Raw genomic sequence first — 57,671 nt, 5'->3', positions numbered from 1 at the left:
TCTGTTAATCATCAATTGTTATCAAAAGCTTTATTATTTATAAATGAACATATTACTGCGAATATCTCCCTCCAAGGTGTAGCACAAAACGCCCTGATTTCTAAATCCTATTGTTCTAACTTATTTGGCCGCTTTTTAAATGTAAACTTTAAGGATTACTACACCAGTTTAAAAGTCATCCATTCTCTCAAATTATTAATAACGACTAATGAAACGATTACTACGATTTCTGAACTTTCAGGATTTAGTAATCATACTAACTTTACTAATCAATTTAAAAACTATCTTGGTTTAAGTCCTAAACAGTATCGTTCCGAATTAAATCAATATGAATCTTTGTCAACAATTACAATCAAGCATTCTATTGATGAGAAATTTTTAGATTTAATTTCTCAATTTGAATTTACGAATCACGTTATGACTGAAACGACGACGATTAATATTGATGAATTTGAACCAAATGATCGAACTAAATCTTCGAAGGCGTTTATTCATTTTCAGAGCATTACCGAATTATTTCAATTTGTATTCAACGACTATTATGATATTGATTTATCTTATTTACCAAGAACGGCAATTCTGATTAATGATGTTAGTGATATTGTGAAAGAACGTATTAACATGAATTTATTACATCGTTGTTTTGAAAAACTTTTTGAGAAAAATATTAGTTTAGCTATGACGATTAAAAATTCTTCGGAATTCAATACGATATATCAACTTATTATCTCGTTTCTACAGAGTAATCAAGACTATAAATGGAATAAAAAACGCGTTAAATTTATGCTTGTATTCAACACTGAGACAATGAGCGTTCAAGACATCCATCTCGCCCATCTCAAGTTAAAAAATAAAAATAGAGAAATCAAATACGGTTTAATCGTAGATGGTCTATTGCATCAATATAATTCATTACAAGAAACGTATAATATCATGAATCGCATGAACTTCGATTATTATTTTGTAGATATTGAAAATATTAATACTAAGAATATACTTATCGATAAACAACGTGGGTTTACCCATGCGTCTACGCATTTTGAGAACTATTTACGGTTTATTAAGGATTCCAATATCCCTTCAACACAGTTCGTCTATAGCAATTTGTCATTGCGCTGTTTTAAATATACAAATAATGGGGCTAACCCACTTCAGCTATCAGATATTGTGTGTCATTTGACCGAATTAATGAAATACGGCGGTGGCGTTTGTTATCGACTTATAGAAACTGATCCAATGTATCTTTCATTATTTAATAGTCACGGCAGTCTCTTACCTATCATGCATTTATATCAATTTGTGGCGGCATTTGTAGATGAACCTATCCAGATTTCTAACAACTTTGTCATGAGTCGTAAAGACGGGAATTACCATTTCCTACTTTTCAATAAGATTAATGATCGCTATTTATCTGATAATAAGCAGTTTTATCATTTTGAAAATGACTTAAACGAGAACTCGCTCTTTATCATTAATACACTTAATAATGAACACGGGTCTATTCATAATTTAATTCCTCAAGCACATTTACCTGTGTATATTGAAAAAAGCATTATTAAACAATTAGATAAGTCTAATCAACCTAAAACAGAATTATTCTTTCAAGAAAATGATAAAGCACCGTTCCAAGTTACTTTAAAAAATGATGAAGTGAAATATATCTGTATTAAGCCAATTTAAGTACTTCACAAGTTTAGGAATCTCCTTATACGGCTATACTATGTGTAAGGAGATGATAAGTTTGGATAAACAACAAGCAACACAAGCCATTGAAAAAGTATTAAATACTTCTAAAGTTGGTGTATTATCAACTGCTTATAATAATAAACCAAATAGTAGATATATGGTGTTTTATAATGACGGTTTAGATTTATATACTAAGACAAGTACGAAGACAGCTAAAGTCGATGAAATTGAAAGTAACCCAAATGCTTATATTTTATTAGGCTATAACGAAACTACAAATAATAGTTTTGTGGAAATCGAAGCTTCAATGGAAATTGTTAAAGACCAAAAAGTTATTGACTGGTTATGGGAAACACAGGATAAAACATTCTTTAATTCTAAAGAAGATCCTGATTTATGTGTCTTAAAAGTTAATCCTAAAACTATCACACTAATGAACGACGATGATATCGATACACCAGTAACGATTGAAGTATAAGTGAGAGAATAGCATCATTAATATAGGAGTAGAGGTGATTCAATGAAGAATTACCCCTACTCCTTTTTATTAATTTCTAGAAGGAGTCTCGTCAACGATACTACGACGATTATATGTAAGCTTACATTGGACTATCTATTTAAATTTAAAATTGTAATAACAATGACACAATTTAATGCATCATATTCATGTACTTTATTGCAATTTAATATTATTTTCTGTATAAAAGAAGTAGTATGTTTAAAGGAGTCTTAATATGAAAAACAAAAAAGGTTTGGGTTTAGGCATTGGCTTAATTGCGATTATGTTAATCGTAGGTGTCGTATTAATTATTATGATGCTTAGTGGTAGTCAAAAAGAAACTTACTACGGTTATATGAAAGATAGTCATACAATCGATAAAATGGTAAATGAACAAACTGAAAAAGTAGAAAAAAATGTTGATTTGCCTTCTGATACAGACGTTAAAGTTAAAAAAGGTAATTTCGTATTTCTTGTAAAAGAAAAAGGATCAGATAAATTTTCAAGAGTATCTAAAGTAGATCATGATGATGTGCCTCATGGTTTAATGATGAAAATTCATGAAATGCATGATATGAAAGGTATGTAATAGAACTTTAGGTAAGGAGACCGGAATACAAATCCTAAAATGATAGCGTAGAGGTGTCTTAAGTACAAAAATTATAACATGACTCAATTTACACTACTGTTAAAAACTTCTATTTTAATTCCTACTAATTAATAAAAAAACCGAGCTTTTAATAAGCTCGGTACAAAAAATGTCAGATTTCTTTTTAAATTGATTCTAAATATTTTTTACCTTTATCTTTATCATACACTTTTTCCCATTTAGAGATAACAATCGCTGATAACGCGTTTCCGATAACGTTTACGCATGTACGTACCATGTCTAGTAAACGGTCAACACCGATAATTAACGCAAGGCCTTGTGCCGGTAAGCCCATTGCACCTAACGTTGTAAGTAATACTACGATAGATACACCTGGTACACCCGCCATACCTTTAGATGCGACCATAAGCGTCACCATTAAGACAATTTGTTCTGATATAGATAAATGTATGCCATACATTTGTGCTACAAATAATGCAGCAATAGATTGGTATAATGCCGAACCATCTAGGTTAAATGAATATCCAATCGGAATTACGAAAGATGTAACGTCTTTCGGAGCACCAAATTTCTCCATTTTATTCATCATGATAGGTAATACTGCTTCAGAACTTGACGTTGAGAAGGCAAGTAATAATTCGTCTTTTAAAATTTTGATAATTGAGAAGATGCTAATACCACAAATTCTAGCCACGATACCTAAAACTACAATAATAAAGAATACCATCGCAAAGACTACAACTAATACTAATTTTGCTAATGGAATTAATGCTGATGCACCAAATGTCATTACAGTTGTACAAATAAATGCAAATACACCAATTGGCGCTAATTTTAAGATTTTGTTAATCATCCAGAATACTGCTTCTAAGGTTCCATTTAAAAATCCTTTAACAGGTTCTGCTTTCTCTCCAATGGCAGCTAGTCCTAAACCAAAGAACACTGCAAAGAAGATAATCGGTAACAATTCACCTTTAGTTAAAGCTTCAAATATGTTTGTCGGTACAATATTTACAATGGTATCTATAAAGTGATTTCCATATGTAGATTGCTCTGCTGCTGAAGCAGATGATTGATATTTAGAAATATCTCCTTTAGGTAATTTAGTTGGATCTAATCCAGAACCAGGTTTAAATAAATTACCAAAAATAAGTCCTAAGCCGATAGCAATTGTTGTTATAATTTCAAAGTAAAGTATTGCTTTCCATCCATAGCTACCAATCTTTTTTGAATCCCCTAAATTAGAAATTGATAAAGCTAGTGCACAGAATACAATTGGAATGATGATCATTTTGATTAAATTTAAGAAAATATCACCGAAAGGTTTAATATAATTTGCTACATTGTCTTGTCCGAATAATAATAAACCTACTACTACACCTAGCACCAATGCGATTAACACCTGCATTGGCAAGCTAATTTTTCTCTTGAACAGAGTCATGTTGGAACCCCCTTCATCTGACATCGCTTAATTATATCAGATAATTTAAAATTGGGGTATAAAATTTTCAAACCTAACAATTAATATATTATTTGATTTAGCTAAAATTATTAATTTAAAAATAAAAAAGCTGTACAAAGAATTGACTAACTAAGTCTTTGTACAGCTTATTCCTATATATTAGGGTTTAAAATTTCGATCAAAGTCATTATGTTTCGCATCTTTAATATTTTTCTTAGTTTCAGAATCGAATCCTTCTGAGAAGATGCCTTTTCTAGTTCCGATTGGTTGAATCACATATGTCATATTTGGCTCATCTTTAAATACAACTTCTTTATAATAAACACCTTTTTTAGCACTATATAATGTTTCTTCAGATTTCACTTTATCTTTCAAGTGTTTCTGTTCTAAATAAGTATCTACTGTTTTTATATTTCTATGACCTTGATATGTCTTCATTCCAAAGAAGAATGCGATAGCCACAATTAATGAAATCACTAAAATAATAGTTACTCTAATAATTTTTTGCTTTTTACTCATTTAAAAGCTCCTTTGTTTATAACCTATTCAAAACGTCTTTAATTTATTATCTAAATAATTATGAATGATATAGCTGTTTTTTTAAAGACCCAAATAATCTTTGTAACAAAATATACTAATATTCCATCTTAGTTTTCAATTTAAATCAACACTTTAAGACCTTATGTAGACGTACTTTCTAACTTCTGTCAAAAGTATCAAAAAGTCTATAAAATACTATGATAACGCTATTGACATTGGTTTTAGTTCATACTATCTTTAAATAAGTTAAGGGGGGATAAATATTTATGTAAAGGACAGCTATTTAAGTAAGCAATTATGTTTTTTATTCTATGTTACTTCTAAAGAAGTAATCAAGAAATATACTTACTATTTAAAACAACACGATTTAACATATACAAGCTTTATGGTTATCATGGCCATCGAAGATGATGAAAAGATAAATATTAAATCACTTGGTCGCCGCGTCTTTTTAGATTCAGGAACACTTACACCTCTCTTAAAAAAACTAGAGAAAAAAGGCTATGTACAACGTATGCGTGAAAAAGAAGATGAAAGAAATTTACAAATTTCATTAACTGAAAATGGCGTTAACATTAAACCTACGTTGGAAGCTATCTCTGACCGAGTTTTCGATGACTTTGATGTTTCTCATGACGAAGCAAAAGACCTCGTCCATAGCTTAAGACATGTTATTTCAAATAACTTTGATTATACAGCTGATTAATCATCCAAACATGACAAAAGCAATCCATTCATCATTTGATACTTGTTTATAAAAGACTTTATACATAATTAAACTTTTGTCATGTTCCTTTCTCGTTTCTGCTTTTCTTACGCTCCATGTACTTAATGTACCTCTCCCTTATTCATTTCATAAATGCTTTTACTTTACGTCACGCTTCACTCTTTATATAATGAAGTTGAAAATTTTCACTTAACAACTACGACATTAACTCTTAATATAAAGGAGCGCGTATATAATGAATAATAGAGATTTTTTCGAACAATCATTTTTAAAAAATAACCCAAAAGACGTTTTTCGTGATTTAGGTGAACAAGTGTTTAACCAATTTTCATCTAAAAGTTTTCCAACTAACATTTACAATCAATCAAGCCAATATATTTTAGAAGCTGAATTACCTGGCGTTAATAAATCAGAAATCGAATTAAAATTTGATCACTCTACACTAACAATCAAGGTTCAAAAACAGGTTTCTGAACAAACTGGTAAAGTACAATTAAGTGAACGTGCGAGTGGTGAACTGGTAAGACGTTTTGAATTTGAGGATATTAATAAGTCACAAATTAAAGCAAGCTATGACGATGGCATTTTAACAGTTACTTTACCTAAAGAAGTTAGCGCACAAGATGATGCGACAACAATTACTGTAGAGTAATTAAATAGAAGAAAGAGCGTGGAATTCTTTCCGCGCTCTTTCTTTATACATATTAAATTGTGTATTCCTTTTTATATAAATGCCACATAGTAATAAAAGCAAGAACCCCAAATAGTGCTAATAAAATAAATGAAAGGTGACTTGTTCCTGTTAACCCAGTGACGTACGTTATAACTAATGGTGGGAAGAAACCACCTAATCCACCCATCATTGAAACAATACCGTTAGCCGCACCAGATTCTTTAGCAAAATATGATGGTACTAACTTAAATACTAAGCCATTTCCAATTCCAGCACATATACTGATAGTTAAACAACCAATAGTAAATAACGCAATATGACTAGAGATGCCAAGTATGACGGCACCGATAATCATTACAACAAAATCAATCATTAAAACTTTTACTGCATTAAACTTATCACCTAAAATACCACCAATTGGTCTTAGGAACGTTGCTAAGGCAATAAATACACCTGATCTTATACCAGCGTCCACTTTATCAATACCGAAATTATTAACTAAGTAATTAGGTAAAAATAAGCCAAACGCTACAAATGAGCCAAATGTAATAAAGTACCATAAACTTAAATAGTAAACTTTATAATTAGAAGATAATTTTTTAATTTGAGACATTAAAGGAACTTTCACTTTAGTTTCATTGTTATCTCCAAGTAAGAACATCAATACCGCAAAAATAGCGATTATAATTAAATAACTTCTCACTGTTGTTTGCCATCCTATAATCCCTGCTATAGGAGGTGCTAAGAATGAAGATACAGCTGTACCAATATTACCCATGCCATAAATACCATTCGCAAGCCCTACTTTATCTTTTGAAAAATATTTAGGAATTGAGGTTACGCCCACTGAAAAGATGGCTCCACCTACACCTAAAAAGAATCCTGATAGCATTAACATGCCAGGCGTTTGAGCTTGTCCTAAAAAGAATATTGGGAATAATAATACTATAAAACTACAGAAAAATACCCACTTCGCTCCAATGATATTGGTTAAATAACCAAATGGCACACGAAGAATAGAGCCTAAAATTACTGGAATTGCTAAAATAATAGATAGTTGTCCTGGTGAAATATCAATATCTTGTGATATGTACGGCATTAATGGAGAAATAATACTCCATGCCATAAATCCAACGACAAGGCTTAGCGTTTGAAGTGTTAATTGAAATCCACCCTTAGTTTTATTCATTTTCTCACCTTCATCATTTTTTCTTTATCAGCAGTCTTTATATTTAAAAGAGGTCAAGGTTTAATTTATTTAGATTGCTGATTACATATAAATTTTAATTAATTTGTGAAAAAATGAACATAAGGATATTCCCTCATAATTAACAGTAATCCCCCTAATTTTGTATCACCTTTATAAGACAACATAAAAATAAACCAGAGTGTCACTATAGACCCTGGTTTATACCTATATACATTTAGCTTTAATGAGTAACTATTACTAAAAATCTAATAGTTTTTTCTTAAGTGTGTATTCTACCAATTCTGGTTTAGATTTCAAATCTAATTTAGTCATGATATGTGTTTTATGTGCTTCAACAGTTTTAACTGAAACAAATAACTTTTCAGCGATTTCTTTATTACCATATCCTTTAGCAATTAAAGGTAAAATTTCTAGTTCTCTTTTTGAAAGTATCTTAAATGGATCGTTAGTAGCTTTTTCGTCTACATTAGAATGGTTAACAAACTCATTTACTAGCGATGTAGTAAGTTTCATATCTACGTATGTTTCACCTTTGAATACAGTTCGTACTGCTAGAACTAATTGTTCATCTGGAGAATTTTTTAAGATATAACCTTTAGCACCATTTCTTAAAACATGGAATAGATACTCTTCATCGTCATACATTGTTAAGATTAAAATTTTAGTTTCTGGAAAACTTTCAGAAATTTTACTAGTAGCAATTAATCCTGATTCACCAGGTGGCATACTTAAATCCATAATTAATACGTCTGGCTTGTATTCCATTACTTTTTGATAGGCTTCTACACCGTCTGCTGCAGTTGCGACGACTTCCATGTCTTCTTGAAAATTTAAGATCATTGAGAAGCCTGTTCTCACTACTGCATGGTCGTCTGCGATTACAATTTTCAATTTAATTCCCCTAACATGCCTAAAGTGGTATTTCTAAGGTAATAATCGTGCCTTTACCCATATGAGTCTCTATATTTACCGTTCCCTTAACCAGTTCAGCCCTTTCGTTCATGCCATATAATCCTAACCCCGTGCCTTGTGGGGTTGAATTAGGATCAAACCCTACTCCTCTATCAATAATTTCAGCCATTAAAGTTCCGTCAGTCTGTTGAATTGAAACATCTACTTCACTGACGCCTGCATATTTCAATGCATTAAATACTGCTTCTTGAACAATTCGATAAACGACTGTTTCAATTTCACTATCATAACGTGCATTATTAATATTGGAATTATAGATAACTTCTAGTCCATAATTCTCTTCAAATTGTTTAAAATAAGATTTAAAAGCCGCTTCTAACCCTAAATCATCTAATGATGATGGTCTCAATTCTATCGATAAATTACGTATATCATCAATTAATTTAGACATTAGCCCTTCGATATGTTCAGACTTATCTACGAGTTCCGTCATATCCTGTTGATACTTTAATAATCTTAATTCCACATCAATATTTAACATTTCTTGCACAACACTATCATGTAACTCTCTTGAAATTCGTTTACGTTCATTTTCTTGAGCTGAAATCGTTTTTCGTAACATTTGGTGTTGGTACATCTTCTCTTGACGTTCAATTTGAGGTGAAATATCTTGCAACGTGAAAGCATAAATATTTTTATTGTCATCAATACATTGATAACTTGCAGTAAATGGTTGTACTTTATTATCGACTGTCTTCATAAACACCTGAAAGTTTTTATCATTAGGTCTCGACGTATCTAAATAACAATTAATACAGCTTTGCAATGCAAATTCATTGGAATATCCTTCACATCTATTACATATTGCATTCGTCATTGCACTATAATTATTATCCTCTGAAATAATTTCTTGAGCTGCTTTATTCATAGCTATTACTTTGCCTTCATTATTTACAAAGACAATTTTTTCATTTGTAGTTTCATAATATTTCTTCAGCAAGTCTTCTATCATTTCATTTTGTATATCCAACACTTGTGTCACCTACATTTCTTCAGTAAATGCCCATAACTTACCATAAATATTTAAGCTATTGTCTTTTGGTAATGGCTTCTCGTTTCTTTGGCCTAACAGTAATACACCATAAATTTGTTGTTGGAAACATAACGGTATAGCCACAACTGCTGTTAGTTTTTCGCTACTTAGGATTGGATAATTAAATCTTTCTTCAGGTGATAAACTTTGAGAAACGTCGGCAATAATCATTCTCTTAGCGGTCTTCATTACCATTCCAGCTAACCCTCTACCTTTTCTTAAAATAATTAATTTATACCGATTATTTAAATTTCCAGAAACGTAACGCCACTTTATCGGCGCCGTAGTAGAATGTTGTTCATATAAAGCTATCCCCGCAAAATCATACCCCTCTGATTCTCTTAAAGCGTCTAATTCTTCTTGAAAATCATGTGTTTCAAATAATGGTTCAGATGCCACTATCGTATCTCCTTTCATATCATGAACGTGTTTTATGTCTTCTATAAACAATATATCTTCTATTCGCATATGATAAAGGAACGCTCCACACATGCACTAAACGTGTAAATGGCCAGCATGCTAATATAGTAAAACCTAATAAAATATGAATTTTAAATGATAATGGCACGCCTACCATTAAATTAGCATCAGGTGAAAATGTGAAGAGATGTCTAAACCATATAGAAATTGTTTGTCGATAATCAAAATCAGTTATAACTGCATTAGTTACTAATGTTGAGTAGCAACCCATAAATATGATAATGATTAATAAAGCATTAACAAATATATCCGACGCCGAACTTAACTTTCTTACGTTCTTTATAGTAAGACGTCTTGCTGTTAACATTAACATACCAATAAATGTCATTATACCAAATATACTACCAATATACACCGCACCGAAATGGTACATCCCTTCACTTACACCTAAACCATCTATCCATTTTGCAGGGATTGCTAACCCCACTACATGTCCGAAAAATACGGGAATAATTCCTAAATGAAACAATAAACTTCCCCATTTAAGCTGCTTTTTTTCTAAAAACTCACTAGACTTTGCAGTCCATGAAAATTGATCATATTTATAGCGCGCAATATGTCCTACTATAAAAATCGCGACACATAGATAGGGAAAGATAATCCACAAAAATTGATTAAGCATGATGTGTCACCTCTTTAGGTACGTCTATGCATTCTTTCAATGTTTCTCTTAATGCTCGAATCACATAAGCATATGGGTTATTATCTTGAGCTAGATGATTAGCCATTTCATAAGTACCATCTTCAATAATCATGATGACTAGTTCAATATTACCTTCAGCACGTGGGTCATTTTGCCATTTAGCGACATGTAAGAACTGTAACATTAAAGGTAGAAAGTCAGATAACTCGTTATCAACCATTTTTAAACCAAACATTTCATATAATACCTTTAATTTAGCCAACATTTGACCTCTCTCTTTTTGAGTATCAAATTTATTGTAGGTCATATATAAAGGAAACTTTTTATTAAAATCAAAGGTATCTGTATAAATCGCTTTAATTTCAGATAGTGTAAATTGGTGCATGATATCACGATATTGTACTAAATCTTGATAACCGGGATGTGACGTATCAATAGCTTCGTTAAACGTTTTAGGATGAAAGGTTAGCTTTTCAGGAAAATTAAGTTGCTGCGCAATATAGCCTAGACTTTCTTGATAATAATAAAATTTATCTAAATTAATCACGGAAGATACCTCCATAAAAATTATCATTATAAATTTCTTGTCCTGTTTTTCCTGAACCGACTGCTACGCCACAACCTTCACAGTTATCCCCAAAGTATTCTCCGCCATATCCTTGGCTTCCTTGTGCATGGTACGTATCTAAATAACTTTCTTTATGTGATGTTGGCACGACGAAACGATCTTCATATTTAGCTAAGCCTAATAGACGATACATTTCTTTCGTTTGAATTTCTGAAAGTCCTAATCTTTCTAATCTAGACGTATCAAATTCCTTACCTGTAACTTCAGCTCTCATGTAGCTTCTCATCATTGCCATACGTTGTAATGCCTCTTTAACTGGTTCGACTTTTCCAGCCGTGAATAAATTGGCTAAATATTCAATTGGTAAACGCATTTCTTCAATTGCTGGGAAAATCATATCAGGATTTTGGCCAGCGTTTTTACCTTCAAAGTAACTCATGATTGGGCTAAGTGGTGGACAATACCATACCATTGGCATTGTTCTAAATTCTGGGTGCAATGGGAATGCTAATTTATATTCTATTGCCAATTTATAAACGGGTGAGTTTTGAGCCGCTTCAATCCATTCATAGCTAATGCCATCTTTTTCAGCTTGTTCAATGACTTCTTCATCAAAAGGATTTAAGAATATATCTAGTTGTTTTTCATACAAATCTTGTTCGTTTTCTGCTGACGCTGCTTCATGCACTCTATCAGCATCATAAAGTAATACACCTAAATATCTCATGCGACCTGTACATGTTTCTGAACATACGGTAGGTAAGCCTGCTTCAATTCTAGGGAAACAGAATGTACATTTCTCCGCTTTATTTGTTTTCCAGTTAAAATAAACTTTTTTATATGGGCAACCTGTCATACAATAACGCCAACCACGACAGGCATCTTGGTCTACTAGCACGATGCCGTCTTCATCTCTTTTATACATTGCGCCTGATGGACATGAAGCTACGCAACTAGGATTTAAACAATGTTCACATAGTCGTGGCAAATACATCATGAATGTTTCATCAAATTGGAATTTAATGTCTTCTTCAATTTTTTGAATATTTGGATCTTCTGGACCAGTAATATGTGCACCAGCTAAATCATCTTCCCAGTTAGGTCCCCATTCAAGATTCAGTTTATCTCCTGAAATTAAAGAATGTGCTCTTGCTACAGGTGAATGTTTACCTTCTTTAGCCGTAGTTAAATGTTCATAGTTATATGTCCATGGTTCATAATAGTCTTTGATAAGAGGCATGTCTGGATTGTAAAAGATTTTACCTAGTGCCATTTTAGTCCATCGACTACCAGATTTAAGTTCAAGTTTACCTTTTTTATTTAGGACCCAGCCACCTTTATATTGTTCTTGGTCTTCCCAACGTTTTGGATAACCGATACCCGGTTTAGTTTCTACGTTATTAAACCACATATATTCGGCTCCGGGTCTATTAGTCCATGTGTTTTTACATGTAACACTACATGTATGACACCCTATACATTTATCTAAATTTAACACCATTGCAATCTGCGCTTTAATCTTCAAGCCAATTTACCTCCTTCATCTTTCTAACGGCAACATATACGTCTCTTTGGTTACCGATAGGACCATAGTAATTGAAGTGATAGCTAATTTGAGCATATCCTCCAACTAGTTGTGTTGGTTTTAAGTGAATTCTTGTTGGTGCATTATGAGAGCCTCCGCGTGTATCAGTAAGTTCTGAACCAGGTGTTTCAATGTGTTTATCTTGAGCATGATACATAAACATCGTACCTCTTGGCATGCGGTGTGATGTAACTGCTCTCGCTGTTACTACACCATTTCGGTTATATACTTCAAGCCAGTCATTATCATGAATGTCATGTTCGGCAGCATCTTCATTTGAAATCCAAACTACTGGGCCACCTCTGAATAATGTCAACATACGTTCATTATCTTGATATGTTGAATGAATATTCCATTTACCGTGAGGTGTTAAATAGCGAAGTACTAGTGCATCTTGTCCACCTTTAACTTGTTTATCTCTAGTACCAAATACCATTGGCGGTAACGTCGGTTTGTAGACTGGTAAGCTTTCTCCAAATTGTTGAAATACTTCATGGTCGATGTAATAGCTTTGTCTACCTGTCAATGTTCTAAATGGAACTAAGCGTTCAATGTTTGTAGTGAAAGGTGAATATCTACGGTCATTTTTATTAGAACCTGGGAATACAGCTGTTGGAATGACCTCACGGGGCTGAGAAGTGATATTTAAGAATGAAATCTTTTCAGATGCACGTTCTTTGGAAATATCTTTTAACTCCATACCAGTTTGGTTTTCTAAATCTTCATAAGATTTTTGTGATAACTTACCGTTCGTTGCAGATGAAATATTTAAAATCGCGTCTGCTACTTTGCGAGCAGTATCAATTCGCGGTCTATCATTTCTTACAGAGTCGTTATTATCATCATTCCATGTGCCAACTATACTTTTTAATTCATCATATTCATCTTTGACACCGTAACTTACGCCATGTGCGCCTATCTTACCGTTTTCAAGTTTTGGACCTAATGTAACGTATTTATCATAAATTTTTGTATAGTCACGTTCTACAATTGAGAAGTTCGGCATCGTTTTGCCTGGAATGCCTTCTACTTCATCTTTAGACCAGTCTTTAACTATGCCATATTCAGAACCAAGTTCTTGTTTAGAGTCGTGGCCTAATGGCGTAGTTACAACATCTTTAAACGTACCTGGCAAGTAATCTTTTGCCATTTCTGAAACAGCTTTACTTAGTGTTTTATAGATATCCCAATCCGAACGTGATTCCCATAATGGATCAATAGCTGGATTAAATGGATGAATAAATGGATGCATGTCTGTTGAAGAGATGTCATGTTTTTCATACCATGTCGCAGCTGGTAAGACGATATCAGAGTACAACGGTGTCGCTGTCATTCTGAAATCAAGTGACACTAATAAATCAAGCTTGCCAACTGTATCTTCTCGCCATTTAATTTCTTCTGGTTTATCCTCTTCATTTGGTTCTGCCATAAGCCCAGAACGTGCGCCCAATAAATGTTTCATAAAATATTCTTGACCTTTAGCTGAGCTTGAAATCAAATTAGATCTCCAAACGAATAATGTTTTAGGATGATTTTTTCTTAAATCAGGATCTTCTATAGCAAATTGTGTTTCCTTATTCTTCACTGAATTGATTGCATTTTTTAAAATCGTTTCATTAGAAGCATCTCCCGATTCTTTAGCTTCTTCTCCAAACAATAAACTATTTTTATTAAATTGAGGATATGAAGGTAACCATCCTAAACGCGCTGCAGTAACGTTATAGTCAGCAGGATGTTGATGTTTAATATTTTTAGCTAGTGGCGATTTTAATTTATCGACATTAGACTCTTCGTATTTCCATTGGTCTGTAGCAAAATAGAACCAACTTGTACCGTTTTGTAAGCGTGGTGGGCCTTGCCAATCTTTAGCAAAGGCAATTGTGTTCCATCCTTCGATTGGTCTACATTTTTCCTGACCAACGTAGTGTGCCCAACCTCCGCCGTTAACGCCTTGGCAACCACATAACAATACTAAATTTAAAATTGCACGATAAATCGTATCTGAATTAAACCAGTGATTAATACCGGCGCCCATAATAATCATTGAACGACCTTCAGTATCGATCGCATTTTGTGCAAATTCTCTTGCTACTTGTGTAACCAAATTACTTTTTATGCCTGTAATTTCTTCTTGCCAAGCAGGTGTATATTTAGATTGAACATCATTATAAGATGTAGCTTCTAATTCATGATTGAAACGTTTGATACCGTATTGACTTGCCATTAAGTCATAAACTGTAGCAATATAGACCTCTTCTCCATTTGCTAATGTGATTTTTTTAGTTGGGATAACTCTTTCAAATATTCCATCACCTTTACTATCAAAATATGGAAATTGAATTGTTTGTAATTCGAACTCATCCTCAGTCATTGATAGTGCTGGATTAATTTTAGTACCGTCTTCTGTTTCAAGTTTTAAATTCCACTTTGTATCTTCTTCCCAACGTTGTCCCATTGTTCCATTAGGTACTACTAATTGCTGGCTAATCGTATCTTGAATGACTGGTTTCCATTCACCATTTTTATTGTCTTGACCTAAATCACTAGCACGTAAAAATCTTCCAGCTTTATAGCCGTTATCATCTTTGTCTAGCATAATGACAAATGGCATATCTGAATATTGTTTAGCATAATTAATAAACATTTCACTTGGATTATCTTCATAAAACTCTTGTAAGATAACATGTGTCATTGCTTGTGCAACAGCAGCGTCTGTACCTGGATTAGGTGCTAACCAGTTGTCAGCAAATTTAACGTTTTCAGCATAATCAGGTGCAACGGAAATAACTTTTGTGCCTTTATATCTCACTTCTGTCATAAAATGTGCATCTGGTGTACGAGTTAAAGGTACATTTGAACCCCACATGATAATATACGAAGCGTTATACCAATCACTTGATTCTGGCACATCTGTTTGTTCACCCCAAATTTGCGGTGAAGCTGGTGGTAAATCGGCGTACCAGTCATAGAAGCTAAGCATTTCCCCACCAAGTAAATTAATAAATCTCGCCCCTGATGCATAACTGATCATTGACATTGCTGGAATTGGTGTAAAGCCTGCAATTCTATCTGGGCCATCTTTTTTAATGGTATATAAGATTTGTGCTGCAATAATATCAGTAGCATCTTTCCAATTTGTGCGAACAAGTCCACCTTTACCACGCGCTTCTTTATATGATTTAGCTTTTTCTTCATCTTCAATAATAGAAGCCCATGCAGCAATACGATTACCATTATTTTCTTCAAGTGCTTTACTCCATAAATCCAATAACTTGCTACGGATATAAGGATATTTCACACGTAATGGACTATATTCATACCATGAGAATGAAGCGCCACGCGGACAACCACGAGGTTCAAATTCTGGCATATCTGGTCCACAACTTGGATAATCGATTTGTTGATTTTCCCATGTGATAACACCATTTTTAACAAATACTTTCCATGAACAAGAACCTGTACAATTCACGCCATGTGTAGTTCTTACTACTTTGTCATGACTCCATCGTTCTCGATACATTTTCTCCCATTCTCTGCTTTTACTTTCTAATACGGACCAGTTTCCATTAAATTTTTCTGTTGGTTTAAAAAAGTTTAATCCAAATTTTCCCATTTATATGAATCCTCCTACCTCTATAGGTATTAGTTAACTATGTTAAATGCCGATTACATGTTTATTTATCTAGATTGTACATTTTTTCACAATTAATAAATATTAGGGAATTACCTATTTAACTATGGGGATTCCCTGAATATTGAAGATTTGGGAGGAAGTAATTGGAAAACTAAAAACAGCCCAGAACATGTAATAAAATGTTTCTGGACTGCTTTTCGCTTCTTAAACTTCTATATATTTAATATTATTTGTTTCAATAATGTGTTGATATACTTGTTCTTGAGAACTATGGTATTGAGCTCCATAGTCTACTAAACATCTCTGTCCTCTATCTGATCGAATCTCAGCTTCAATTAACACATCTTCTTTTGAGCCTTTAATGATATATAAAGTATCATCAAATGAATAATTAGAGTCTACTATATGTTCGACATCGATATAATCAATAATCGCACCGAGTATACAAATACCAGGTTCACCATCTAATTGAAGTTGTAGTTGATGCTCAATGTTACTTAATTTTCCTGTCACCACTTTTTGATTATAACAAGTTGTATTAAAAACAACCGCAATTGAATAATCTTCATCCGTAAATTGAGAGATTTGTTGGATAATATTTCCAAGACGTTTAACTCCCATATAAATTGCAAGGGTGCCACCATTTAACAAATTACGAATATCTGTATCGTGATTGCTAGAATTTTTAAAATGTCCTGTGGAAAATGTGACACTTGGAGCTACGGCACGCATAGTTAATCCTAAATCCATAGTCGCAACGGCCGCACTTGCTGAAGTTACGCCAGGTACAATTTCATATGAGATATTATATTGTTTCAAAGTATTCACTTCTTCAGTGACACGTCCAAATATCGCCGGGTCTCCACCTTTTAATCGCACCACTGTTTGATGTTTTTGTGCTGCTTCAACTATTTTAAGATTAATATCGTCTTGTTGAATGTGCTTGACATAAGGTTTCTTCCCCACATCTATAACTTCGGTTGTTGCGGGGGCATATTGTAATATTAATGGATTGACTAAACGATCATATAGAATGACATCTGCCTTTCTAATTAAACGTTCAGCTTTTTTGGTTAATAGATTAGGATTTCCGGGGCCCGCTCCTATTAAATAAACTTTATTGCCACTGTCTATAGACATACATAAACCGCTCCGTCTATAACTTCAACTTTATATTTCTGAACACAACCTGTATCTGGCTCTTGCACTTCACCTGTTCTTAAGTCTATTTTTTGGTCGTGTAAGGGACAATACACATATTCTCCACTAACAGTTCCTTCAGATAATGGCCCTTGTTTATGGGGGCAAACATTATTGATAGCGTGTATGTCTCCTGATTCAGTTAGAAAAATACCAATTTGTTTGCCATCGACAATCACTTTTTTACCAATTAATGGTGTTAACTCCTCTAATGTAGTCACTTTAACTTTTTCCATTGCTTGCATTATTTACACCTTCTCAACTTCAAAGATTTTTTGTTCTTCTTTATTTTCAACAATTACTTCCCAAGGTTCGCTGTCAATTGCTTTTTTAGCATCCATAATTCGATTGAACAATTCTTCTTGTCTATCAGCATCGAGTAAGACTTCTTTGACATTTTCAAAGCCTAATCGATTCAGCCAAGGTGCAGTTCTTTCTGCATAAATTCCAGTTTCTCTATAATATTGCATTAAAGCACCACATAATTTGATGACATCATCTTCTGTTTCAACAGTTGTTAGTAATTGACCGATTGTTACATCTGTTCCACCGTTGCCACCGATATAAATTTGATAACCATTTTCTACTGAAATCACACCGAAGTCTTTAACTCCTGATTCTACACAACTACGAGGACAACCTGAAACACCCATTTTAAATTTATGAGGTGTGTCGATATATTCAAACGTTTTTTCTAATCTTATACCTAATCGAGTGGTATATTGCGTACCGAAACGACAGAATTCTTTACCTACACAGCTTTTTACTGAACGTGTTTTTTTGCCATATGCTGAAGCTGAACGCATACCTAAATCTGCCCAAACTTTTGGTAGTTCTTCTTTTTTCAAACCATATAATCCTACACGTTGTGAGCCAGTGACTTTAACTAATGGCACATTATATTTCTTCGCTACTTCACCTAATCTGATTAATTGGTCAGCATCTGTGACGCCACCACGCATTTGCGGGATTACTGAGAACGTACCATCATTTTGAATATTCGCATGGTAACGTTCGTTCGCAAAGCGAGATTCTTTTTCATCTTGATGGTCATGTGGGTAGACCATATTGAGATAGTAGTTAATTGCTGGACGGCATTTTGGACATCCATTTTTATCTTTAAAATCTAGTACGTGACGTACTTCTTTAGATGTTTTAAGTCCTTTAGCTCTAATTTGCGTAACAATTTGATCTCGAGTTAAATCAGTACATGCACAGATTCCAGAAGGTTTTGCTGCCACGAAGTCATCGCCTAAAGTACATTGAAGTAATTCTCCAATTTGGCCTTTACATTTACCACATGAGTTACCAGCTTTCGTTGCTTTTGTCACTTCATCTACAGAAGTTAAACCTTTAGTTGTAATCGCATTTACGATTGTTCCTTTATCAACACCGTTACAACCACAAATCGTTTCATCATCTGGCATATCGGCAATAGAAGTCGCAGCTTCTTCGCCACCTTTATACAATAATGAAACTAATGTATAGTCTTCTAATGATTCATGTTTTTTCATCATATTATAGAATCGTGAACCGTCGTCTGTATCTCCGTATAAAACGGCGCCTACCACTTGACCATTACTTAGATATACTTTTTTGTAGATATTGTCCACACTATTAAATATTTCTATACCATGTACATCTTCACTTTCAACAATTTGTCCGGCGCTATATAAATCGCAACCTGATACTTTTAATGAAGTAAACGTTGTAGAACCTTTATAGCCGTCTGTGTCTTTACCTGTTAAATAATCTGCAAGCACTTTACCTTGTTCATATAAAGGTGCTACTAGCCCATATACTTTACCGTTATGTTCTGAACATTCGCCTACAGCGTAGATACTAGAATCAGAAGTTTGAAGATAATCATTGACTACAATACCTCTATTTACTTCTAAACCTGCATCTTTTGCTACATTTACAAATGGACGAATACCAACTGCCATTACTACCAAGTCTGTTTCAATAACACGCCCATCTGATAATTTAATTGCTTCCACATCGTCATTACCGATAATTTCTTTAGAATTGGCTTGAAGTTCAATGTGCATACCTTGACGTTCTAAATCTGCTTTAAGCATGCCGCCTGCTTTACGATCAAGTTGCATTTCCATTAACCATTCCGCTAAATGTAATACTGTCACGTCCATGCCTTGATCCATTAAACCACGTGCACATTCAAGTCCAAGTAGCCCCCCGCCGATAACTACTGCACGTTTTTTAGTTTTAGCAATTTCAATCATACGTTCTGTGTCTTCAATTGTTCGCCAACCGATAACACTCGGTAAATCAGAGCCTGGGATTGGTAAGACAAATGCACTAGACCCTGTCGCAAAAATACAAATATCGTAGTCTACATCGATGCCGTTTGATGTAGTAACAATTTTATTTGCTCTATCTACTGATTCAACAGGATCATTAACTATCAATTGAATGTTATTGTCTTCATACCAATCATATGGATTCATGATTGTATCTTCGACAGTCATTTTCTTTTGTAAAATATTAGATAGCATGATTCTGTTATAGTTAGGATAAGGTTCTTTACCAATGACCGTAATATCAAATTGGTTGTCAGAACGTTCTAATATTTCTTCAATTGTTCTAATACCAGCCATACCATTTCCTATCATTACTAGTTTCTGTTTAGCCATAAAATATTTCCCTTTTATTACTTGAGATTTTAATATTCCTCTATATGCAAAATTATTAATTATTAGACTTTTTAAGTTTTCTTTGTCGTTACTGCCATTCTATAACAGTTTTACTTATTTTTGTGAATTTATTCACATAAAAATATAAAATCAGGGATTTCCCTAATACGTAACTTAGAGGTTTTAGTTAATTATTTTGGTTCATCTATTTTCAAAATGAAAACTGGCTGAATAACTACGAATAAAAAAACAATCCAAGGCACGTAGTTCATGCTTCGGATTGTTCATATTTGAAATCTATATTTTAACAAGCTCAATATTCATCGTCACGCTTAAAGGGACTAAATAAACATTTAGCTTTTCCCTATTTTATACTGTTAACTGTGCTAACCATTCGCTAATAATGAGTTTAAGAATATTATCAAAATTAATGGACGGTGTGATATGTAAGGTATTCTCTATCTCCATTTCTGAAATAAGACGTTTAACTTTATTAACTAGACGCCCATCGTATAGAAACATCGGGACGATGATAAGGTCCTCATATTGACGTGATAGCTGATCTAAGTCATTTCTAAATGTGATATCTCCATAGAGTGTACGACTATAAATGGGTGCGTCTTGAGTTAATTTTCCACTAAATTCCTTTAACTCTTCATGTGCTTGCGTATAGGAAAAGCTACCATGTGCAATTAATACAATCGCATAATTTTTAGTCTTATCGATGTGTACGTCGTTAATACGTTTTTCAACTAAATCTACCATATAGTCGTGTGTACCTAGTGGATCACTGATTTCATAACTTATTTCTGGGTAAGCATGTTTGATATTTTCTAAAATTTCTGGGACGTCGACAATGTAATGCATGGCTGAAAAAATAAACAACGGTACGACTTTGAAACGTGTTTCACCTTGTTTAATAAGACGCTCTACTGTCTTCTCGATACTTTTTTCTTCACTTTCAATAAATGCTAATTCATAGTCATATGTTTCATCACTTAAAAGATGCTCTAGAAATTCTCCAAGTGCTTTATTTTGTTCGCCTTTTCTCATGCCGTGAGCGACTAGAATATTAGCTACCATATCTCTCATCCCTTTCATTTTTGGAAAATAAACGCTTTGTATCTGGCTAAATCTTAATGTTGATTAAAATGATATGTTTTAATGCGTAGTAAGTCAACCTTGATGTGATAGACTGCCTTATTTTTCAAATTTAATTTACAATTATTTAATGCTTAAACTATCGCGTTGGCCATTAAGATAAGCGTAGACAAGACCTACAAAGATACCTCCACCAATATAGTTACCTATTAAAGCGAAGATGATGTTTTTCGCAACACCTAACCATGAGACGGCATCTAAATTATAAAACACCATACCTGCGTATAAGCCCGCATTAAAGACAACGTGTTCATAGCCCATAAAGACAAAGACGATGACGCCTGCTGCAATAAAGAATGTTCTTGATAAACCATCTTTAAATAACATAGACACGTAGATACCAATATTAATAAAGAAATTACAGAAAATCCCTTTAACTAATATATTTAACCATGTAGATTCTACAGTTTTCATATGTACTGTTTTACTTAAACTAGCGACCATTTCTGGTGTCATAATATGTGTACCTTTCATTAAGAAAAATAATATAAATCCGCCTATAATATTCCCCACAAAACAGAATAGAAAGATGTATAACATTTTCTTGATAGAAAGTGCTTTATAGTACCAGCCAACTGTTAAATACATGAAATTGCTTGTTAGTAATTCAGAATTTGTTAAGACGATTAAGACTAACGCTAAACTAAAAGCAATAGCACCTAATAAGTTAACTAATCCTTCATTGGTACCGGCAAATTGTGTTTTTATCGCTAACATAAACACAGTTACAATAGCCAATAAAAATCCTGACATCATGGCTTTTAAAGCATAACGCCCTGGTGTTTTAAATGCCATGACTTCCTTAGTTTGTACCTGGCTTACCGCCGCTTCAACGATATCGCGCGTCGCATGGGTATCGTTAATCGTTTTTTTGTTATCTAACATATGTAACTCCCCTATCTCAATATAATACCTTTCATTATATAGTTTTAATTCACTCGTTCATAGGAGAATTGTAAGTTTTGTTACATAAAAAGATGCAGAATAGAAATCTAGAGAGCGAAGATCAACCGTATCTTTATTTCAGACAACTACTGACAAAAATAAAAGCCGAGCCATTATTATATTAATGGCTCAGCCTCAAATCTCTATTCAATTTCTAGTGTTTACCCTCTTTTTAATTTAGATAAGTAGTGTAAGCCACTAGCGAATATACCGTAACCTAATGCTGTTCTTAAGACGTATTTAACTACGCCATTATTTAAGCATTTAGAATTAAATATTAATGTAGGTATTAATGTACTAACGGAAAATAATGCTAGTACTTTCAAGTATCTTTTGTTCACATTATCAACCCCTTTTCACCTACATTATAACTTAATTTTTATTTTATAAATTTGACATACTTATGACTTTTTATTTTTTAATAGTGCATCAAGTTGGTCAAGTGTAGCATTCATACCAGCTTCTACGCCCATATTAAGTGCACCTTCAGCAACTTCTTTAGTTGGAAAAACAGACGTTGATGTAATTGTCGTTCTCTCATCGCCTTGCGCATCAAAATCTAAATATACTTGCATACCCGGTAAGCGTGTATCTTTCTCTCCTTGAGGTGTTGCAAAGAAGTCGAGATACTCAATATGATTAGGTTGATCAATAGTTTTATATTCAGTCAGTGTGTAACTAGTATGTTCAGAAGTTTCAATTGCAAAGAACGCTTCTCCGCCTTCTACTGCATTAAATTTGAACACTTTTGTTTTAGCACCTTGTGGGTGAAACCATTGTTCGAACAACTCTTTAGTAGTATAAGCTTTAAACACTTCATTAATTGGCGCATCAAAGGTTCTAGTAAAAATGATTTTATTATCTTTCACTTCTATTGTCATCGTATGTCTCCCTTATTTTCATCACTTTATATCTCATAATATAGCAATCTTTCTTCATTATCATAACAAAGGATTCAGACAAAAATCTAATTTCTACGCAATTGAGACATTAATCATTGCGCTTTGGGAAAACGACAAACGGTATCCCAACCACTGTTTAAAAATGAAAAAGAGCCAGTACAAGGCGTCATTGCCTCGTACTGACTCATATTAAATGTTCATATTCAAAAATTGATATTATTCTTCAATAGGAAATTCTAAATCGAATTCAACATCTAAATCTTTACCTAATAAGAAACCACCTGTTTCAAGTTGTTGATTGAATGTGATTTCATATTTTTCACGGTTAATACTACCTGTAATTACAAAACCAGCAGTGTTTTTACCGTTTAAAGGATTTAAACTGATACCTTTGTAATCTAGGTCGAATGTTTCTTCTTGTGTTTGGTCTTTAATAGTTAAATTACCAGTTACTGAATTCTCGTTTACTTTTGTAATTTCAAATTTAATTTTAGGATAATTTTCAACATCTAAGAAGTCTGCACTTTTAAGATGATTATCACGATCTTTCACTTTAGTATCGATTGAATTAGCTTGAATTACAAATGTGCCTTGTAATGAACTTAAATCGTTAAAATCACCTGTGATATCTGCGTCGAATTCATTAAAACGACCTTTAACGTTTGATACTACTAAATGTTGAATAGAAAAGTTTACTCCTGAATGTACTGGATCTAAATTAAAATTAGCCATGCTTACATACCTCCAATGATTTAAATTATGAAACTACAACTAAGAATCAGTTTTATAGTTTGTATAATTATTATACTTAGTATATTAAAGCAACTAGAAGTTAATTACAAGTAAAAAGACTTAAGTTGAAAATGATTGATTATTTAACTTTCAACTTACTCTAATTACGCTAGCTAATTTTTCTATTCCCGTTTTTCTCAAAAGTAATGTTATTGGATTTACGATAATAATAAATCTGTTAGTTTTACTACCTATTTTCAAACGTTATTCAGATTCAGAATCTTTTATTTTTGTATTTGTATTAAGTGCTTTTTCTAAGACTTCGATATTTTTATCCATTAATTTTTGATAGCTTAGGCTATCATCTTTCATTTGGTCTTTACTTAGTGATTCCATATTATAGAATTTCAATGCTTCAGCATCAGTATCTTTTCTAAGTGTTTCAGTTACTTTATTAGAGACGTTATCTTCATATAATATGTATTTAACGTTGTTCTCTTTAATTTCTTTAACTAATTGTGTTAATTCTTTTTGTGATGGGTCTTCCGCATTCATATTTTGAATACCTTTTTGAACAAAGCCATAACGATCAGCTAAATAACCTAGTGATTCATGAGAAATAAATACTGCATTACCTTGTTTGTCTTTAGTAATATCTTTCATTTTAGAATCAATGTTATTTAAGTCTTTTACTAATTTTTTATAATTTTTCTCATAGTCTGCTTTATGGTCAGGGTCTTTTTTAACTAATTGATTTTTAATTTCTTTAGCGAATACTTCATCTTTTTTAGGGTCTAACCATACATGAGGATCGTAAGCACCGTGATGATGATGTTCATGTTCTTCGCCATGTTCATGGTCTTCACCGTGTTCGTGTTCTTCACCATGCTCGTGTTCTTCACCGTGTTCATGGTGGTTAGCTAATAAGTCTGATTTGTCTAAGCCTTTTTGAAGAGATAACTTGTTGTCATCTTTTTTTATAGTTGATGCTACTTTTTTAGCAACTGGGTCTAAGTCATCACCTGTATAAATGAATAAATCTGATTTATTGGCTTTTAACATGTCCTTTTGAGTAGGTTCATAATCATGCAAGTCTGTACCTGCAGGATACATAGAAGATACATTAACATGTTTGCCCCCGATTTGTTCAGCAAATGATTGTAATGGATAAACAGTTGTTGTGATGTTTATCTTACCGTCTTTTTTACTTTCACCCTGTTTATCACTATCTTGTTTTCCACAAGCCACAAGGCTAAGTACTAAGACAGCAACTAAAGTTACTATACCTATAATTCTTTTCATAATGCTCCTCCTAAATAGTAATGATTACGATTAAAAATTATAACCTTAACTTTTTAAAAATACAAGACTATATTTAGAAATTAATTTAAATGAGTACAATATTAAACGTGTAACAACAAATGATGTTAGCTCTTCAACCAATAAAAATACTCCCTCTATAGTTCCACCTTATAAGTGAATACTACGAGGGAGTATATACGTATTAATTAAATTATAAATGTTTTTTCCAATCTTTAACGGTATATGGATCTTCAACCTTTTTCCCATTGATAAAAACAGTAGGTACAGATTTAATATGATTCTCTTTAGTTAGCTTTTTCTGTTGCTCTGCTTTTTTCCATGAGTCGCTATCTTTTGTTTTATACTCTTTTTTGATTTTAGCTTTTTGTTGTGCTGAAATATCTAATTTATCAATTTCTTTATCAAGAAAGCTTTCAGTTAACCATTTTTTATCTTCATCTTGCTGTTGTGCAAAAATATGATGTTGAAAAGTTAAATATTCTTTTGGCGCAATTTTTTGTACAGCGTTGCCTGCTCTAGACCCCACTATTGAATCCTTAGCTAAAAAGCCGGCATTGATAAATTCATATTCTACTTTATTTGTATCAATATAGTCTTCCTTAATCGTAGGCATGACTTTATCTTCAACTTTCTTACAATAAGGACATTTAAAATCGCCATATTCAACGATTAAAATCTTATCATTTTTAGTTTTAGTCGGCTTTTTCTCTTCTTTATTCTTTGAACAAGCGCCGATAATGATTAAAAGAACCGCCAATATGCTTATCATTAAAACTATTCTTTTCATAGGTGCTCCTTTAGGGATTTATGTATTAATTCATATTTTCTTCTTTATAATCAGCATCATGCGTACCTATATACTTTTTAGTATCAAAGTTTTCTAGATAGTGTGCTTTTTTCCCATTAAATTGATACATATAGTAATGAACTTCTTCATTGTTACTTAATGGCTTGTATGCGAGTACTACATATTTTCCATCTTCATAAACATAGATATTCGCTTCTTTTTTATCAAAATGCTTCACAACATCGCCTTTTTCATTTTTGGCCATTTGTTCTTGCTTTTGATCTTGTAATTTAACTGCTTTATCTATCTTATCTGTATATTTATCATTTCCGCAGCCTGCCACTAACATCATACAGACGCTTAGCGCTACAATTAATCTTTTCATACATTCACTCCTAATGCTCAATTCGGTATATCACTTTAATTATACTTCTATTGCAAGTACTATCATACAATGCTTTTACGATATGCGCTAGGTCATTAAACATCAAATTTTTAATAGTTAAATAACGTATTCTTTTACAAACAATTTTTACCTACTACTAAAGTATTACTCAATATACTAACTAAATATGTGTAATAACCTGGCTAGTTTGATAAAATAAATAAGAATTCTTATAAATGACAGAGGAGTAGATTATCATGAAATTCGTGACTTTAACCCCGGAGGAATTTGAGAAATTTACAACTGAAAATTTCTCGCATTATACACAGTCCCGTATACATTATGAAAATAGAAATAAAATGAGAAACGATGTACACGTGGTCGGTGTTAAAGATGACAACGGGAACGTGATTGCCGGAACTTTAATGACCGAAGCGCGCGCATTGAAGTTCTTTAAATATTTTTACACTCATCGTGGACCAGTAATGGATTATAGTAATATTGAATTGGTTCACTTTTTCTTTAAGTCACTAACAGCTTACTTAAAGAAACAAAACTGTTTATATATCCTAGTAGACCCATATATATTAGAAAATTTACGTAATGCAGACGGAGAAATTCTCGAAAGTTACGATAACCGTGCAGTTATCAAAACGTTAGAAGATTTAGGTTATAAACATCAAGGTTGGTCAGTTGGTTATAGTACGATGAGTCAAATCCGTTGGTTATCTGTACTTGATCTTAAAGATAAAACAGAAGACCAATTAATGAAAGAGATGGATTATCAAACACGTCGTAACATTAAAAAGACATACGAAATGGGCGTAAAGGTAAGAACTTTACCAATCGAGGAAACAGATACATTCTTCGAATTATTCCAGATGGCAGAAGAAAAGCATGGCTTCAAATTTAGAGATAAACCTTACTTCTATGATATGCAAAAAACATATGAAGACCATGCTATGTTAAAACTAGCCTATATCGATTTAAATGAATACTTATCAACACTTCAACAAAAACAAGACGATTTAGCACAACAATTAGCTGAAGTCGATGAAGTGTTAAAAGAAAGCCCTAACTCTAAGAAAAATAAAAATAAACGCACTCAAGTTCAACAACAATTTGATAGTAATGAGCGTAAGTTGAACCAAACAAAAGACAAGATTGCTGCAGAAGGCGAAATCTTAAACTTAGCGGCTGCACTTTATCTTTACAATGACCATGAAGTTTATTATCTATCCAGTGGTTCCAACCCTAAATATAATGAATATATGGGCGCATATCGACTACAATGGGATATGATTAAATTCGCTAAAGAACATAACATTGACCGTTACAACTTTTATGGTATTACAGGCGACTTTAGTGAAGATGCTGAAGACTATGGTGTACAACAGTTTAAAAAAGGCTTTAACGCTAATGTCTACGAATATGTTGGCGACTTTATCAAGCCTATTAAACCATTCGCTTATCAAGTTAAACAATTACTAGAACGCAGATAACAGATAATCTAACCTACTTAATTATTACAAAATAAATATAAGACCAAGACATAAACATCTCGGATTAAAGAGAAAATGGTAACTTCTATCTTGTTTCAATAGAAGTTACCATTTTTTATTTTATATACTTTAGTGCCTCTTAGTCTTTATTAAATTATATGAAGTGTCATATTTTTAATTATTTTAATGTAACTTCACATATAACCAACGAAGTATTTTTGGCGGAGACTCCCGAGGGAATAGGATGAGTGTCGAGACCGTGGCTCGACCCATCCCCTGGGAACGCGTAGCCAAATAATACGAAGTATTGATAAAAGAGAAGCGTAGAGGTAATTCAATCATGAATCACCTCTACGCTTAAATCTAGGATTTATAACCTAAACACTTTAACTTTTTTTGTTTATATTATTCATTAATAACGTTAAGGAAACGACGTAATTCCTCAGTTTTTGGATGATTAAACATCTCTTCTGGTGAACCTTGTTCGCCAATTAATCCTTCATGAATAAAGACGACTTTGTTAGACACTTGTTGTGCGAAACGCATTTCATGCGTAACAATCACCATTGTCATCCCTTCATCAGCTAATTCTTTAATAACCTTTAATACATCTTTAACCAGTTCAGGGTCTAATGCAGATGTAGGTTCATCGAATAACATTACTTTAGGATTCATTGCTAATGCTCTAGCGATGGCTACACGTTGTTGTTGTCCACCAGATAAAGCATGAGGACGTTGGTCTTTTACACTTGTTAATCCAACTTTTTCCAATAAGCTTAACGCTCTTTCTCTTGCTTCAGCTTTATTCATCTTCTTAACTGTGACTAGCCCTTCCATCACATTTTCCAAAGCGGATTTATGTGGGAAAAGGTTATAACTTTGAAAGACCATACCAGATTGTTTACGTACATTAATCTGAGACTTTTTGTTGTCAGCTGTATAACTTTCACCATTTACGGTCACATTACCTTTAGTAGGAATTTCGAGTGCATTAATCATACGTAGCAATGTTGTTTTTCCAGAGCCAGATCGGCCGACAAGCGTCACGACTTCCCCTTTTTCAACATTTAAATCAATGCCTTTAATGACTTCTTTATCATTGAATGATTTATGGATACCACTTAATTCAATCATGAGTTATACCCTCTTTCAATATATGATTCATAGAAGCTTTGTAGGACTGAAATAATGAAACATATTACCCAATACATAACTGCTACAAGAATATAAATTGTGAAATATTCATATGTAGTAGATGCTACTTCTTGAGCTTTACGGAACATTTCTGCCACTAAGATAAATCCTAATAAAGATGTATCTTTGATTAAACCTAAGAATGTATTACCTAAAGCAGGAATCGAAACTCTAATTGCTTGAGGTAAAATAATTCGTTGGATAGTTTGACGATAGTTCATTCCAATTGAATAAGCCGCTTCAGTTTGACCTTTAGGAATTGAAATAATACCACCACGGATAATCTCTGAAGCGTAGGCACCGACATTCAGAGATAAACCAATAATTGCTGAAAGCACTGATGAAAGTGTCCATTGTTCATCGGCATTACCAGTCATCAATCGACCTAATTCCGGAATACCATAGAAGATAATAAACAATTGTACAATCATTGGTGTCCCACGAATAATTGAGACATAAACACGTGCGATACCTTTTAAAATTTTACTTGTAGAAATGCGCATTAACGCTGTAAATAAAGCAATAATTAATCCTAAGATAAATGTAACGATAGTAATTGGAATTGAGTATTTAACTAACCCTTCCAACATTGGCCCGAATGCTTGGCTTGCCGCGTCAAGTGCATGTTGTTGTTCACTATTTAGGCTCAGAAACATTTTCACCAAACCATTTCTTACCGATTTTAGCTAATTCGCCATTTTCTTTAAGTTTTTTAATGCCATCATTAAAATCAGAAACTACTTTTTTGTCTACATCTTTATTGAATGTAAATGCTGATTTATTTTGTTCCGCATTACCTTCAATTGATTTAATTTTAGCGTTAGGTTTTTGTTTTTTATAATCTAAATAAGATAAGCTATCGTTGAATGTACCATCAACACGGTTAGATAATAATAAGTCCATAGATTGGTTAAAACCATCTACTTTAGTAATATCTGCACCTTTATCTTTCGCTAATTGACCATAGTTAGACGTAAATGTTTGTGCCATTTTTTTGCCTTTTACGTCATCAAATGATTTAATGTCTTTTTCATTTTCACGTACTACTAATACTGCACTTGAATAAGTATAAGGATCAGAGAATTTATATTTTCTTTCTCTATCTTTATTAATACCTACTTGGTTAGCGATTACGTCGAAACGTTTTGCGTCTAAACCTGCGAACATTGAATCCCATGATGTTTCATTGAATTTAAGTTTGTAGCCTTCTTCTTTAGCTACTGCTTTAATAACATCAATGTCGTAACCAGTTAAATTGTCTTGTTTGTCATGATAAGTGAAAGGTGCATATGTACCTTCAGTACCCACTTTTAATGTTTTGTTGTCGCTACTGCTTGATTTAGAATCACTATTTTTATCAGATGAGCCCCCGTTACCACAAGCAGCTAATACAAAGATAAGTGCTAAAGCAACAAATAAAAGTCTTTTCATCTATCTTTACCTCCATATTCCTATTAGATTAGTCAGAATAAATTAATTCTAATCTCATAGGTAGGAATAGTCAATATTATTTTACATCTTTCTAAGTGTTCAGAATGTTTGGATATTACATAAATAAACGTCCACATCATGCATTTCATTTACTGTAATGAATTACATTAGTGGACGTTTCCAATCATCTACTGTGAACTTTTCTGAGATTCAGCTTTAATTTTCTTTTTACTTTTTATTAAAAATGTCAGCAATAAACTGATTACTGTAATGGCTACGGCAAACAAGAAACCTGAATGATAGCCATGTAACATCGCGTCAATTTGAATTTGACCAGCCATTTCTTTCTTATTCATACCTTGATAGTCACTCATCGTAGGTTGGAAATTCTTACTGGCAACACTCAAGATAGTAATTAATCCAGCCGTACCAATTGAACCTGAGATTTGTTGAATGGTATTCGTCATTGATGAACCATGCGCGTTTAATTCTGGTGTTAGTTGATTCATCGTATGCGTCATAATAGGCATCAAACCAAGTGCGATACCAATCATACGAATCGCATATACGACTGCTAGCACTACTACAGACGTATGTTCATCCATGACTACAAAGTAAGAAGTTGTAATAATCACGATTAACATACCAAGAATGGCAAGTACTTTAGCACCAAATTTTTCATATAACCAGCCTGAGATAAAAGACATAATTGCCATAACAATAGCCCCTGGTAATAAGATTAACCCTGAATCAACCGGCGTACGTCCTAATAAGTTTTGAACGAACATCGGTAACACTGTTTCAGAACCAATCATTGAAATCATTGTCGCAGCCATAATCGCTAAACCTACTGCGAACTCTTTATTTTTAAAGACTTTAAAACTTAGTAATGGTATTTCAAGACGTTCTTGTCTCCAAATAAATAGGGCTACTAAGATAATGCCACCGATAATAGTCGTAAGTACGACCGGGTCATCCCAACCGTCACTAGAAATTGAACTTACGCCGTATAGTAGACCACCGAAACCTAGTATAGATAACATAATTGATATCATATCAATCGGTGTTTTCACTTTAGTTCCTACGTTTTTAATAATTTTAAGAGCAATAATAAATGTAATCGCTGAAATTGGTGCTACGACGTGGAACAATGATCTCCAGTTTAAATATTCTACTAAATAGCCAGATAATGTTGGGCCAATTGCTGGCGCTAATCCAATCACTAATCCAAACATTCCCATGTATTTACCACGTTCATGTGGCTTAAATATATCAAGAATTGTCGTCATCATTAATGGCATCATAATTCCTGATCCTAAGGCTTGTATAATACGTGCAATTAATAACGTAGTAAAGTTTGGACTAAATCCTCCTAATAATGTACCTAGTAAGAAGATAATGATACCTGTTAGAAAGACTTGTCTTGTTGTATAACGTTGAATAATAAAGGCCGATAGTGGAACTACTACCCCATTAGTTAATAAGAATGCCGTCGTTAACCATTGAACTTGTGAATATTCGATGTTGAAATCTTTCATTATTCTAGGTAAGGCCGTCGTTAATAAGGTTTCATTTAATAAGCCGAAGAACCCTCCGAGTAACATCGTAAAAATCATGGCTAACTTTCTTCTATGAGACATGCATGAACCTCCAATCTTATGTGTATCGAAATATATTTGACCATTATACAGATTTCAAATCATATTGCATTAAATATGTTTATATTATAAATCGTAATAATTCCTATTTACATTTTTGCTATTTACCTTTATACTTTTTGAAAAGGAGGAATCAAATATTAAACAAGATGTACAAACAGCACGTCGCAATTTGAACAGTCCTAATATTAAAACACGTAAGCGCGCGCTAAAAATTATTAAACAACATAAACGTAATCGTAAATCAGCATAGTATACCCTTTTCTTCCATAAATAACTCCTATTACAGAATAAGAGCGAGAGGACTTAATCTATTGTACATACAAAAGTTTCGTTCCCTCGCTCTATCCATTTAAACGTCTTCTTATTTAATTAATAATTAATTATAAATAGTAATGATCAGTTACATTTAAGTGCTCATCTAGTTCATAAATGAGTGGCGCACCTGTTTTAATTTCATAACCGACAATATCTTCATCTGAGACATTATCTAAATACTTAATTAATGCACGAATTGAATTACCGTGAGCAGCCACTAACACTGTTTCTCCGTCTAATAAGTGTTGTGAAATTTTATCTGTCCAAATAGGAACCACACGTTCTAAAGTTGTTTTTAGACTTTCTGAATATGGCATCATGCGATGATCTAAGTGACGATAGCGGCGATCTTTTAAGTAAGATTCACGTTGTTCTTCAGTTTGTGCTGGAGGTTTCACATCATAAGAACGACGCCATTGATGTACTTGTTCTTCGCCAAACTATTTACGTGCTTCATCTTTATTAAGACCTTGCAATTTACCATAGTGACGTTCGTTTAGACGCCAACTTTTATGCACTGGAATCCATTCTTGGTCTGATTCTGCTAAAAGATATTGTGTCGTTTCTAATGCTCTTGTTAATAATGAAGTAAAAGCAACGTCAATTTCAATTCCACTTTCTTTTAACTTACGACCAGACGTAATAGCTTCATTTCTACCTTGTTCAGATAATTGAACATCTTCCCAACCAGTAAATAAGTTTTTAGCGTTCCATTCGCTTTGCCCATGACGACATAAAATTAATTTTGGCATATAAGACACCTTCCTGTACGTTAGTTTAGGGAGTGTTGCTTAACTTTTTAATGCATTACCCACTAAACTTATCTTTTTTAAATATCGTTGTGCTAAGAAACTGAATACTTTTTCTATTTATTAATTTTATTATAAAACTATTTCAGTTATTTTCATAATAATGGCGTTTATTCATCTTCTTGGAATATATGTCTTACATTTGTCATGTTTGTTATGTGTGCTTTATTTCTGAAATCTACTTTTGATTTGGTGGTAACCTATGACATCTTTTGTGGTGTTATAGTGGATTTACCGTAATCGATCGCAAAGTTTATTGGGGTACGAGGTTGGGACAAAAGTGTTTAGGATTTGAGCAGAACCGAACGATGAGCAAAATTGTTCTTCAAATTTTGTTGAATCGTGACGGTATCTGCCGAGAATCCTACTTTTGGGACACCGTTTATCGATTTCCCAGAGTATAAAATAATCATATCTCATCCTAATCAAACCAATTACTAAAGGAGAATTTTATTTATGAAGAAATCAATATTTGCTTTAATGACAATGGTATCTTTAGGTGCCGCAGGTTTAGAATCAGGACAAGCTCATGCGAGTGAAGCAACACCTAATCAATATAATCAACAATCAAATGTAACGACGACTAATACTACTTCAAGTGATAGTACATCTTCTGTCTATCAACGTTTTATCGCAGCTGGCGGGACTCAAGAACTTTGGGAAAAGATAGTCTTACCTGAATCAAGTGGTAATCCAAATGCTTCAAATGGTCAATATCATGGTTTAGGCCAAACGAACCAATCATGGGGCTATGGTTCAGTAGAAACACAAACTAAAGGTATGGTCCAATACGCTAAAGAACGTTATGGTTCAATCGAAGCAGCGATTAGCTTTAGAGAATCTAATGGCTGGTGGTAAGCGAATAGACACATTTACTAGACATGAACTAAGTACAATTTCATTCAATACTACACAAAAGAGGCTAGAACATTTCGTATCGCAAAATGTTCTAGCCTTTTTGTTTATTCTAGTCTGTGATTTATTATTCCAATAAATTCATCCTACTATTTAGTCTCTGAATTAACTAAGGTGTCCGGTTCTGGATGTACATACACTGAGGAAATACCTTTACTATGTAAATGTTCTTCTACTTTATCGCAAATGCCATGAGCTTGTTGTAATGATAGATGAGCATCCACTACTATTGTGACATCTAAAAATATACTACTTCCATGATAACGGCCTTTAAGATTATTAACTTCTTTAACTTCTTCGACCTCTAACACTTTATCACGATATTCTTCTAAATCTTTTTCATTAAATCCGTCACTAAGTGCAAATATGGATGTTCTAAAAATGCCAAATCCTGTATAGATAATTAGTAATCCTAATACAGTAGCTAAAATAACATCGACAATGGGTAAACCAAATTGTGTGAAGACCAAGCCAACTGCAGTACCAATACTGACTAAGCCATCTGATAAATTATCCTTAGCTGCAGAATCTAATGAACTGCTTTTTGTTTTTTTAGCTAGACGATGATTGACGGCATATACACCAATCATCACGATACCACTAATTAAACTCACTACAATCGTAATAATATTAGGCGTATGATGTTCATTTGTCAGTATGTGGGGAGCATTTTCAATCACAACTTGTATACCCACAAACATAATAATAAATGACACTAATAACGTTGAAATATTCTCAGATTTCAAATGACCATAAGGATGGTTCTTATCGGCCGGTTTAATTGATATTTTAAGACCAACGATTACTGCAATAGAAACAATAATATCTGTCATGTTATTTAATGCATCTGCTCTAACCGCAGCTGAATCATAAATAAAACCAATAATATATTTAGAAACAGAGAGAATAATATATACTACTAAACTTAAGTAAGCCCCTCTTTGAGCCAATTTAAGATTTTCACTTTGAGACATTCGGTTAACCACCTTAAACGCTTTAATATCAATAGTATGAACCATAGAAAATCTAATGACAACGTTTTTTAAATTCTATATTTTTTATATAAATAAGCTAATTAATTTTTTAGCAAAACCTAAATTTCTGAAAATTTGGCATAAAAAAAGAGCGGTCAGAAATCTTATAAGTTACATTAGATTTCTGTTCCGCTCCCTAATCTCTTAAGATCCATTTTGATAATACGAATGTAATAGGAATAGTAACGATTAATCCTACAAATGGAGCAATTTCAGTTGGAAAATCAAACCATCTTACGAAGATATATAATAGAAATGTTTGCATTCCCATATTCACTACTTGGGTGATTGGAAAGCTTAAAAATTTCTTCAATGTCGGTTTTACTTTATAAACAAAATAACAATTTAAATAGTAAGAAATAATAAAGCTTACTAAAAAACCAATAATATGACTGAACATATAATTCACATTTAATAACTTCAATAAGATTAAATACACGATGTAATAGTCTAGTGTATTTATCCCACCCACTATGACGAATTTAATAATTTCATAGTGTGTTTGTGTCAACTTCATAATTAGGCTCCTTTGTAGTCTTTTTAAGATTTTTTAATTAGTTTAATTTCTTCATATAAATAGAAAGTATTTGTATACTGAATGTGCTAACAGTTCAAAATATATTATAATCACTATACGCTAAATTGCCTAGCTTAGATATGGAATTGTTTATGAATTAAATTCACAACTATTATTTAAGCAATCTCTTAAACTTCTATGCGTTATAATAATAATTAAGAATATCATGTCATTTTTTAAATTACTTGAAAGTAAATAATAACGTCACACGTTTTAATATCTTTAAAAAATTAAGGAGTGGCTATACATATGAATCTCAATCATATCGTTATCGCAACAGATTCATTTAAAGAAAGTATGTCAGCTAAACAAGCAGGGTTAGCTATTCAACAAGGTTTCACTAATGTGTTCAAAGACACTGTCAGCTTTGACATTATACCGATGGCCGATGGTGGCGAAGGAACAACAGATGCCTTAAAAGAAGCACTTCATGCCCAATCACATACCGTAAAAGTTCATGATCCTTTATACCGTGAAATTAAAGCTAGTTATGCACGTTCAAAAGATGATACGGTAGCTATTATTGAAATGGCAGCAGCTGCTGGTTTAGATTTAATTTCTAAAGAAGAACGCAACTCTTTAATAACCACAACTTACGGTGTAGGCGAGCTTATTTTAGATGCCCTCGATCATGGAGTATCAAAGATTATCCTTGGCATTGGCGGCAGTGCTACCAACGATGGCGGTAGTGGTATGTTAAGCGCGTTAGGCGTTAAATTTCTTGATGCTAATCATGTCCCATTAAAACCAGGCGGAGAACAACTTGCCAACCTAACACACATCGATGTGTCATCATTAGACAAACGCCTTAAAGACGTACATTTTGAAGTTGCTTGTGATGTGACTAATCCACTATTAGGTACGAATGGCGCAACAGCTGTTTATGGCCCTCAAAAAGGTGCAACTCAAAAGATGATACCAAAGTTGGATTCCGCTCTGACAAACTATCATGCTATGATAGAACAAGAGCTTCATACACATGTAAAAGACATCCCTGGCGCTGGAGCTGCTGGAGGATTAGGTGCAGGTATTCTTGCTTTCTTTAATGCCTCACTATCTAAAGGAATTGACATCGTACTACAGGAGACCCACTTTTCAGAAAGAGTAAAAGATGCCGATTTAGTTATCACCGGCGAAGGTAAGATGGATGCGCAAACGATTTATGGCAAGACGCCAATCGGAGTAGCTAAAGCTACGAAAGCCCATCATATTCCAGTCATTGCCCTGTGTGGTAGCTTAGATGAAGATTATCAAGCCGTTTATCAACATGGCATCGATAGTGTGTTTAGCATTATTGAACAACCTGAGGATATCGCTACGCTCTTGGATAATGGTGAACGCAATTTAACACACACTGCTGAAAATGTCGCAAGAGTACTTAAACAGTTAACTTAAACTATTAAATAGAAGAGGTGACTATCATGAAACGAACAGATAAATATAAAGACTCATATAAATATGATGAACAATACCGCAAACGGAATCGTCAAAGTAACGAGGAACGTTATCGTCAAGAACGTCGACACGATGAAGAAGCGTATCGCCGTAATGATGCCCGTTATCGCGATGATGATCCAAGATATCGTGATGACGACTATGAGCGTGAAAGAGACCATCGCCGTGATGAATATGACCGTGATGGCAATCGCTATTACAATGAACGTGACTTTCGACGTGAACAACAATTGGAAGAAGAAAATGAGAAAAACAGAAAATCTAAAAAGTGGCTAATCGCTATTATTGCCATCTTAGTTATTATTCTGGCAGTCTTTGCGACGCGCGCTTTACTCAATCATAATAGTGGTAGTAATGAACAAGCGACAGAGTCATCAAATGATAATAATGTATCGAAAAACTATCAAAAAGAAGTTGAAAACCAAAGCGACGACATTAAACAACAAGTTGAAAACGCTAAGAATGATATTAAAGATAAAGTCGATACAGACGGTCGCATTAAACAACTTCAAGATGAGATTAATAATTTAAAAAATAATGAACAAAATGGCGAAGATTCAAAATTAACTAAGTTCTATCAAGAACAAGTGGATAAGTTGAAAGAAGCCAATAATGCACAACAAAATAACGAAAATGAAAGTAAAGTAAATGATTTATTAAATGATGTAAATACAAAATTTGATGATATTAAAGAAAAGCTCAATAATATCCTTAACAACTCAAACGATTCTTCATCTCAATAATTTTCATACTTTGCTATGACATACGCCTTCTAGTTGGATATAAAATCTGGCTAAGGGCGTATTTTAATTTCCACTAAAGATAGGTTCCAACTTATTTTTTAAAATGTAAATTGCAAATACTATAAAAACCCATATAATATAGCCATAAAAACTTATATAATATAATTGTATACACTTTAAGGAGAACAATTATGCAAAATACACAAAACACCAAATTGCCCTTACTTTTATTAATCGTTTTAGGTGTCATGACAGCATTCGGACCGATGATTATTGATATGTATTTGCCGGCATTGCCAGAAGTACAACATCAATTTAAATCATCAACTTCAGAAATACAACTCACACTCTCATTTGCGATGATCGGTTTAGCGCTAGGCCAATTTTTATTTGGTCCATTGTCAGATGCGTTCAGCCGTAAAAAGATGGCTTTAATTATATTAAGCGTCTTTTTCTTAGCTTCTGTATGTGCAATATTTGTCACAAGCTTAAGTTTATTTCTAGTTATTCGTTTTATTCAAGGTTTAACTGCAGGCGGTATTATTGTGATGGCTAAAGCCTTTGCCGGAGACAAATATGAAGGCGACGTATTGGCAAAATTTCTTGCCTCGCTTATGGTCGTGAACGGCATTGTAACTATTATTATGCCATTACTCGGTGGTGCCTCACTGACATTAGGTTCATGGAGAATTATCTTCATTATCTTAACTATTATTAGTATTTTAGTTATTTGTGGCGTAGCTTTCAATATGCCGAAAACAACTAAAGCCGAACATATAACGTTAAACTTTAAAGCTATATTTAAAGACTTCAGTAGTTTATTGAAAAAGCCACGTTTTATTATACCGATGTTATTACAAGGTTTGACTTACGTCATGCTATTCAGCTTTTCATCTGCGTCACCTTTCATTACGCAAAAGGTTTACAGTATGACGCCACAACAATATAGTGTGATGATTGCCGTCAACGGTATTGGATTAATTGTCGTTAGTCAAATCGTTGCATTACTTGTAGAATACATTAATTGCTTCAAATTACTTATTTATTTAACATTAATTCAAGTAGTCGGCGTTATTTTAATTGTCATCACCTTAGCTACACATGGACCACTATGGATCTTGCTTATCGCTTTCTTCTTAAACGTTTGTCCAGTAACGTCAATTGGCCCACTCGGTTTCTCAATGGCTATGGAAGAACGTACAGGTGGAAGCGGAAATGCTTCAAGTTTATTAGGATTATTCCAATTCATGCTTGGAGGCATTATTTCACCATTAGTCGGTCTCAAAGGTCAATACGATGCAACGCCATATATGATTGTCATTATATTAACGGCGATTATCTTAATTACGCTTCAAGTAATTTACTTTAGAAATCACCGTAATCCAGCTTAAATTACATTTCAGTCATACCTTTTAAGAGAACCAACATGGGATAGTTTAACATTCCATGTTGGTTCTTTTTTATAATTTTTATATAAAGTTTTAACAAATATATGACATTTTCAACATTCGTAATTGAAAATCATTATTATTTAGTATACTTGAATTGAAATAAGGGAGGAATAATTATGATTACAAAACAATCAATCGTTGCAGATATTGTAACTGACCACCCACTCAGTTCAGATATCTTCAGACAATATGGCATAGACTTCTGTTGTGGAGGTAATATTTCCATTGAAGAGGCCGTTAAAAATAAAAAAGTAGATGCTGAGACACTAATCGATAAAATTAACGCTTTACCTCAACAACAAGCTGGTAATATTAACGTTAAATATCTCGACGTACCGTCATTAATTCAATACATCCAATCACGTTATCATCAAACGATGCGTGAAGAATTTTCAAATCTTTCTCCATATGTGACTAAAGTCGCTAAAGTCCATGGTGGCAACCATCCATTTTTACTTCAACTACAAGATTTGTACCGACAATATAGAGACGGCATGTTAGAACATATGGCTCAAGAAGATGACCAAGATTTCCCTCAATTAATTAAAATCTCTAAAGGTGAACATGTAGATAATGCTGATAGTATTATTCAAAGTTTAGTAGACGATCATACGCATACTGGAGAATTACTTGAAGAAATGCGACGTTTGACGAACGACTATCAACCACCTACTGAAGCTTGCCAAACTTGGAGACTAGTTTATCAAAGACTTGAAAATTTAGAACGTGAAACACATGAACACGTTCATCTCGAAAATCATGTATTATTTAACAAATTTTAACAGACAAAGAGGTGTTCAATATGGCGAAAAAAATAGCTGGCCATACTTTTCTAGCTCAATTAGGTAAAAAACGCTTACGACCTGGAGGCATAGTCGCTACAAATTGGCTCATCGATAGAGGGCATTTTTCAAAAGATAAACGTGTATTAGAAGTTGGTTGTAATATGTGTACGACTTCTATTGAACTGGTTCAAAAATTCCAATGTCATATAGAAGGCGTCGACCTTAATAAAGCTGCTTTGGAAAAGGGACAACAAAATATTTCTAAACATCAATTAGATGATTACATCCATTTAACACAAGCAAATGCTGCATCCTTACCTTTCGAAGACAATAGCTTTGATATTATCTTAAATGAGGCCATGCTGACAATGTTACCATTATCAGTTAAGGAAAAGGTTCTTCAAGAATATTCACGTGTACTCAAACCAAATGGCGTGTTGTTAACGCATGATATCGCTATTGTGAATCGAGAACAGGAACAACTTGTGGTTAGCGAGTTAAGTGAGACCATAAACGTTAAGGTGACCCCACTCAAACCTGAACATTGGTATCAACTCTATCAAGACGCTGGCTTTTCAAATATTCAATCTCACATGGGACCATTATCATTAATGACTCCACGTGGTATGATTCGCGATGAAGGGCTGTTAGGCACATTAAATATTATTAAAAACGCCCTTAAACCATCTAATCGTCCAATGTTTGTAAATATGTTCAAGACAATGCGCACACATAAAGATGACATGAACTATATCGTCCATGCCGTAAGAAAACAATAAATCGTTATAAAAATGAGGCTGAGCTATTAAGATAGATATAGCTTAGCCCCTTTTCTTTGGCTCTAATAACTTTTTAAAATATTTCCTGGTAAATAATGTTCAAAATAATATACGAGATTGCGTTCAAGGTATATAATAAATTTACTTTAACTAGACCGTACACAACGCTTTATATGGGTACGAAGGAGAACGCGTAATGAAGAAAACAATCTTACCTATTAAACCGATAAGTCAATTATTTCCAATCCCGATGATAATGGGGTGTGAAGGTGTCTCAGCAGCAATGTTATTACAATATAATAAACACAATATTCGTGCCACTGATATTATGAAATACTGGCCGACACATCCTAATAATCCCTACAAAGGATACGTGGGACATCATTTTCTTATTAAATTAGGATATCATCAAACGATATTTCCAGATGCCTACGTGCCCTATTTAAAAACGATTGATGAGCATTTCGTCGATGGCACAGGTACTGACTTAAAAGATTTAGAAGCAGTCATCGATGCAGGTCAGCCTGTTATTATGTATCACACAAGTTTAGGACGCAAGCCATTTCATAGAAAGTTTAAATTTGATAACGGTGCGATGCGACTTGTTTCTAATATCCATGTCACATTATTAATCGGCTATGATGACGACTATTATTATTATATTGACCCATTATGGAGCCACTTTTTCAAAAAAATTATCCTACCCGCCATCGTGCCAAATCATTTTCAATTGATTAAAATCAAAAAAGAAAAGTTGGAACGTAGTTTTAATGCTCCTGGCAAAAAATGTATTTATATACAACCATAATATGAAGAAACCAGAAATCTAATATATTTCAAAAGATTTCTGGCCTTCTCGTTACTATTAAATATCTATTTCCATTAAAGCATGATTCATTTCTTGTTCGATATCAGACGTTCGCCACTGACGTTGATAACCAAGACATGGGCATAAATATGTCGTGTTCTGTTCAACAAGTGACTTACGAAAATGAACATGTCCCATAATACTGTATTTGATTGGAAACCGTGCATATAAATCATCAAAATCTCTAGTGCCTATAAACGCATTGAAAAAATCAAAGATACGATGTGGTGTTGGCACTACAAATTGAGGATGCGTAACAATATGCGTCATTAAGATCACTTGTCTGTTACCCACTTGTTCTAAGTCATGTCTCGTCTGTTGCGCAGCTACTTTAGACCATGTTCTATCATCCATTTGCCAATCAATTTTCACCTTATCTTGCCATGTCGCACCATAAAATTTACCACGCGCTATACGTTCCATATCAAACTTGTCAGCGGCATAACTATAATCATACCAAGCTGTATGACCTACAATTGCCCACTCATCATTAATTATATAGGGCTTTCCAATTAAACACTCCGGCTTACTCACGTAAAAATCATATATTTCTGTTGAAGTAGGCGTATCCTCGCCCGTCCAATAATCATGATTCCCAGGCACAAAGAATATAGGAATAGCGCAGCGTTCTTTTAAATCTACAATAAATTGATAACTTTGTTGAAAATGATTAGACATATCGCCAGCAATTAACAATAAATCTATGCGTCTTTGTTTTACAACATGTGTCAAAGCCTCAAGATATATCTACGCTTCAAGTTTAGGATGACGATCAATATGTAAATCTGCTATGGTTCCAATTTTCATGACACTATCCCTCTCCACTATTTAAGCTTTAGAATTTAATAATTATGTCATAGTTATCATATATTATAAATTATTCTGTTTCTTAAATTTTCAGAAATTTGTTTGTATTTCCACAAATTAAGAGTATAATAAAAATAACTTTTAGCAAAGTTACATTTTTTGTAAACAATTAAAATTGCAAATCTAAAAAAACTGAATACTTCAACACCTAGACATTTTTAACTTAGCTGATTTATAAATAATCAATTTCTTTGTTGAAAGTGAGTATTAGATTACCATTAAAAGAAAGCGTTTACACTACTAGAGCGTCAAATTATAAGCGTGCTTTCTAAGGAGGAAGTATATGGCTAGACAGTTAGAGAGAGAGTTAAACAACAGACACATCCAATTAATCGCAATTGGGGGCGCGATTGGAACAGGTTTATTCTTAGGTTCAGGTCAAACCATTGCTTTAACAGGACCTTCACTTCTACTTACATACATGATTATTGGTATGGTGCTTTTTGCTTTTATGAGAGCACTAGGGGAATTATTACTTAGTAATACACGATTCAATTCATTTGTGGATATTGCCAATGAATATATAGGACCTTTTGGAGGATTCGTGATTGGCTGGACTTACTGGCTTTCTTGGATTTTTTCAAGTATGTCAGATTTAACTGCAATGGGACAATATTTTAGTTTTTGGTTCCCACAAGTTCCACACTGGATTACCGTGCTTTTTATCGTACTCATGCTTATTTCATTTAATATGTTAGGTGCTAAATTATTTGGGGAGTTAGAATTTTGGTTCTCTATCATTAAAATTATCACGATTATCGCAATGATTATCGTCGGTCTTGTTATGATATTCTTCTCATTTAAAACATCATATGGACATGCCTCATTCGGTAACCTAGTTAACCATGGTGGTATCTTCCCTAATGGTCCATTTGGTTTCTTGATGGCTTTCCAAATTGCAGTTTATTCATTTATAGGAATTGAATTAATCGGGGTAACTGCTGGAGAAACAAAAGATCCAAGAACAGTTATTCCTAAAGCAATCAACAATGTGCCAATACGTATTCTATTATTCTACGTGGGCGGTTTACTTGTTATTATGTCAGTTATCCCATGGAATAAAATTGACTCAAACAGTAGCCCATTTGTAACAATGTTCAGTTTAATCGGCTTACCTTTCGCAGCTGGATTAGTTAACTTTGTGGTACTTACAGCTGCCGCTTCAGCAACGAATAGTGGTATTTATTCAAACAGCCGTATTTTATTTGGTCTTTCAAAACAAGGGCTAGGTCCGAAAGTATTAAGTAAGACTAATAATAATAGCGTGCCATACCTATCATTATTTGTGTCATCTGGAACATTATTAGGCGCAGCCTTATTAAACTTTATCTTCCCAGATGCAATTCAATTATTTATATACGTTACAACATTATCAACCGTCCTATTCTTAGTCGTATGGGCAATGATAATTATTTCTTATATTATATATGTGCGTAAAAATCCTGAAGAACATCGTAAAAATAAATTCAAATTATTTGGCGGACAAGCCATGGCCTATGTCGTACTTGCCTTCTTCGCCTTTGTATTTATTCTCTTATTCTTCAGTGCAGATACACGAATGGCGATTTTCATTTCACCGATTTGGTTCATTTTCCTAATTCTTTTTTATAGAAAATATAAAACCAACGCTCAAGCTTTGGCTGAAAAGACACGTAGCCAAGGTCGTCATTCAATTAACTATTAATTTTCAAGAGGTCACACAGCATTAACTGTTTTCAATATGAACAAACTATAATGCTTTACTCCTCTATTTATTAAAAGACTCTTAAATGATGTGATTCCTCGTCATTTAAGAGTCTTTTAGTATCTCATCCGTTCACAACAATTCTTCCAAGATAACTTAATTCTCCCATTCCATATAAGCCTAAATAATAATAGTTTTATAAAATAGTACTCGTGTTTTGATAGCGCATTTCATATAATGGTAAAATAATAATGATTTTATTTTACAAAGAAGTTATTTATGGAACTATTAGAAGCATTTTTATTATTTATATTCGCAGTAATCATTAGTTCTATTATTTATAACAGGTTTCCCGTAATTCCTACTGCCTTTATTCAAATTGCATTAGGTGTTTGTCTATTTATTTTGCCTATTCCTATTCATTTTGAATTTGAGTCAGAAGTATTTATGATGGCGGTCATCGCCCCACTATTATTCGTTGAAGGAACGCACGTGTCTCGTACCAAACTTCTTGAATATCGTAAACCCGTTATTTTGATGGCTATGGGACTTGTCTTCACTACCGTCATCGGTGTTGGTTTCTTCATCCATTGGATCTTGCCTAACTTACCTATGCCAGCCGCGTTCGCTATCGCTGCGATACTCTGTCCAACAGATGCTGTAGCAGTGTCTGCGATTACTAAAGGTAAACTCTTACCTAAAGGCTCAATGTCAATTTTAGAAGGTGAATCATTATTAAATGATGCAGCGGGTATCATTTCTTTTAAAATTGCTGTGACAGCACTTGTGACTGGTAGCTTTTCTGCATTTGACGCTATTGGACAATTTATCATTTCAACTATTTTAGGTATTTTAGTTGGAGCGGTTATCGGTGCACTTGTAGTTAGTCTAAGAGTCTACCTTACTGCCAACAAAGGATTAAAAGATGGTAACACACTTACATTTATTCAATTATTAACACCCTTTGCGATTTACTTCGTCGCAGAAGAACTCCACGCGTCAGGTATCATCGCCGTAGTAGTTGCAGGTTTAATTCACGGTTTAGAACGCGATCGATTAATACGTGCTCAAACTGAAATCCAAATGAACTACAATCAAATTTGGAACACGTTAAGCTATACCTTAAACGGTTTCGTCTTCGTAGTGCTTGGTTACATCGTTCCAGAAGTATTTATGGAAATTGTGAGAGATGAACCTCAAAATATCCTATTCTTAGTTACGACTGCACTATTAATCGCCTTGGCAATTTATATCTTTAGATTTATTTGGGTATATCTATGGTTTAAAGATTTTTATTATCCAAAAAATATGCAATCTTACCTAGACGATGAAGAAGATACCGGCCCACCTAATCGTAAACATTATGCGTTTATCATGACGATGTGTGGTATTCACGGTACAATCTCGCTATCAATGGCACTAACCTTGCCATTTATGATGAATAATAACCAAGAATTTATTTATCGTAATGATTTATTATTTATTGCTTCGCTAATGGTATTAATTAGTTTAATCCTAGCTCAAATTGTATTACCTTTCATCACCCCTTCTGAACAAACGTCAGAATTTAAAGGGATGTCATATCAAGCGGCTAAAATATTTATGGTTCAAAATGTCCTTGATGCCTTTAAAAATAAAATGAAGGAAAATACTAATGTAGATTATCGTCCAATTCTTAACCAATACTTTAACGAATTATCATTCCTAATTAATATGGAACCTGATAATAAAAACACGAAAGAATTGCGACGTTTACAAGAACTTGCTGAAGATGAAGAAACCGAAACACTTGAACGCTTAATTCAAAAAGGACGTATCACTAAAAAAGACTTAACTGATTATCGTAACGTGATGGAATTCAGTCAATCCTATCGTGAGATGTCATTATTGAAAAAGGTAAGTCGTTTCTTCAGACTCCTCTTCTTACGTTTTAAAGCACGTAAAGATTCAAGAAAAGAAGCGCATCGCGTCCATAAAGAGGAACGTGCTTTAATTAAGGAAGAACATAATGCAACATCTCAACAGCATATTGATAGTGCAAAAGAAAGACGTGAAGAATATAAACAAGAGCGTGAAAAATTAAAAGAAACACGTAAAACGCAAAGAGAAGAATTTAAAAATAGCTTTAATAAAGTACAACAAATTATGCGTGTGGTTAATCACAATATTATTATGAAAATGCGTGATGAACAAAATAGTTCGAATGTGCTAGAAGTTAGTTTAATTATTAACCAATATCACAATCTCTCTCGTACGATTCGTCAAAATCAAACGAGAAAGCAACAAAGAGAACAGAATAAAGAAGTGTACGAGTTAACGACGCAACAAGAACAAGATGTAAAACTCGAAGCACTCTACATTCAACGTGAATTGTTAGATGAATTAATTTCTAGAAATAAATTAACCAACGAAGTAGCAACACAACTTCGTGAGAATATTAACTATAACGAAATCGTATTAGCCCATGAAGCAAACCATTAAAACATAACAGTCTGGGAGCTAAATCCCAAAATAATAGCGTAGAGATGATTCAATTCACCTCTGCGCTTTTCTTTTATCAATAAAGCGTGAAATCGGACGTATTACACTACGATATTCTGAATGTAGTATAACTAGACGTACGTCTGGGAAATGACGTTCCCATTTTTCCGCAAAACATTTATCCGCTTCATCTCCAAACGATACATGTACTGCAATGACATCATCAGCAATCATTTGTGCATAATATACTGATTTATCAATAGAAGGTGTAATAGTACTCACTGGCACAACAGCTAAGTTTTTATCGACCGTTGGCATATCTTGAACCATAGCAGTCGATCTAAGTTGTGAAGCGATATCTTTATAGTGACATTTAATACGTAAAAATACATATACGACAAATGGTAAAAAGATTAAAATCGGCCACACTTGGCTGAATTTAGTAATTAAGAAAATCATAAAGACGATAAAAGTAATGGTACCACCGACTGCATTAGCAATAAGTTTTGTTGCCCATCCTTTTTCACGTCCTTTAATCCATTTAATCACCATGCCATATTGCGCTAAAGTAAATGGAATAAATACCCCTACTGCATATAACGGAATTAAGTTTTCAGTTTTACCATTAAACACAATAATTAATAAAATCGCACATGCGCCTAACGTAATAATCGAATTAGAATAACCTAATCGGTCACCACGTACTCTGAACATATGTGGCATATATTTATCTTTAGCCATACTGGCAGCTAACATTGGAAAAGCGGTAAAACCTGTATTAGCCGCAAGTACAAGAATCATAACAGTAGTGACCTGTACAAAATAATATCCTACGTTATGACCTAAAATATTCATAGCCAATTGAGACAATACCGTCGTTTCAGTTTCTGGCATAATACCGTACCAATAAGCTAAACCTACGATACCAACTAGTAAGAAAGCTAAGATGCTTCCCATGGCAATCAATGTTTTGACCGCATTTTTAGGTCCAGGATCTTTGAAGTTCGTTACGGCATTTGAAATAGCCTCCACACCTGTTAAAGATGAGGCACCTGATGAAAATGCTTTTAACAATAAAAATAATGTTACGCCTGGCACAGCTGTACCTACTGTCGCATGCATATGAGGCGTAGCTTGCCCAGTAGCCACTTTCCAAACGCCAACAAGAATCATAATAATTAACCCGATAATAAATAAATATACTGGATATGACAATACGGTTGCCGATTCGTCAATCCACGTAAATTCATAATTAGAATGAACAATACTAATAAACACGCAATAAGTACTTTGTGATTATATAATGAAGGAAATGCAGCTACAAACGCATCTGCGCCAGATGAAATACTTACCGCTACCGTCAAAATATAATCAACTAATAAAGAACCACCTGCAAGTAAACCCCATTTTTCACCAATGTTTGTCTTCGATACCATGTATGCACCGCCGCCTTTAGGATAGGCATAAATAATTTGGCGATACGATAAGATTACTCAGTCAAATAATAGCTTAGAAGGTATTGTAAATAGTGTTAAAGGTCGACATTTAAACGCTAAACCTGGTAAGAATTTCGAATACTCGAACATGAACTATGATATTCTCGGGCTCATTGTGCAACAAGTATCGCATGAATCCTATGCTTCCTATCTTAAGGCGCATATTTTCAAACCTTTAAAAATGAAACATGTAACTACTAAAGAGAGCAATAACAAAACAGCTAAAGATGCGCAAGGGTATGACATTCAAGGAACTAAAGCGTATATGAGTAACCCTGAATTTAACGTCGGCGATACCCCTTCAGCTTACATGATGTCAGGCACCAAAGATTTAGAGCCATGGATTAGATTCCAGTTGAACCCACCTAGCGATTTAAATACGATGGTTGAAACGACACATCAAGCTAAAGTGAAGACAGAAAGCGGAGAGAACGCTATGGAATATGCGACTGGCTGGTTTATCGATCACAGTACCGGTGAAAGACTCGTCTATCATCCCGGCACTCTGGAAAATTATTCATCATATATTATTCTAAATCCTAAAAAAGACTACGGCATCGTGGTTTTAGCTAATGCCTATTCTAAAGATGTATCCCAACTGGCACATAATTTAAATATCCAGATGAGTAATGGAAAACATGTGACTACTATGCAACATCTTATTAATCAATGGCAGCCTTATATTGTAGTCTTAACGGTAATCATTTGGGTAATCATTGTAGCCGTTTTGCGTCTTATTTATCGCTATATTAAACGTATCACGCCACTTCGATTTACTCTGACATCACCTAACGTAAAATTAAACATAGTGATGTTAAGCGTCGCCTTTATTCTCATTTTAGGCTTACTTCATTTACTACCATCACTTATTCTTTCAGGCTCTGACTGGTATTTTATGATGTCTTGGTTACCGGTATCGGCGGAAATTGCTTTATTAAGTTTAATCATATTACTTACGAGTTGTTTTGCTTTTCTTTTCCTAAAAATAAGCACATCTAACATTAAGGCAAAATAATTCACATTTATATGTTAATCTATATGTATTAAAGACTAAGATTATTAAAGACCTCAGTATATAGGAGTTTATACATGAAACATAAATATCCCCTCTTCTTATTGGGTGTAATCACATTATTGGCGGGTTGTGATTACTCTCATGCTGAAGATCAACATGGTGTCTTTTATTCAGTATTTGTAAAACCGATGGATACATTGCTTCATTTTCTCGGAGGCGCATTTAACGAGAACTATGGCTTAGCGATTATTGTCATCGTATTAATTATCCGCTTGGTGTTAATGCCTTTAATGTTTATTCAGGTGAAGAATATTCACGTTATGCGCGGGAAAACTAAGGTCGTTAAACCTGAAATTGATAAGATTCAGGAGAAAATTAAGCATGCGACATCGCAAGAGGAAAAAAGTGCTGTAAATAAATTATTAATGAAGAAGTATAATGACTATGGCATTAATCCTTTTAAAAGTTTAGTCGGTACATTGCCTATTCTAATTCAAATTCCAATTTTATTAGGTTTATATGCGTGTATTAAGTATCCGACAAGCGGTGGTATTAAGGAACATCCACATTTCTTATGGTTTAACTTAATGCATACCGACATTATAATGACTTGTCTTGCAGCATTACTTTATTTTATTCAACCCTTGGTTAACTCAATTCATTACCCTAAAAATGAACGTCGCTCATATTACGTGATGATGATTTTATCACCGTTATTTATTATTTACGCCTCACTACAATCCGCTTCAGCTTTAAGTTTATATTGGGCTATCAGTGCGACATTTTTAATTATTCAAATGCATTTCGCCCACAGTCACTATGCTAAAGTCGGGAAATTAGCTGGCGACAAGTTGAAACAACGAATCGAACAGCGACGTCGCGAGCGTGCGAGCGCACAAACTACTCATTCAGAAACAGAGTTAACAACTACCACTAATGAACAACCACCACAGATTTAATGAACATGATAAAAAAGGTTGGGAGTCCGATAAATGGTATCCCAACCTTTTCTAATTCTAATATCTAATATCATTTTTAATCATTTATTTTAATGGATGCATGCCGTCTTTCCATGAATTATAGATTAATTTACCACCTTGTGCTTTGAACTTATCATTCGTAATACCACGTTCAAAATCTTGAGCTGGTGTAATATTCACGTTAGGTTTTACACCTACTTCTTGTGCATACCATTCTGCGAAATCAGAACCTTTAACAGGCTCATCATCTGCTACATTATAAATACCATTATCAAAATTCATTGCTTGAATAGAAACTTCTACCGCATCATCTAAATGGATAAATGATGTCACGCCATCAGATAACGTCACGTCGCCCTCTTTAAATTGGTTATAAATCATACCATCTTTACCATACCAAGTGCCTGGGCCGTATAACCAACCGAAACGTAAAACAACATATTGATCCATACGTGCTGTTTCTTTTTCAAGACCTACAACACCATCAACTGTAATCTTTCTATCCCCGTCAGAATTATAATCTAGAGGCGTTTCCTCAGTTGCTAAACCTTGGCCAGGTTCATACATGAAACCAATACTTTGCGCTACCACTTTCTTCACGCCATATTTTAAGGCTGCATCTGTTAAGTTTTTACCGCCTTCAACACGGACTTTTGTATTCGCCGCCATATCAACATTTTTCAAATCAGTAATTTGATTAATAATAATTTCTGGACGGAAATCTCCAATAGCTGCGTCAATCGTTTCTGCTTTAAGAATATCGCCAATATACGCTTTCGCATTGAGGCCTTCTAACTTGGCTTTACCTCTCTCTGAAGTTGTAAATCCAGCAACCTCATGTCCTTCTTCAATAAGACGTTGCGTCAATCGTGTTCCAATTAATCCTGTTGCACCAGTAATAAATATTTTAGCCATAGTTAATACTCACCTTTCTATCTCTCTTTTTTAAAAATGAATATGTCAATTGAACTTATTTTTTAGAATCTCTAACTAAATCAATGGTATTCATCCATACAATATGACCGAATAACTCTGACATACGCTCTTCAGTTGGTAAATCTTTTACAGGAGGCGTCAGTTTAAGTTTCGGTAGTATATACTCATGAAATGCAATATGGATAGCAATACCAAATAATGAGCCATGTAATGCAGTAACTTTTGGACATTTTTTAGCTAATAAAGCATACGCCATCGCATTCGCTACTGAAAATCCATAATGTACACCCATTACCGTAACAGGAATGTCATGACCATTATAGTGATACGTGGCATCCTTAATATTGCTAGGAAGACCTAGTTGTTTAAGCAACGTCATTGGTGGCGGCTCTTCATCGCGTTGTGGGGTTCTTGGTGGTACAAGAGCTTCCCACCCCATCTTCACGGCACCGCTTAATAATCCACCGACAACGCCAGTTATAATTATTCTTTTAGTTGAACGATTCATAGTCTAATAACTCCTTAATTTCACTTAATGGTGTTCTACCCGATTTCATTAATTTTAAAATTCAGTTGTATTAAAATTAAGTGTTGAGTGGGTTATCTTACCATCTTTTCAATGTGGTTATAAACGTAAACGCTCACTGTGATGAAAATAAATAAAAACCCTTCAAAGTGCTTATAGATGAATACCTACTTAGAAGGGCCAATGGAATACTTATATTTAATTATTGCGCTTGACGTTGCTCTTCTTTAGCATGAATCATATTAGCTACGAATTGATTCACAGAAGATTTAATGTCATGTTCAAGTCCTAATTTCGCTACTGCGCCATTAATGTAGTCAATTTCTGTTAAACGATTGTTATTAATTAAATCTTGATACATAGATGGGAAATGTGGTCCTACTTTGTCATTTAAATCGATAAGATAATGGTAAACTTCATCTGCATTTAAATGAACACCATCAATTGTTGCTACTTGAACGATTTCGTTAGTAATTTTATAAACTAACTTTCTCGCATATTCACTTTCATTAAGATTTGATAAACGACATTCTAAGATTGTACATAACGCATTTGCCGTGCCGTTAACACAAATCTTTTTCCAAATAGATTGTTGCAGATTATCACTCTTTAACGGTTTAAGATCTGCTTTTTCTAATAAATCATACACTACATCCACGTTAGCTTGACCTTCTGGCACGAGTGCACCAATTTCTACTGGGCCACTACCCATTAAATGTGTGTGACCTGGAGACTCTAAACCAGCTGTCCATGTGGTTACACCACGTACAATACGAGCTTCATCCACCACATTCGCAATATAGCGCTCATGTTTTAATCCGTTCATTGTACATACCATAATCGTATTGTCATGAATATGGTGTTTAATATGACCTAACATATCTTGTAATTGCATTGCTTTCGTAAATAAAAAGACCACATCAAATTGAGCGTCTTGAGGGATGTCAGTGTCTTGATACATTGGAATGTTCAGATGATGTTGCTCCCCGTTAATATCAATATGTAGTCCATCTTTTTTTACGGCAGTAGCTTGTGGTTGCCATCCGTCAATTAATGTTACATCATAACCTTGACGGTATAACATGGCTCCAAATCCACTTCCTAAGGCGCCTGAACCGGCGATAGCTATTTTCATAAGGCATGACTCCTTTATCAAATGTTGTTTTTAAAATACTACTTTACTCAATAGCCGTCAATATTGTAGACGCAATATTCTTAATTTTAAGATAATTATGTAATTTAAAAGATAAAGGTTGAGACATTTTTAAGCTAATGTCCCAACCTTCTTATTCTAAACAACTGTTTAAACTACTTAGTTATTTTGTAACTTTTTCGGAACTAAGAAGAAAATAACTATAAACGCAGTGAAGGCAATACCGGCGTTAAATAACACACCAGCTGCGCCACCTAATTGTAAATTCATTAGTGAAGCACAGAAGCCATAAATTGTACTAGACATTACGACACCAAAGGCATTACCTAATGATGACGCCATTTTATACAAGCCTGAAGCTACGCCGACTTTATCATCAGGTGCTTCAGCAACGGCTGTATCTGTTGAAGGTGTTGCATACATACCTAAACCGATACCAAATAATAAATAACCGATGATACTTGAAATAATATAAGCTATATCTGATAAGAATGTTAATGATAGTAATAACAATCCTACAAATGTGAAACCACTCCCCATTAATAGTGGTTTCTTAGCGCCAAGTTGTTGTAATAACTTTTCACCTGCGCGAATCATTATAAGGACGGCAACAAGATACGTAATAGAAATTAAGCCCGCTTGCAATGAACTAAATCCTAGTTGACTTTGGTAATACGTATTAACAACGATTAATGTACCACCAGCCACACCATTTAACATAAAGTTTGAAAGCGTAGCCCCGCTATAACCTTTATTTTTGAAAATGTGGAAATCAACTAAAGGATTTTTAGCTTTCATTTCACGAATAATAAATAATATTCCCGCAATGATGAACACGGCGCCTAAAGATAAAATGAATGGTGAGAATAATCCACGATCAGCAGATTGTGTAACCATTACATTGACACTTAATAATGTGATAACAAGTAAGATTAAACCACTCACATCGAACTTAGATTTATTATCTTTTTCATTCGGACCTGGTTCAACTTTCGTTTCTGGCGTATGTTTAATTAAGAAAAATGCGACAATTGATAGCACAATAGATACAATAAAAATCCATTGCCAACCAACTGTTGAGGCCATAAATCCGCCAAATAATGAACAGATACCACTACCGCCCCAAGAACCAATTGACCAGTAACTTAAAGCACGTTGTCTCTCAGTTCCTTTATAATATTCATTAATAATCGCAAGTGTTGACGGCATAATAAATGCGCCAGAAAAACCTTGTAATGCACGGCCTAATATTAATAACCAGGCATAAGGTGCGATAATTAATAATAATGAACCGATAATACTTAAAGCTAAACCTATGTACGTCATTTTTACGCGACCAAATTTATCCGCAACATCTCCGGCTCCAACAATGAATAAGCCTGAAATTAATGCAGATAAACTGACTGCGATATTGATTGTTCCCAAATTAGTGTTAAAAGACGATTGTAATGTTGGGACAATATTTAGTAATGATTGTGCAAACAACCAAAATGTAAGTACCCCTATAATAATACCTACAAGTAATTTATTATCTCCCCTAAATTGGTTTGAAGATTCCATCTCGAAAAACTCCTCCTACTATACCCTTAAAAAACTATAAATTAGTTTACAATGAAAACCTTATCATAATTAAGACTAAAAAACTTAACAAAAACACTAATTATTTTTATAGTTTTTCACAATATATACTTTTATAAGATATATCCGTTTGAAATTATGTCTAAAATATAACTTTTAATTTTAAACTATTCAGTTAATTTTTTCCATACTATAATAAAGTAATAGCTTAAATTTTAAGTTTAAAAAAATATATCATAGGTGCTAAATATGTTTAACTTATTTATTTTATTACTTGAGCGCGTTGGTTTAATCATTATTATTGCTTATATGTTGATGAACATTAATCATTTTAAGACAATGATGGGCGAACGTGAGAAGTTACGCTCGCAATGGCAGTTAACTATTCTCTTCTCGCTCTTTGCGATTATTTCGAACTTTGCCGGTATCGAAATTGTAAATGGCAAAATTGTGTCTAGCAATATTTATTACCATTTGAGCAGTGAAGCTTCTATAGCTAATACACGTGTGTTAACGATAGGCATGTCCGGCTTGATTGGTGGGCCTTTTGTCGCCATTATTGTAGGTATTATTTCAGGATTATCACGTCTCTTTATAGGTGGTGCGAACGCTTATACCTATCTGATTTCATCTGTGATTATCGCACTGATTTCAGGATTTTATGGCTATCGTACTATGCGTCGATATATGTACCCTACTGTTTTAACGGGGGCAATTATTGGTGCTGTAAATGAGGCCATACAAATGGTTTGTATCATCGTATTTGCTAACCATACATCTGCCGCTTGGTCCTTAGTCCAATTTATTTCATTGCCGATGATTTTAATTAATAGTATCGGCACGGCAATATTTTTATCGATAATTTTGTCAACTTTACGACAAGAGGAACAGACACGTGCAATTCAAACGCATGATGTTTTAGAATTGGCTAATAAGACATTACCTTATTTGCGTTCTGGATTGAATGAAGCGTCTGCACGTCCGGTTGCTGAAATCATTTTAAAATTAATGAAAGTATCGGCCGTTGCGATTACAAATAAGACTGATATCTTAACGCATGTAGGTGCTGGCAGTAATCACCATGTGGCTAAAAAAGAAATTATTACTCATCTCTCTAAAGAAGTGATTCGAACTGGGAAATTAAAAGAAGCACATTCTAAAGAAGGGATTGGTTGTAATCATCCTAATTGTCCACTTAAAGCTGCGATTGTTATTCCTTTAATGACTAACAATGAAGTTGCAGGAACTTTGAAATTTTATTTTACGGATAAGCACGATATTACCACGTCGACTAAACAACTCACTCGAGGTTTAGCAGACATTTTCTCAAGCCAACTGGAATTAGGACAAGCTGAAACACAAAGTAAACTCTTAAGAGATGCAGAAATTAAATCATTACAAGCACAAGTGAATCCGCATTTCTTCTTTAATGCGATTAATACAATTTCAGCTTTGGTACGTATTGATAGCGAGAAAGCACGAAAATTATTATTACAGTTGAGTCAATTCTTTAGATCTAACTTGCAAGGTGCTCGAAATAATACAATTACATTAGATAAAGAATTACAACAAGTTGAAGCGTATTTAGCACTTGAACAAGCACGTTTTCCCGATCGTTTTACGATTAAATATCATATTGATCATTCTTGTGAAAATGTGTTAATTCCACCTTTCATTATTCAAATTTTAGTGGAAAATGCGGTGAAACATGCGTTTAAACATCGCCGTAAAGATAACATCATCAATGTAGAAGCACATTCTAAACAACAAACGCTTAAAATTACAGTTAGCGATAATGGGCATGGTATTGATGCCGAGAAACTATCTCTAATTGGGCAAATGAGTGTGGCGTCAGAAACTGGAACAGGTAGCGCCTTAGAGAATTTAAACCGACGTTTAATAGGACTATATGGTTCAAAAGCACAATTGCATTTTGAATCCACTGCACAAGGTACAACTGTAAGTTGTTATATTCCCTATAGTTACACAAAGGAGGACAACTAAGTGAATACATTAATCGTTGATGATGAACCCTTAGCTCGCAATGAATTACATTACTTACTTGATGAAATATCAGGATTTGACTTGATTGACGAAGCGGAAAATATTGAAGAAACGTTAGAAAAATTATTATACGAAACTTATGATTTAGTCTTTATAGATATTAATTTAATGGACGAAAATGGTATAGATTTAGCACATAAAATACAGAAAATGAAACATGCGCCTTATATTATTTTCGCGACGGCACATGATACATTTGCGGTCAAAGCGTTTGAACTTAATGCGATTGATTATATTCTAAAACCTTTTGAACTTGACCGTGTAGACCAAGCTGTACAAAAAGTAAAAAAATTCTCTGACTTTCCATCTGATACTTCAGAAGAAGCAACGTCTAATCAGCAAGTGTCATTTTCCGAAATGTCACAAACTTCAAATAATGAGGAATCAGTCATCCCTATCGAAGTAAACGAACGTATTTATATTATTAACATCAACGATATTACTGCCGTATCTGTCCACAATGGTGTGTCGACGATTACGACTACTAAATACACATATGAAACGACTGAACCGCTTAATTACTATGAAAAGAAATTGCCAGATAATAAATTTATTAAGATACACAGAGCTACGATTATAAATAAACAACATATCGACTGTATTGAACATTGGTTTAATTATACGTACCAAGTTACGATGCGATCTGGCGCAAAATTCCAAGTTAGTCGTTCATACATGAAACCTTTCAAACATGAAATAGGACTATTTTAAATTAAAAACAAGATTAAGAAACAATACTTAGTATAAAAACGTAGAGATGATTCATAATTGAGTCATTTCTACGTCTTATTTTTATCAATACTCCTTTTTATCAATACTCCGTATTGTTTGCCGATGCTTTCTTGGGGGGACTGGCTAAGCCTCGGTCTTAGCCTAGCCCTGTTCCCCTCCTACGATTAGTCAAGGCTTTATATTTATAATAAGCATTACTTAACTAAACCGTTCAATTTTAATTTTTTGA

General features: G+C 33.7%; 51 protein-coding genes and 3 pseudogenes (1 of these 54 running past the window's edge). 20 read left to right on the top strand and 34 right to left on the bottom strand.

Annotated features, from left to right (window positions below):
• The 3 genes from rsp to FH144_RS05245 form a co-directional block, all read left to right on the top strand.
• Positions 1–1,680, top strand: the 3' portion of a protein-coding gene (gene rsp, locus FH144_RS05255; protein WP_242314199.1) for an AraC family transcriptional regulator Rsp. 426 nt of this gene lie to the left of the window's left edge; 1,680 of the gene's 2,106 nt are visible here — the last part of the coding sequence; its start codon lies off the left edge, out of view; it ends in the stop codon at positions 1,678–1,680.
• Positions 1,681–1,741: 61 nt separating this feature from the next.
• Positions 1,742–2,164 carry a pyridoxamine 5'-phosphate oxidase family protein gene (locus FH144_RS05250; protein ID WP_103165689.1) on the top strand — a complete coding sequence of 141 codons (423 nt, stop codon included), beginning with the start codon at positions 1,742–1,744 and terminating at the stop codon, positions 2,162–2,164.
• Positions 2,165–2,420: 256 nt separating this feature from the next.
• On the top strand, positions 2,421–2,774 hold the full coding sequence (locus FH144_RS05245; protein WP_242314197.1) for a DUF4889 domain-containing protein: 354 nt from the start codon (positions 2,421–2,423) through the stop codon (positions 2,772–2,774).
• A gap of 184 nt (positions 2,775–2,958) precedes the next feature.
• Here the strand turns inward: FH144_RS05245 and FH144_RS05240 are convergent, their stop codons facing one another.
• Together FH144_RS05240 and FH144_RS05235 are read right to left on the bottom strand one after the other, a co-directional pair.
• Positions 2,959–4,236, bottom strand: coding sequence for a cation:dicarboxylate symporter family transporter (locus tag FH144_RS05240; RefSeq protein WP_107506739.1), 1,278 nt, complete (start codon positions 4,234–4,236; stop codon positions 2,959–2,961).
• A gap of 180 nt (positions 4,237–4,416) precedes the next feature.
• Positions 4,417–4,776, bottom strand: coding sequence for a DUF3139 domain-containing protein (locus tag FH144_RS05235; RefSeq protein WP_107506740.1), 360 nt, complete (start codon positions 4,774–4,776; stop codon positions 4,417–4,419).
• Positions 4,777–5,059: 283 nt separating this feature from the next.
• Between FH144_RS05235 and FH144_RS05230 the strand changes: the two genes are divergently transcribed.
• Both FH144_RS05230 and FH144_RS05225 read left to right on the top strand, forming a co-directional pair.
• On the top strand, positions 5,060–5,503 hold the full coding sequence (locus FH144_RS05230) for a MarR family winged helix-turn-helix transcriptional regulator (RefSeq protein WP_242314431.1): 444 nt from the start codon (positions 5,060–5,062) through the stop codon (positions 5,501–5,503).
• Between the two features lie 256 nt (positions 5,504–5,759).
• Positions 5,760–6,176, top strand: a complete 417-nt coding sequence (locus tag FH144_RS05225) for an Hsp20/alpha crystallin family protein (RefSeq protein ID WP_107506742.1) — start codon at positions 5,760–5,762, stop codon at positions 6,174–6,176.
• Between the two features lie 52 nt (positions 6,177–6,228).
• Here FH144_RS05225 and FH144_RS05220 read toward each other — a convergent pair whose 3' ends face one another.
• From FH144_RS05220 to FH144_RS05130, 19 genes and pseudogenes are all read right to left on the bottom strand, one after another.
• Positions 6,229–7,386: a nitrate/nitrite transporter gene (locus FH144_RS05220; protein WP_242314195.1), complete on the bottom strand. Its 1,158-nt coding sequence runs from the start codon at positions 7,384–7,386 to the stop codon at positions 6,229–6,231.
• 258 nt (positions 7,387–7,644) lie between these two features.
• Positions 7,645–8,298, bottom strand: coding sequence for a nitrate respiration regulation response regulator NreC (gene nreC / locus FH144_RS05215; RefSeq protein WP_242314193.1), 654 nt, complete (start codon positions 8,296–8,298; stop codon positions 7,645–7,647).
• A gap of 19 nt (positions 8,299–8,317) precedes the next feature.
• Positions 8,318–9,331 carry a nitrate respiration regulation sensor histidine kinase NreB gene (gene nreB / locus FH144_RS05210; RefSeq protein ID WP_277953143.1) on the bottom strand — a complete coding sequence of 338 codons (1,014 nt, stop codon included), beginning with the start codon at positions 9,329–9,331 and terminating at the stop codon, positions 8,318–8,320.
• A 30-nt stretch (positions 9,332–9,361) separates the two neighbouring features.
• Positions 9,362–9,811: a nitrate respiration regulation accessory nitrate sensor NreA gene (gene nreA, locus FH144_RS05205; RefSeq protein WP_423585197.1), complete on the bottom strand. Its 450-nt coding sequence runs from the start codon at positions 9,809–9,811 to the stop codon at positions 9,362–9,364.
• Positions 9,812–9,830: 19 nt separating this feature from the next.
• Positions 9,831–10,514, bottom strand: coding sequence for a respiratory nitrate reductase subunit gamma (gene narI / locus FH144_RS05200; protein WP_107506745.1), 684 nt, complete (start codon positions 10,512–10,514; stop codon positions 9,831–9,833).
• A complete protein-coding gene (gene narJ, locus FH144_RS05195) occupies positions 10,507–11,082 on the bottom strand; it encodes a nitrate reductase molybdenum cofactor assembly chaperone (RefSeq protein WP_198644950.1) in 576 nt (191 codons plus the stop codon). The genes narI and narJ overlap by 8 nt, the downstream gene beginning before the upstream one ends.
• Positions 11,075–12,628, bottom strand: a complete 1,554-nt coding sequence (narH, locus tag FH144_RS05190) for a nitrate reductase subunit beta (RefSeq protein WP_107505724.1) — start codon at positions 12,626–12,628, stop codon at positions 11,075–11,077. Before narH ends, narJ begins: the two co-directional genes overlap by 8 nt.
• The gene (locus FH144_RS05185) at positions 12,618–16,301 is read right to left on the bottom strand and encodes a nitrate reductase subunit alpha (protein ID WP_242314188.1); all 3,684 of its coding nucleotides are present in this window, start codon (positions 16,299–16,301) and stop codon (positions 12,618–12,620) included. Before FH144_RS05185 ends, narH begins: the two co-directional genes overlap by 11 nt.
• Before the next feature lie 225 nt (positions 16,302–16,526).
• Complete coding sequence (gene cobA / locus FH144_RS05180) at positions 16,527–17,462, bottom strand: uroporphyrinogen-III C-methyltransferase (protein ID WP_242314187.1); 936 nt, start codon at positions 17,460–17,462, stop codon at positions 16,527–16,529.
• On the bottom strand, positions 17,453–17,767 hold the full coding sequence (gene nirD / locus FH144_RS05175; RefSeq protein WP_107506748.1) for a nitrite reductase small subunit NirD: 315 nt from the start codon (positions 17,765–17,767) through the stop codon (positions 17,453–17,455). Before nirD ends, cobA begins: the two co-directional genes overlap by 10 nt.
• Before the next feature lie 3 nt (positions 17,768–17,770).
• Positions 17,771–20,176: a nitrite reductase large subunit NirB gene (gene nirB, locus FH144_RS05170; RefSeq protein ID WP_242314186.1), complete on the bottom strand. Its 2,406-nt coding sequence runs from the start codon at positions 20,174–20,176 to the stop codon at positions 17,771–17,773.
• 369 nt (positions 20,177–20,545) lie between these two features.
• The gene (locus FH144_RS05165) at positions 20,546–21,259 is read right to left on the bottom strand and encodes a sirohydrochlorin chelatase (protein ID WP_242314427.1); all 714 of its coding nucleotides are present in this window, start codon (positions 21,257–21,259) and stop codon (positions 20,546–20,548) included.
• Positions 21,260–21,400: 141 nt separating this feature from the next.
• A complete protein-coding gene (locus FH144_RS05160; protein WP_242314184.1) occupies positions 21,401–22,222 on the bottom strand; it encodes a formate/nitrite transporter family protein in 822 nt (273 codons plus the stop codon).
• 221 nt (positions 22,223–22,443) lie between these two features.
• On the bottom strand, positions 22,444–22,623 hold the full coding sequence (locus tag FH144_RS05155; protein ID WP_107506751.1) for a hypothetical protein: 180 nt from the start codon (positions 22,621–22,623) through the stop codon (positions 22,444–22,446).
• Between the two features lie 60 nt (positions 22,624–22,683).
• Positions 22,684–23,163, bottom strand: a complete 480-nt coding sequence (locus FH144_RS05150) for an SRPBCC family protein (protein WP_242314182.1) — start codon at positions 23,161–23,163, stop codon at positions 22,684–22,686.
• 237 nt (positions 23,164–23,400) lie between these two features.
• A complete protein-coding gene (locus FH144_RS05145; RefSeq protein WP_107506753.1) occupies positions 23,401–23,916 on the bottom strand; it encodes a YceI family protein in 516 nt (171 codons plus the stop codon).
• 267 nt (positions 23,917–24,183) lie between these two features.
• Positions 24,184–25,218: pseudogene (locus tag FH144_RS05140) on the bottom strand (metal ABC transporter solute-binding protein, Zn/Mn family); the annotation flags it as partial.
• Between the two features lie 211 nt (positions 25,219–25,429).
• Positions 25,430–26,026, bottom strand: coding sequence for a thioredoxin domain-containing protein (locus FH144_RS05135; RefSeq protein WP_242314180.1), 597 nt, complete (start codon positions 26,024–26,026; stop codon positions 25,430–25,432).
• 25 nt (positions 26,027–26,051) lie between these two features.
• The gene (locus tag FH144_RS05130) at positions 26,052–26,411 is read right to left on the bottom strand and encodes a DUF4467 domain-containing protein (protein WP_107506756.1); all 360 of its coding nucleotides are present in this window, start codon (positions 26,409–26,411) and stop codon (positions 26,052–26,054) included.
• Positions 26,412–26,668: 257 nt separating this feature from the next.
• Between FH144_RS05130 and FH144_RS05125 the strand changes: the two genes are divergently transcribed.
• The gene (locus tag FH144_RS05125) at positions 26,669–27,913 is read left to right on the top strand and encodes an aminoacyltransferase (RefSeq protein WP_242314178.1); all 1,245 of its coding nucleotides are present in this window, start codon (positions 26,669–26,671) and stop codon (positions 27,911–27,913) included.
• 405 nt (positions 27,914–28,318) lie between these two features.
• On the opposite strand, the gene FH144_RS05120 is transcribed toward FH144_RS05125, so the two are convergent.
• The 4 genes from FH144_RS05120 to FH144_RS05105 all read right to left on the bottom strand — a co-directional run bounded on the left by FH144_RS05120 (position 28,319) and on the right by FH144_RS05105 (position 32,178).
• A complete protein-coding gene (locus tag FH144_RS05120) occupies positions 28,319–29,047 on the bottom strand; it encodes an amino acid ABC transporter ATP-binding protein (RefSeq protein ID WP_107506758.1) in 729 nt (242 codons plus the stop codon).
• Positions 29,044–29,763, bottom strand: coding sequence for an amino acid ABC transporter permease (locus tag FH144_RS05115; RefSeq protein ID WP_198612003.1), 720 nt, complete (start codon positions 29,761–29,763; stop codon positions 29,044–29,046). The genes FH144_RS05120 and FH144_RS05115 overlap by 4 nt, the downstream gene beginning before the upstream one ends.
• Entirely contained in the window at positions 29,744–30,538 is a 795-nt protein-coding gene (locus tag FH144_RS05110) for a transporter substrate-binding domain-containing protein (RefSeq protein WP_242314176.1), read from the bottom strand. The genes FH144_RS05115 and FH144_RS05110 overlap by 20 nt, the downstream gene beginning before the upstream one ends.
• A 188-nt stretch (positions 30,539–30,726) precedes the next feature.
• Positions 30,727–32,178 carry an MDR family MFS transporter gene (locus tag FH144_RS05105; protein WP_242314175.1) on the bottom strand — a complete coding sequence of 484 codons (1,452 nt, stop codon included), beginning with the start codon at positions 32,176–32,178 and terminating at the stop codon, positions 30,727–30,729.
• Positions 32,179–32,335: 157 nt separating this feature from the next.
• Here FH144_RS05105 and FH144_RS05100 point away from each other — a divergent pair, with 157 nt between their 5' ends.
• On the top strand, positions 32,336–32,449 hold the full coding sequence (locus tag FH144_RS05100) for a putative metal homeostasis protein (protein WP_103165712.1): 114 nt from the start codon (positions 32,336–32,338) through the stop codon (positions 32,447–32,449).
• Between the two features lie 130 nt (positions 32,450–32,579).
• Here the strand turns inward: FH144_RS05100 and FH144_RS05095 are convergent.
• Positions 32,580–33,266 (bottom strand): annotated as a pseudogene (locus FH144_RS05095) (2,3-diphosphoglycerate-dependent phosphoglycerate mutase).
• Positions 33,267–33,779: 513 nt separating this feature from the next.
• On the opposite strand from FH144_RS05095, the gene FH144_RS05090 reads away from it, so the two are divergent.
• Positions 33,780–34,181, top strand: coding sequence for an aggregation-promoting factor C-terminal-like domain-containing protein (locus FH144_RS05090; protein WP_242314173.1), 402 nt, complete (start codon positions 33,780–33,782; stop codon positions 34,179–34,181).
• A gap of 146 nt (positions 34,182–34,327) precedes the next feature.
• Here the strand turns inward: FH144_RS05090 and FH144_RS05085 are convergent, their stop codons facing one another.
• Both FH144_RS05085 and FH144_RS05080 read right to left on the bottom strand, forming a co-directional pair.
• Positions 34,328–35,212, bottom strand: a complete 885-nt coding sequence (locus FH144_RS05085) for a cation diffusion facilitator family transporter (RefSeq protein WP_242314171.1) — start codon at positions 35,210–35,212, stop codon at positions 34,328–34,330.
• Between the two features lie 196 nt (positions 35,213–35,408).
• Positions 35,409–35,789 (bottom strand): GtrA family protein, encoded by a 381-nt coding sequence (locus FH144_RS05080; protein WP_107506765.1) that lies wholly within the window; start codon positions 35,787–35,789, stop codon positions 35,409–35,411.
• 309 nt (positions 35,790–36,098) lie between these two features.
• Between FH144_RS05080 and FH144_RS05075 the strand changes: the two genes are divergently transcribed.
• The 6 genes from FH144_RS05075 to FH144_RS05050 all read left to right on the top strand — a co-directional run bounded on the left by FH144_RS05075 (position 36,099) and on the right by FH144_RS05050 (position 41,870).
• Positions 36,099–37,244 (top strand): glycerate kinase, encoded by a 1,146-nt coding sequence (locus FH144_RS05075; RefSeq protein ID WP_242314169.1) that lies wholly within the window; start codon positions 36,099–36,101, stop codon positions 37,242–37,244.
• A 26-nt stretch (positions 37,245–37,270) separates the two neighbouring features.
• On the top strand, positions 37,271–38,047 hold the full coding sequence (locus FH144_RS05070) for a hypothetical protein (RefSeq protein WP_242314167.1): 777 nt from the start codon (positions 37,271–37,273) through the stop codon (positions 38,045–38,047).
• A gap of 191 nt (positions 38,048–38,238) precedes the next feature.
• A complete protein-coding gene (locus FH144_RS05065) occupies positions 38,239–39,438 on the top strand; it encodes a putative multidrug effflux MFS transporter TcaB (RefSeq protein ID WP_242314165.1) in 1,200 nt (399 codons plus the stop codon).
• 176 nt (positions 39,439–39,614) lie between these two features.
• Complete coding sequence (scdA, locus tag FH144_RS05060; protein WP_242314163.1) at positions 39,615–40,280, top strand: iron-sulfur cluster repair di-iron protein ScdA; 666 nt, start codon at positions 39,615–39,617, stop codon at positions 40,278–40,280.
• Positions 40,281–40,300: 20 nt separating this feature from the next.
• A complete protein-coding gene (locus tag FH144_RS05055) occupies positions 40,301–41,062 on the top strand; it encodes a class I SAM-dependent methyltransferase (RefSeq protein ID WP_242314162.1) in 762 nt (253 codons plus the stop codon).
• Between the two features lie 196 nt (positions 41,063–41,258).
• On the top strand, positions 41,259–41,870 hold the full coding sequence (locus tag FH144_RS05050; protein ID WP_242314160.1) for a C39 family peptidase: 612 nt from the start codon (positions 41,259–41,261) through the stop codon (positions 41,868–41,870).
• Positions 41,871–41,927: 57 nt separating this feature from the next.
• On the opposite strand, the gene FH144_RS05045 is transcribed toward FH144_RS05050, so the two are convergent.
• Positions 41,928–42,677: a metallophosphoesterase gene (locus FH144_RS05045; protein WP_242314425.1), complete on the bottom strand. Its 750-nt coding sequence runs from the start codon at positions 42,675–42,677 to the stop codon at positions 41,928–41,930.
• 403 nt (positions 42,678–43,080) lie between these two features.
• On the opposite strand from FH144_RS05045, the gene FH144_RS05040 reads away from it, so the two are divergent.
• Together FH144_RS05040 and FH144_RS05035 are read left to right on the top strand one after the other, a co-directional pair.
• A complete protein-coding gene (locus tag FH144_RS05040; protein ID WP_107506773.1) occupies positions 43,081–44,481 on the top strand; it encodes an amino acid permease in 1,401 nt (466 codons plus the stop codon).
• A gap of 279 nt (positions 44,482–44,760) precedes the next feature.
• Entirely contained in the window at positions 44,761–46,962 is a 2,202-nt protein-coding gene (locus FH144_RS05035) for a cation:proton antiporter domain-containing protein (protein WP_242314158.1), read from the top strand.
• A gap of 63 nt (positions 46,963–47,025) precedes the next feature.
• Here the strand turns inward: FH144_RS05035 and FH144_RS05030 are convergent.
• Positions 47,026–48,455: pseudogene (locus FH144_RS05030) on the bottom strand (APC family permease); the annotation flags it as partial.
• Between FH144_RS05030 and FH144_RS05025 the strand changes: the two are divergent.
• Complete coding sequence (locus FH144_RS05025) at positions 48,430–49,473, top strand: serine hydrolase domain-containing protein (RefSeq protein ID WP_347341115.1); 1,044 nt, start codon at positions 48,430–48,432, stop codon at positions 49,471–49,473. The pseudogene FH144_RS05030 and the gene FH144_RS05025 overlap by 26 nt on opposite strands.
• A gap of 74 nt (positions 49,474–49,547) precedes the next feature.
• A complete protein-coding gene (gene yidC / locus FH144_RS05020) occupies positions 49,548–50,432 on the top strand; it encodes a membrane protein insertase YidC (protein WP_242314156.1) in 885 nt (294 codons plus the stop codon).
• A gap of 84 nt (positions 50,433–50,516) precedes the next feature.
• Here the strand turns inward: yidC and FH144_RS05015 are convergent, their stop codons facing one another.
• The 4 genes from FH144_RS05015 to FH144_RS05000 all read right to left on the bottom strand — a co-directional run bounded on the left by FH144_RS05015 (position 50,517) and on the right by FH144_RS05000 (position 54,628).
• Positions 50,517–51,368 carry an NAD-dependent epimerase/dehydratase family protein gene (locus tag FH144_RS05015; RefSeq protein ID WP_242314154.1) on the bottom strand — a complete coding sequence of 284 codons (852 nt, stop codon included), beginning with the start codon at positions 51,366–51,368 and terminating at the stop codon, positions 50,517–50,519.
• A 55-nt stretch (positions 51,369–51,423) separates the two neighbouring features.
• A complete protein-coding gene (locus tag FH144_RS05010) occupies positions 51,424–51,897 on the bottom strand; it encodes a YagU family protein (protein WP_242314151.1) in 474 nt (157 codons plus the stop codon).
• A gap of 220 nt (positions 51,898–52,117) precedes the next feature.
• Positions 52,118–53,050 carry a 2-dehydropantoate 2-reductase gene (locus FH144_RS05005; RefSeq protein ID WP_242314149.1) on the bottom strand — a complete coding sequence of 311 codons (933 nt, stop codon included), beginning with the start codon at positions 53,048–53,050 and terminating at the stop codon, positions 52,118–52,120.
• 177 nt (positions 53,051–53,227) lie between these two features.
• On the bottom strand, positions 53,228–54,628 hold the full coding sequence (locus tag FH144_RS05000; RefSeq protein WP_242314147.1) for an MFS transporter: 1,401 nt from the start codon (positions 54,626–54,628) through the stop codon (positions 53,228–53,230).
• Between the two features lie 267 nt (positions 54,629–54,895).
• On the opposite strand from FH144_RS05000, the gene FH144_RS04995 reads away from it, so the two are divergent.
• Entirely contained in the window at positions 54,896–56,650 is a 1,755-nt protein-coding gene (locus FH144_RS04995; RefSeq protein WP_242314145.1) for a sensor histidine kinase, read from the top strand.
• Positions 56,651–57,421, top strand: coding sequence for a response regulator transcription factor LytR (locus FH144_RS04990; protein WP_242314143.1), 771 nt, complete (start codon positions 56,651–56,653; stop codon positions 57,419–57,421).
• The last annotated feature ends 250 nt before the right edge of the window (positions 57,422–57,671 follow it).

Source organism: Staphylococcus sp. acrmy (assembly GCF_022690565.1).
Taxonomy (GTDB): Bacteria; Bacillota; Bacilli; order Staphylococcales; family Staphylococcaceae; genus Staphylococcus; species Staphylococcus caledonicus.
This window is presented reverse-complemented; position numbering and strand designations above follow the sequence as displayed.

Bases quoted from the DNA above. Each gene is read 5' to 3' on its own strand.
- FH144_RS05245 (WP_242314197.1), top strand. From the start codon at position 2,421: ATGAAAAACAAAAAAGGTTTGGGTTTAGGCATTGGCTTAATTGCGATT.
- FH144_RS05240 (WP_107506739.1), bottom strand. From the start codon at position 4,236: ATGACTCTGTTCAAGAGAAAAATTAGCTTGCCAATGCAGGTGTTAATC.
- FH144_RS05235 (WP_107506740.1), bottom strand. From the start codon at position 4,776: ATGAGTAAAAAGCAAAAAATTATTAGAGTAACTATTATTTTAGTGATT.
- FH144_RS05225 (WP_107506742.1), top strand. From the start codon at position 5,760: ATGAATAATAGAGATTTTTTCGAACAATCATTTTTAAAAAATAACCCA.
- FH144_RS05220 (WP_242314195.1), bottom strand. From the start codon at position 7,386: ATGAATAAAACTAAGGGTGGATTTCAATTAACACTTCAAACGCTAAGC.
- nreB (WP_277953143.1), bottom strand. From the start codon at position 9,331: ATGATAGAAGACTTGCTGAAGAAATATTATGAAACTACAAATGAAAAA.
- narI (WP_107506745.1), bottom strand. From the start codon at position 10,514: ATGCTTAATCAATTTTTGTGGATTATCTTTCCCTATCTATGTGTCGCG.
- FH144_RS05185 (WP_242314188.1), bottom strand. From the start codon at position 16,301: ATGGGAAAATTTGGATTAAACTTTTTTAAACCAACAGAAAAATTTAAT.
- cobA (WP_242314187.1), bottom strand. From the start codon at position 17,462: ATGTCTATAGACAGTGGCAATAAAGTTTATTTAATAGGAGCGGGCCCC.
- nirD (WP_107506748.1), bottom strand. From the start codon at position 17,767: ATGCAAGCAATGGAAAAAGTTAAAGTGACTACATTAGAGGAGTTAACA.
- nirB (WP_242314186.1), bottom strand. From the start codon at position 20,176: ATGGCTAAACAGAAACTAGTAATGATAGGAAATGGTATGGCTGGTATT.
- FH144_RS05165 (WP_242314427.1), bottom strand. From the start codon at position 21,259: ATGGTAGCTAATATTCTAGTCGCTCACGGCATGAGAAAAGGCGAACAA.
- FH144_RS05160 (WP_242314184.1), bottom strand. From the start codon at position 22,222: ATGTTAGATAACAAAAAAACGATTAACGATACCCATGCGACGCGCGAT.
- FH144_RS05150 (WP_242314182.1), bottom strand. From the start codon at position 23,163: ATGACAATAGAAGTGAAAGATAATAAAATCATTTTTACTAGAACCTTT.
- FH144_RS05145 (WP_107506753.1), bottom strand. From the start codon at position 23,916: ATGGCTAATTTTAATTTAGATCCAGTACATTCAGGAGTAAACTTTTCT.
- FH144_RS05135 (WP_242314180.1), bottom strand. From the start codon at position 26,026: ATGAAAAGAATAGTTTTAATGATAAGCATATTGGCGGTTCTTTTAATC.
- FH144_RS05130 (WP_107506756.1), bottom strand. From the start codon at position 26,411: ATGAAAAGATTAATTGTAGCGCTAAGCGTCTGTATGATGTTAGTGGCA.
- FH144_RS05125 (WP_242314178.1), top strand. From the start codon at position 26,669: ATGAAATTCGTGACTTTAACCCCGGAGGAATTTGAGAAATTTACAACT.
- FH144_RS05120 (WP_107506758.1), bottom strand. From the start codon at position 29,047: ATGATTGAATTAAGTGGTATCCATAAATCATTCAATGATAAAGAAGTC.
- FH144_RS05115 (WP_198612003.1), bottom strand. From the start codon at position 29,763: ATGTTTCTGAGCCTAAATAGTGAACAACAACATGCACTTGACGCGGCA.
- FH144_RS05110 (WP_242314176.1), bottom strand. From the start codon at position 30,538: ATGAAAAGACTTTTATTTGTTGCTTTAGCACTTATCTTTGTATTAGCT.
- FH144_RS05105 (WP_242314175.1), bottom strand. From the start codon at position 32,178: ATGTCTCATAGAAGAAAGTTAGCCATGATTTTTACGATGTTACTCGGA.
- FH144_RS05090 (WP_242314173.1), top strand. From the start codon at position 33,780: ATGAAGAAATCAATATTTGCTTTAATGACAATGGTATCTTTAGGTGCC.
- FH144_RS05085 (WP_242314171.1), bottom strand. From the start codon at position 35,212: ATGTCTCAAAGTGAAAATCTTAAATTGGCTCAAAGAGGGGCTTACTTA.
- FH144_RS05080 (WP_107506765.1), bottom strand. From the start codon at position 35,789: ATGAAGTTGACACAAACACACTATGAAATTATTAAATTCGTCATAGTG.
- FH144_RS05075 (WP_242314169.1), top strand. From the start codon at position 36,099: ATGAATCTCAATCATATCGTTATCGCAACAGATTCATTTAAAGAAAGT.
- FH144_RS05070 (WP_242314167.1), top strand. From the start codon at position 37,271: ATGAAACGAACAGATAAATATAAAGACTCATATAAATATGATGAACAA.
- FH144_RS05065 (WP_242314165.1), top strand. From the start codon at position 38,239: ATGCAAAATACACAAAACACCAAATTGCCCTTACTTTTATTAATCGTT.
- scdA (WP_242314163.1), top strand. From the start codon at position 39,615: ATGATTACAAAACAATCAATCGTTGCAGATATTGTAACTGACCACCCA.
- FH144_RS05055 (WP_242314162.1), top strand. From the start codon at position 40,301: ATGGCGAAAAAAATAGCTGGCCATACTTTTCTAGCTCAATTAGGTAAA.
- FH144_RS05050 (WP_242314160.1), top strand. From the start codon at position 41,259: ATGAAGAAAACAATCTTACCTATTAAACCGATAAGTCAATTATTTCCA.
- FH144_RS05040 (WP_107506773.1), top strand. From the start codon at position 43,081: ATGGCTAGACAGTTAGAGAGAGAGTTAAACAACAGACACATCCAATTA.
- FH144_RS05035 (WP_242314158.1), top strand. From the start codon at position 44,761: ATGGAACTATTAGAAGCATTTTTATTATTTATATTCGCAGTAATCATT.
- yidC (WP_242314156.1), top strand. From the start codon at position 49,548: ATGAAACATAAATATCCCCTCTTCTTATTGGGTGTAATCACATTATTG.
- FH144_RS05015 (WP_242314154.1), bottom strand. From the start codon at position 51,368: ATGGCTAAAATATTTATTACTGGTGCAACAGGATTAATTGGAACACGA.
- FH144_RS05010 (WP_242314151.1), bottom strand. From the start codon at position 51,897: ATGAATCGTTCAACTAAAAGAATAATTATAACTGGCGTTGTCGGTGGA.
- FH144_RS05005 (WP_242314149.1), bottom strand. From the start codon at position 53,050: ATGAAAATAGCTATCGCCGGTTCAGGCGCCTTAGGAAGTGGATTTGGA.
- FH144_RS05000 (WP_242314147.1), bottom strand. From the start codon at position 54,628: ATGGAATCTTCAAACCAATTTAGGGGAGATAATAAATTACTTGTAGGT.
- FH144_RS04995 (WP_242314145.1), top strand. From the start codon at position 54,896: ATGTTTAACTTATTTATTTTATTACTTGAGCGCGTTGGTTTAATCATT.